Source organism: Nocardioides sp. Z38_18, assembly GCF_058215695.1.
The window spans coordinates 1,460,174-1,515,730 of record NZ_JBZAJE010000002.1; the positions used below are offsets into that span (position 1 = coordinate 1,460,174).

54 protein-coding genes and 3 tRNA genes (2 of these 57 only partly in view) are annotated in these 55,557 nt (G+C 71.4%); 28 read left to right on the plus strand and 29 right to left on the minus strand.

What is annotated here, in order from left to right; genetic code table 11:
• From AC4BGC_RS18135 to AC4BGC_RS18155, 5 genes are all read left to right on the plus strand, one after another.
• A protein-coding gene (locus tag AC4BGC_RS18135; RefSeq protein WP_490557013.1) for a PucR family transcriptional regulator crosses the window boundary here: on the plus strand, positions 1–808 show its 3' portion. 434 nt of this gene lie to the left of the window's left edge; 808 of the gene's 1,242 nt are visible here — the last part of the coding sequence; its start codon lies off the left edge, out of view; its stop codon occupies positions 806–808.
• 248 nt (positions 809–1,056) lie between these two features.
• Positions 1,057–2,529, plus strand: a complete 1,473-nt coding sequence (locus tag AC4BGC_RS18140) for a sodium:solute symporter family transporter (protein ID WP_490557014.1) — start codon at positions 1,057–1,059, stop codon at positions 2,527–2,529.
• On the plus strand, positions 2,526–3,932 hold the full coding sequence (locus AC4BGC_RS18145; RefSeq protein ID WP_490557015.1) for an amidase: 1,407 nt from the start codon (positions 2,526–2,528) through the stop codon (positions 3,930–3,932). The genes AC4BGC_RS18140 and AC4BGC_RS18145 overlap by 4 nt, the downstream gene beginning before the upstream one ends.
• Positions 3,925–5,133 carry a CaiB/BaiF CoA transferase family protein gene (locus AC4BGC_RS18150; protein ID WP_490557016.1) on the plus strand — a complete coding sequence of 403 codons (1,209 nt, stop codon included), beginning with the start codon at positions 3,925–3,927 and terminating at the stop codon, positions 5,131–5,133. Before AC4BGC_RS18145 ends, AC4BGC_RS18150 begins: the two co-directional genes overlap by 8 nt.
• Before the next feature lie 73 nt (positions 5,134–5,206).
• Complete coding sequence (locus AC4BGC_RS18155) at positions 5,207–5,959, plus strand: enoyl-CoA hydratase-related protein (protein ID WP_490557017.1); 753 nt, start codon at positions 5,207–5,209, stop codon at positions 5,957–5,959.
• Positions 5,960–6,092: 133 nt separating this feature from the next.
• On the opposite strand, the gene AC4BGC_RS18160 is transcribed toward AC4BGC_RS18155, so the two are convergent.
• Positions 6,093–6,165: transfer RNA gene (locus AC4BGC_RS18160), tRNA-Arg, on the minus strand.
• A 419-nt stretch (positions 6,166–6,584) separates the two neighbouring features.
• On the opposite strand from AC4BGC_RS18160, the gene AC4BGC_RS18165 reads away from it, so the two are divergent.
• Positions 6,585–8,414 carry a phosphoenolpyruvate carboxykinase (GTP) gene (locus AC4BGC_RS18165; protein ID WP_490557018.1) on the plus strand — a complete coding sequence of 610 codons (1,830 nt, stop codon included), beginning with the start codon at positions 6,585–6,587 and terminating at the stop codon, positions 8,412–8,414.
• A 134-nt stretch (positions 8,415–8,548) separates the two neighbouring features.
• Here AC4BGC_RS18165 and AC4BGC_RS18170 read toward each other — a convergent pair.
• Together AC4BGC_RS18170 and AC4BGC_RS18175 are read right to left on the minus strand one after the other, a co-directional pair.
• Positions 8,549–8,638, minus strand: a tRNA-Ser gene (locus AC4BGC_RS18170).
• Positions 8,639–8,707: 69 nt separating this feature from the next.
• Positions 8,708–9,202 (minus strand): hypothetical protein, encoded by a 495-nt coding sequence (locus AC4BGC_RS18175; RefSeq protein ID WP_490557019.1) that lies wholly within the window; start codon positions 9,200–9,202, stop codon positions 8,708–8,710.
• A gap of 114 nt (positions 9,203–9,316) precedes the next feature.
• Here AC4BGC_RS18175 and AC4BGC_RS18180 point away from each other — a divergent pair, with 114 nt between their 5' ends.
• A complete protein-coding gene (locus AC4BGC_RS18180) occupies positions 9,317–9,676 on the plus strand; it encodes a hypothetical protein (RefSeq protein WP_490547007.1) in 360 nt (119 codons plus the stop codon).
• A gap of 82 nt (positions 9,677–9,758) precedes the next feature.
• Positions 9,759–9,847 (plus strand) — tRNA-Ser (locus AC4BGC_RS18185).
• Positions 9,848–9,893: 46 nt separating this feature from the next.
• Here the strand turns inward: AC4BGC_RS18185 and AC4BGC_RS18190 are convergent.
• Together AC4BGC_RS18190 and AC4BGC_RS18195 are read right to left on the minus strand one after the other, a co-directional pair.
• Positions 9,894–10,985 (minus strand): hypothetical protein, encoded by a 1,092-nt coding sequence (locus tag AC4BGC_RS18190; protein WP_490557020.1) that lies wholly within the window; start codon positions 10,983–10,985, stop codon positions 9,894–9,896.
• Positions 10,986–11,007: 22 nt separating this feature from the next.
• Complete coding sequence (locus tag AC4BGC_RS18195) at positions 11,008–11,847, minus strand: carbon-nitrogen hydrolase family protein (protein ID WP_490557021.1); 840 nt, start codon at positions 11,845–11,847, stop codon at positions 11,008–11,010.
• A 40-nt stretch (positions 11,848–11,887) separates the two neighbouring features.
• Here AC4BGC_RS18195 and mobA point away from each other — a divergent pair, with 40 nt between their 5' ends.
• From mobA to AC4BGC_RS18215, 4 genes are all read left to right on the plus strand, one after another.
• Positions 11,888–12,514: a molybdenum cofactor guanylyltransferase gene (gene mobA / locus AC4BGC_RS18200; RefSeq protein WP_490557022.1), complete on the plus strand. Its 627-nt coding sequence runs from the start codon at positions 11,888–11,890 to the stop codon at positions 12,512–12,514.
• A 71-nt stretch (positions 12,515–12,585) separates the two neighbouring features.
• The gene (locus AC4BGC_RS18205) at positions 12,586–12,891 is read left to right on the plus strand and encodes a DUF6457 domain-containing protein (RefSeq protein WP_490557023.1); all 306 of its coding nucleotides are present in this window, start codon (positions 12,586–12,588) and stop codon (positions 12,889–12,891) included.
• Positions 12,892–12,916: 25 nt separating this feature from the next.
• On the plus strand, positions 12,917–13,891 hold the full coding sequence (locus tag AC4BGC_RS18210) for an NAD(P)H-quinone oxidoreductase (RefSeq protein WP_490557024.1): 975 nt from the start codon (positions 12,917–12,919) through the stop codon (positions 13,889–13,891).
• 9 nt (positions 13,892–13,900) lie between these two features.
• Positions 13,901–14,467 (plus strand): bacterial proteasome activator family protein, encoded by a 567-nt coding sequence (locus AC4BGC_RS18215; RefSeq protein ID WP_490546999.1) that lies wholly within the window; start codon positions 13,901–13,903, stop codon positions 14,465–14,467.
• Between the two features lie 52 nt (positions 14,468–14,519).
• Here AC4BGC_RS18215 and AC4BGC_RS18220 read toward each other — a convergent pair whose 3' ends face one another.
• The 5 genes from AC4BGC_RS18220 to AC4BGC_RS18240 are packed head-to-tail and all read right to left on the minus strand — an operon-like array spanning position 14,520 to position 19,050.
• Complete coding sequence (locus AC4BGC_RS18220) at positions 14,520–15,356, minus strand: ScoMcrA-related endonuclease (protein WP_490557025.1); 837 nt, start codon at positions 15,354–15,356, stop codon at positions 14,520–14,522.
• A 34-nt stretch (positions 15,357–15,390) separates the two neighbouring features.
• Positions 15,391–15,888, minus strand: a complete 498-nt coding sequence (locus AC4BGC_RS18225; RefSeq protein WP_490557026.1) for a GNAT family N-acetyltransferase — start codon at positions 15,886–15,888, stop codon at positions 15,391–15,393.
• On the minus strand, positions 15,885–16,742 hold the full coding sequence (locus AC4BGC_RS18230) for an HAD family hydrolase (RefSeq protein WP_490557027.1): 858 nt from the start codon (positions 16,740–16,742) through the stop codon (positions 15,885–15,887). The genes AC4BGC_RS18225 and AC4BGC_RS18230 overlap by 4 nt, the downstream gene beginning before the upstream one ends.
• Positions 16,735–18,051, minus strand: coding sequence for a serine--tRNA ligase (serS, locus tag AC4BGC_RS18235; RefSeq protein WP_490557028.1), 1,317 nt, complete (start codon positions 18,049–18,051; stop codon positions 16,735–16,737). Before serS ends, AC4BGC_RS18230 begins: the two co-directional genes overlap by 8 nt.
• A 33-nt stretch (positions 18,052–18,084) precedes the next feature.
• On the minus strand, positions 18,085–19,050 hold the full coding sequence (locus AC4BGC_RS18240) for a hypothetical protein (RefSeq protein WP_490557029.1): 966 nt from the start codon (positions 19,048–19,050) through the stop codon (positions 18,085–18,087).
• A gap of 180 nt (positions 19,051–19,230) precedes the next feature.
• Between AC4BGC_RS18240 and AC4BGC_RS18245 the strand changes: the two genes are divergently transcribed.
• Positions 19,231–20,814 (plus strand): bifunctional phosphatase PAP2/diacylglycerol kinase family protein, encoded by a 1,584-nt coding sequence (locus AC4BGC_RS18245; RefSeq protein WP_490557030.1) that lies wholly within the window; start codon positions 19,231–19,233, stop codon positions 20,812–20,814.
• 6 nt (positions 20,815–20,820) lie between these two features.
• Here AC4BGC_RS18245 and AC4BGC_RS18250 read toward each other — a convergent pair whose 3' ends face one another.
• Entirely contained in the window at positions 20,821–21,300 is a 480-nt protein-coding gene (locus tag AC4BGC_RS18250) for a nitroreductase family deazaflavin-dependent oxidoreductase (RefSeq protein ID WP_490546992.1), read from the minus strand.
• 59 nt (positions 21,301–21,359) lie between these two features.
• Positions 21,360–21,770 (minus strand): DUF4446 family protein, encoded by a 411-nt coding sequence (locus tag AC4BGC_RS18255; RefSeq protein ID WP_490546991.1) that lies wholly within the window; start codon positions 21,768–21,770, stop codon positions 21,360–21,362.
• Between the two features lie 95 nt (positions 21,771–21,865).
• Here AC4BGC_RS18255 and AC4BGC_RS18260 point away from each other — a divergent pair, with 95 nt between their 5' ends.
• The 5 genes from AC4BGC_RS18260 to AC4BGC_RS18280 all read left to right on the plus strand — a co-directional run bounded on the left by AC4BGC_RS18260 (position 21,866) and on the right by AC4BGC_RS18280 (position 26,716).
• On the plus strand, positions 21,866–22,723 hold the full coding sequence (locus tag AC4BGC_RS18260; RefSeq protein WP_490557031.1) for a prephenate dehydratase: 858 nt from the start codon (positions 21,866–21,868) through the stop codon (positions 22,721–22,723).
• A 90-nt stretch (positions 22,724–22,813) separates the two neighbouring features.
• Positions 22,814–23,278, plus strand: a complete 465-nt coding sequence (locus AC4BGC_RS18265; protein ID WP_490546989.1) for a hypothetical protein — start codon at positions 22,814–22,816, stop codon at positions 23,276–23,278.
• A complete protein-coding gene (locus AC4BGC_RS18270) occupies positions 23,253–24,782 on the plus strand; it encodes a multicopper oxidase family protein (protein ID WP_490557032.1) in 1,530 nt (509 codons plus the stop codon). Before AC4BGC_RS18265 ends, AC4BGC_RS18270 begins: the two co-directional genes overlap by 26 nt.
• A gap of 76 nt (positions 24,783–24,858) precedes the next feature.
• Entirely contained in the window at positions 24,859–25,461 is a 603-nt protein-coding gene (locus tag AC4BGC_RS18275; RefSeq protein ID WP_490557033.1) for a TMEM165/GDT1 family protein, read from the plus strand.
• Positions 25,462–25,501: 40 nt separating this feature from the next.
• Complete coding sequence (locus AC4BGC_RS18280; RefSeq protein ID WP_490557034.1) at positions 25,502–26,716, plus strand: arginine deiminase; 1,215 nt, start codon at positions 25,502–25,504, stop codon at positions 26,714–26,716.
• 29 nt (positions 26,717–26,745) lie between these two features.
• Here the strand turns inward: AC4BGC_RS18280 and AC4BGC_RS18285 are convergent, their stop codons facing one another.
• The 7 genes from AC4BGC_RS18285 to AC4BGC_RS18315 all read right to left on the minus strand — a co-directional run bounded on the left by AC4BGC_RS18285 (position 26,746) and on the right by AC4BGC_RS18315 (position 32,771).
• Positions 26,746–27,084: a YnfA family protein gene (locus tag AC4BGC_RS18285; protein WP_490546984.1), complete on the minus strand. Its 339-nt coding sequence runs from the start codon at positions 27,082–27,084 to the stop codon at positions 26,746–26,748.
• Positions 27,085–27,329: 245 nt separating this feature from the next.
• The gene (locus AC4BGC_RS18290; protein WP_490546982.1) at positions 27,330–28,307 is read right to left on the minus strand and encodes a DUF5926 family protein; all 978 of its coding nucleotides are present in this window, start codon (positions 28,305–28,307) and stop codon (positions 27,330–27,332) included.
• A 43-nt stretch (positions 28,308–28,350) separates the two neighbouring features.
• Positions 28,351–28,770 (minus strand): ATP-binding protein, encoded by a 420-nt coding sequence (locus AC4BGC_RS18295; protein ID WP_490557035.1) that lies wholly within the window; start codon positions 28,768–28,770, stop codon positions 28,351–28,353.
• A gap of 65 nt (positions 28,771–28,835) precedes the next feature.
• Positions 28,836–29,642 (minus strand): glycerophosphodiester phosphodiesterase, encoded by an 807-nt coding sequence (locus AC4BGC_RS18300; protein ID WP_490557036.1) that lies wholly within the window; start codon positions 29,640–29,642, stop codon positions 28,836–28,838.
• Positions 29,643–29,707: 65 nt separating this feature from the next.
• A complete protein-coding gene (locus AC4BGC_RS18305; RefSeq protein ID WP_490546976.1) occupies positions 29,708–30,910 on the minus strand; it encodes an ATP-binding protein in 1,203 nt (400 codons plus the stop codon).
• A gap of 44 nt (positions 30,911–30,954) precedes the next feature.
• Positions 30,955–31,194, minus strand: coding sequence for a hypothetical protein (locus AC4BGC_RS18310; RefSeq protein WP_490546974.1), 240 nt, complete (start codon positions 31,192–31,194; stop codon positions 30,955–30,957).
• Between the two features lie 38 nt (positions 31,195–31,232).
• A complete protein-coding gene (locus tag AC4BGC_RS18315) occupies positions 31,233–32,771 on the minus strand; it encodes an alpha/beta hydrolase family protein (RefSeq protein WP_490557037.1) in 1,539 nt (512 codons plus the stop codon).
• A gap of 50 nt (positions 32,772–32,821) precedes the next feature.
• Between AC4BGC_RS18315 and AC4BGC_RS18320 the strand changes: the two genes are divergently transcribed.
• Both AC4BGC_RS18320 and AC4BGC_RS18325 read left to right on the plus strand, forming a co-directional pair.
• Positions 32,822–33,688 (plus strand): Fpg/Nei family DNA glycosylase, encoded by an 867-nt coding sequence (locus AC4BGC_RS18320; protein ID WP_490546972.1) that lies wholly within the window; start codon positions 32,822–32,824, stop codon positions 33,686–33,688.
• Between the two features lie 9 nt (positions 33,689–33,697).
• Entirely contained in the window at positions 33,698–34,036 is a 339-nt protein-coding gene (locus AC4BGC_RS18325) for a rhodanese-like domain-containing protein (protein ID WP_490546970.1), read from the plus strand.
• Between the two features lie 114 nt (positions 34,037–34,150).
• Here AC4BGC_RS18325 and aat read toward each other — a convergent pair whose 3' ends face one another.
• Positions 34,151–34,852, minus strand: a complete 702-nt coding sequence (gene aat, locus AC4BGC_RS18330; RefSeq protein WP_490557038.1) for a leucyl/phenylalanyl-tRNA--protein transferase — start codon at positions 34,850–34,852, stop codon at positions 34,151–34,153.
• 61 nt (positions 34,853–34,913) lie between these two features.
• Here aat and AC4BGC_RS18335 point away from each other — a divergent pair, with 61 nt between their 5' ends.
• Positions 34,914–35,594, plus strand: a complete 681-nt coding sequence (locus tag AC4BGC_RS18335; RefSeq protein WP_490557039.1) for an EcsC family protein — start codon at positions 34,914–34,916, stop codon at positions 35,592–35,594.
• Here AC4BGC_RS18335 and AC4BGC_RS18340 read toward each other — a convergent pair.
• From AC4BGC_RS18340 to AC4BGC_RS18365, 6 genes are read right to left on the minus strand one after another with little or no spacing between them, the layout of a single operon-like run.
• Positions 35,555–36,757, minus strand: coding sequence for a hypothetical protein (locus AC4BGC_RS18340; protein ID WP_490557040.1), 1,203 nt, complete (start codon positions 36,755–36,757; stop codon positions 35,555–35,557). The two genes, AC4BGC_RS18335 and AC4BGC_RS18340, sit on opposite strands and share 40 nt — an antisense overlap.
• Positions 36,754–37,956, minus strand: coding sequence for a hypothetical protein (locus AC4BGC_RS18345; RefSeq protein ID WP_490557041.1), 1,203 nt, complete (start codon positions 37,954–37,956; stop codon positions 36,754–36,756). Before AC4BGC_RS18345 ends, AC4BGC_RS18340 begins: the two co-directional genes overlap by 4 nt.
• Positions 37,953–39,032: a hypothetical protein gene (locus AC4BGC_RS18350; RefSeq protein ID WP_490557042.1), complete on the minus strand. Its 1,080-nt coding sequence runs from the start codon at positions 39,030–39,032 to the stop codon at positions 37,953–37,955. The genes AC4BGC_RS18345 and AC4BGC_RS18350 overlap by 4 nt, the downstream gene beginning before the upstream one ends.
• Positions 39,029–39,952, minus strand: a complete 924-nt coding sequence (locus AC4BGC_RS18355; RefSeq protein ID WP_490557043.1) for a hydroxymethylglutaryl-CoA lyase — start codon at positions 39,950–39,952, stop codon at positions 39,029–39,031. Before AC4BGC_RS18355 ends, AC4BGC_RS18350 begins: the two co-directional genes overlap by 4 nt.
• Positions 39,945–41,909, minus strand: coding sequence for an acetyl/propionyl/methylcrotonyl-CoA carboxylase subunit alpha (locus tag AC4BGC_RS18360; RefSeq protein ID WP_490557044.1), 1,965 nt, complete (start codon positions 41,907–41,909; stop codon positions 39,945–39,947). Before AC4BGC_RS18360 ends, AC4BGC_RS18355 begins: the two co-directional genes overlap by 8 nt.
• A 5-nt stretch (positions 41,910–41,914) precedes the next feature.
• Positions 41,915–43,471: a carboxyl transferase domain-containing protein gene (locus AC4BGC_RS18365; protein WP_490557210.1), complete on the minus strand. Its 1,557-nt coding sequence runs from the start codon at positions 43,469–43,471 to the stop codon at positions 41,915–41,917.
• 122 nt (positions 43,472–43,593) lie between these two features.
• Between AC4BGC_RS18365 and AC4BGC_RS18370 the strand changes: the two genes are divergently transcribed.
• From AC4BGC_RS18370 to AC4BGC_RS18390, 5 genes are all read left to right on the plus strand, one after another.
• Entirely contained in the window at positions 43,594–44,190 is a 597-nt protein-coding gene (locus AC4BGC_RS18370) for an SACE_7040 family transcriptional regulator (protein WP_490557045.1), read from the plus strand.
• A gap of 19 nt (positions 44,191–44,209) precedes the next feature.
• On the plus strand, positions 44,210–44,497 hold the full coding sequence (locus tag AC4BGC_RS18375; protein WP_490557046.1) for a hypothetical protein: 288 nt from the start codon (positions 44,210–44,212) through the stop codon (positions 44,495–44,497).
• 239 nt (positions 44,498–44,736) lie between these two features.
• Positions 44,737–45,654, plus strand: coding sequence for a putative selenate ABC transporter substrate-binding protein (locus AC4BGC_RS18380; protein WP_490557047.1), 918 nt, complete (start codon positions 44,737–44,739; stop codon positions 45,652–45,654).
• A complete protein-coding gene (locus AC4BGC_RS18385) occupies positions 45,651–46,418 on the plus strand; it encodes a phosphonate ABC transporter ATP-binding protein (protein WP_490557048.1) in 768 nt (255 codons plus the stop codon). Before AC4BGC_RS18380 ends, AC4BGC_RS18385 begins: the two co-directional genes overlap by 4 nt.
• Before the next feature lie 27 nt (positions 46,419–46,445).
• Positions 46,446–48,116 (plus strand): PhnE/PtxC family ABC transporter permease, encoded by a 1,671-nt coding sequence (locus AC4BGC_RS18390; protein ID WP_490557049.1) that lies wholly within the window; start codon positions 46,446–46,448, stop codon positions 48,114–48,116.
• A gap of 406 nt (positions 48,117–48,522) precedes the next feature.
• On the opposite strand, the gene AC4BGC_RS18395 is transcribed toward AC4BGC_RS18390, so the two are convergent.
• The 3 genes from AC4BGC_RS18395 to AC4BGC_RS18405 all read right to left on the minus strand — a co-directional run bounded on the left by AC4BGC_RS18395 (position 48,523) and on the right by AC4BGC_RS18405 (position 53,682).
• The gene (locus AC4BGC_RS18395; RefSeq protein ID WP_490557050.1) at positions 48,523–49,236 is read right to left on the minus strand and encodes an SWIM zinc finger family protein; all 714 of its coding nucleotides are present in this window, start codon (positions 49,234–49,236) and stop codon (positions 48,523–48,525) included.
• Positions 49,229–51,928 (minus strand): DEAD/DEAH box helicase, encoded by a 2,700-nt coding sequence (locus AC4BGC_RS18400; protein ID WP_490557051.1) that lies wholly within the window; start codon positions 51,926–51,928, stop codon positions 49,229–49,231. Before AC4BGC_RS18400 ends, AC4BGC_RS18395 begins: the two co-directional genes overlap by 8 nt.
• Before the next feature lie 347 nt (positions 51,929–52,275).
• On the minus strand, positions 52,276–53,682 hold the full coding sequence (locus AC4BGC_RS18405; protein ID WP_490557052.1) for an NAD-dependent malic enzyme: 1,407 nt from the start codon (positions 53,680–53,682) through the stop codon (positions 52,276–52,278).
• An 82-nt stretch (positions 53,683–53,764) separates the two neighbouring features.
• Between AC4BGC_RS18405 and AC4BGC_RS18410 the strand changes: the two genes are divergently transcribed.
• Positions 53,765–54,859, plus strand: a complete 1,095-nt coding sequence (locus tag AC4BGC_RS18410) for an acetamidase/formamidase family protein (protein ID WP_490557053.1) — start codon at positions 53,765–53,767, stop codon at positions 54,857–54,859.
• On the plus strand, positions 54,856–55,557 hold the 5' end (the start) of the coding sequence (locus AC4BGC_RS18415) for an amidase (protein ID WP_490557054.1). 840 nt of this gene lie beyond the right edge of the window; 702 of the gene's 1,542 nt are visible here — the first part of the coding sequence; it begins with the start codon at positions 54,856–54,858; its stop codon lies beyond the right edge, outside the window. Before AC4BGC_RS18410 ends, AC4BGC_RS18415 begins: the two co-directional genes overlap by 4 nt.

A 55,557-nucleotide genomic window follows, 5' to 3' on the forward strand; every position in this document is an offset into this window, starting at 1 on the left:
CAACGAACGGGTCCGCGAGTACGGCGAATACCTGCGGCAGCTGCTCAACGAGCAGTCGACCACGTCGGAGGCCGAGCTCATGCCGGTCTTCGAAGCGCTTCCCGAAAGGAGCAGCGGTCCGGTGCACGTCTGCGTTGTGCGTGCCAGTGAGGCCATGTCCTTGCACGCTTACCAAACGACCTGCGAAAGGCTCGCGCGCGCCCTTGGTGAACGCGCAGACCGCATCTTGATGTTTCCCTATGCCGATCACATCGCGATGGTGGTGCCGGAGGCCGAACTGGCCATGGTCCTGGAAGTTCTGGACCCCGCCCTACGGACGGCCTCGATCGGCAAGGAGATGCTCCGCTGTGGGGTCGGCAACGTCGCCACCAGGTTGGTGGAATGGCGGCGTTCGTCAGGGCAAGCCGCCAGAGCGCTGCACGTGACGCTGGGCGACCCCGAGACGGCGATCGGGACGATCGTGAACTTTGCCGACACCGGCATCGACCAGATCGTCGATGCTCTCGAGAGTGCCGGACTGGCCCATCGATTCGTCCACGAGACACTGGGTCCGATCGCCGGGGACGATGACCTCTTGGCGACCCTGCACGTGCTGCTCAAGCACAACTGTTCCATCGCCAAGACCGCCGCTGAGATGACGTTCCACTACAACACCATCAGAAATCGCCTCACCCGGCTCGAAGCGAGGCTGGGGCCATTCATGCGCAGCGGCCGGCAACGTGCCCAGCTCCTGGTGGCGTGCGAGGCGCGCGTCCGCGCCGGCAGGGCCGTAGAGAACATGGGGCTGTTGGCGCCGAGTGACATGTAGCGGGCCAAATGGTGGCACTCACTCATATTGGCGACCTACATCTGGGCTCCTACGCTCAGTGGCTACGTGACGTGGTCGGCCCATTCGGGCCGCTTCACCCGATCACCCGAGACAGCCAGGGAGTTCGCCATGCCCGTTGGATTCTGGATTGCACTCGCTTTCCAAGCCACGATCCTGATCGCCACGTTCTTGCTGAGGAATCGGTATCTCTCGCGAGCCCTCAGCTATGAGCAGGCCGAGGCGAGCCGATGAGCTGGATTGTCGCGTCGGTCTTCTTGACCTACTTCCTCGCCGTGTTCGTCGTCGGCATCTGGGCTGGACGCTCGACCAGCGGGACCACGGAGTCCTTCTATCTCGGTGACCGGGGCATTTCGGGTCCATTGACCGCCCTCACCTACCTGGCCAGCATGGTCAGTGCCGGCGCCCTCATCGGGTGGACATCGCTGTCGATGCTATGGGGGCCATTCTTCATCTGGGTGGCGTTCTTCTTCACCCTCGCGATCTTCCTGACGTGGTACCTGCTTGGTCCGCGCGTCATGGTCCTCGCCAAGCGGACCGGTGCGGTTACGGTCCCGGACTTCATCACTGCCCGCTTCGGCGGCAAAGCCCCGAGGCTGCTCTCCTCCGTGATCCTGCTGGTGTTCCTGGTGCCCCTCCTGGCCGCCAACTATTTCGCGGCAGGCATGCTGATCGAGCGGCTCACGCCTTTCAGCTACACCACTGGTGTGTGGAGCTTCGGCGTCCTCGTGTTCGCGTACGTTGCTTTCGGGGGCTTCCGGGCCGTGGTGTGGACCGACGCGGTACAGGGCGTCATGCTTGCCGTCGGCGCGCTCCTGCTGGCAGTCGTCGCTGCCAACAAGATCGGGTTCGGCGGGCTCAGTGACGCACTGGGCCGCGAGAACCCGACCGGAATGGCGTCGTGGCCGATCGACATCGAGCCAGGAAGCAGCTACTTCGTCGCGTTCATCATGTTGAACTTCTTCGGGGCACTCGGCGCGCCCTACTTCATCGTCCGGTTCTTCTCGGTGAAGAACGCCAAGTCACTGCGGTCGGGCTTCACCCTGGTGATGTGCTTGGTGGTGGTGCTCGAAGTCGTCATCGTGCTCTTGGGTCTTTACGCACGCGCCTTGTTCCCTCAGCTCACCGACGACCCGGACAGCACTTTCCTGGTGATGACGGAGGAACTCCTCCCGGTGTTCTTCAGCACCATCGTGCTCGCTGCTCTGGCTGCGGCGATGATGTCGTCGATTGACTCGATCCTGCTCGTCCTGGCCTCGACGGTTGAGAACGACATCTTGGCAAAGACCTTCGACCTGACCCTCAGCAACGGGCAGAGGGTGCGAGTGGCACAAGCAACCACCATGGTGCTCGGCGTGCTCAGCATCATCTACGCGTTGAACCCACCCGAGTTGCTCGCCTTCCTCATGTTCCCGGCCTTCGGAGTGCTCGGCCTGGTCTTCAGCTTGCTGTTCCTCGGTTCCGTGTACTGGCCGCGCTTCAACAAGCAAGGTGCGTTGACTGTGATGATCGTGGCTCCGGTCTCGTTCATCCTGTGGAACCAGTTCGACAACCCCTTCGGGCTCTACCACATCCAGGCGGCTCTGCTCTTCACCATCCCGGCGACGCTTGCGGTCACGTACCTGACGCCCGCGCCGCCCACCCGTGTGATCGAGCAGTTCTTCCCCCTGCGCGCTCGCGCCGACGACGCCATGTCCGCGTGACCGCTGGATCGCCGGGCCGTGCGCTCGTCGGGCTTCCGGCGGGCGAGCTCGCGCGGCTGGTGGTGGCGGGCGAGGTGTCGGCGACCGACGTCATCAACGAGCACCTTGCCCTGATCACGGAGCTCAACCCGCAGCTCAACGCCTTCGTCTTCGTCGGCGCTGAGTCTGCTCGGGCGGACGCGGCTGCGGTGGATGCGGCCCGTCGTCGCGGCGACGACCTCGGGCCGCTCGCAGGAGTCCCGTTCAGCGTGAAGGACGTGATCAGTGTCGAGGGGATGCCGTTCACCGCGGGGAGCCGGACGTTGGCCAACCACGTCGGCACGGAGGATGCACCCGCTGTCGCCGCCCTCAGGGCGGCTGGTGCGATCTGCCTCGGCAAGACCAACACGCCCGAGTTCGCGTTGTGGTCACTCACGTGGAACGAGCTGTTCGGATATACCGCGAATCCGCTTCACCCCCAGCTGGACCGCTCACCCGGTGGTTCCAGCGGTGGGGAGGCGGCGGCCGTGGCTGCAGGCATGAGCGCGTTCGGTCTGGGCAGTGACTACGGCGGCTCGGTGCGCTGGCCCGCGCACTGCACGGGGCTGAGCAGCCTGCGTCCCACCCCTGGGATGGTGGACAACGCCGGCCAGTTGCCGGGGCACCGTGACGCCGGGCAGTGGCGGCTCACTGCCGGCAGCCTGCAGGGCGACCTGCAGGTGGTGGGTCCAATGACCCGAACGATCTCCGACGCTCAACTCGTGACTGAGGTCTTGTCCGGTGGTCGGGCCGGGCGCACCGACGCCGACCTCGGCGGGGTGCGCCTGGCCTGGTCCCCCGGGGAGGGGACGGCTCCAATCGCCTCACCCATCGTGGAGGCAGTCCGAAACGTGGCTGGGCTGCTTGCCGAGGACCTGTCGCGATCGATTCCCGACGAGACCCCGAGCGCTCTGCGGGAGGCGGCGCCGCTGTTCCGCGAGGTGCGGGCCACCGATCCAACCGGAGACATCCGACGGCTCCTTGGCGAAGCCGAGCCCGGACCGGTGATCAGGCTGCTCCTCGACTCCGAGCGCCCTGTCGATGCCGAGCACGTGGCCGATCTGCGCCTGAGGATGGCCGAGCTGCGCGAGCAGATGCTCGTACAGATGCCCGACGTACTCCTCCTGCCGGTTGCGGCGATCGGCGCACCTGCTCTCACCGACCGCACATTTGACGTTGACGGCACCACGCTCGGCCCGTGGGACCTGCTGGCTTGCTGCCAGGCCATCAGCCTGTTCGGACTGCCCGCGGCGGTGACCCCGATCGGCACGTTCCCCGACGGACGCACCATCGGCGTGCAAGTTGTGGGGCGTCCGGACCAGGACGACGTCGTGCTGGCGGTCGCGCAGCGGATCGAAACACTGACAAGGGAGAAGCATGACTGACACTCGAACCGGAGCAACCCCCGAAGGTCCCATGGACGGCATGGTCGTCGTCGACCTCAGCCGGGCGCTGGCTGGTCCGCATGCGGCGATGATGCTCGGCGACCTCGGCGCCCGGGTCATCAAGGTCGAGGCGCCCGGCACCGGCGACGACTCCCGGTCCTGGGGACCTCCCTTCGTGGGCCCGCCTGCGACTCCGGAGGCGACATACTTCTTGAGCTGCAACCGCAACAAGGAGTCCGTCACCGCCGACCTGAAGTCCGAGGCGGGGCAAGACCTCCTGCTGGCGCTCGTCCAGCGAGCCGACGTGCTGATCGAGAACTTCCGTCCCGGAGTGATGGACCGGCTCGGTTTCGGCAACGACCGCTTGCACGAGGTCAATCCCGGGCTGGTGGTGCTGTCCATCTCCGGGTTCGGCCATGACGGCCCCCAAGGCGGACGAGCGGGTTACGACCAGATCGTCCAGGGCGAGGCCGGCCTGATGAGCGTCACCGGCACTGACACCCCGACCAGGGTCGGTGTGCCGATCTCCGACCTGCTGGCCGGTGTCCATGGCGCATACGGCGTACTTGCTGCCCTCCTCGAGCGTGAGACGACTGGCCGTGGGCAAGTGGTCCGCACCTCCTTGCTGGCGGCCACGGTCGGCGCCCACACCTTCCAGGGCACCCGGTACACCGTCGCGGGGGAAGTGCCTGGTCAGGACGGGAACCACCACGGCGCGATCGCGCCCTACGGACTCTTTCGCTGCCAGGGCGGAGCCTTGCAGGTCGCGGTTGCGAACGAGACGCAGTGGCGACGGTTCGCCGACATGGTGGGCATCGACCCCGACGACCCGCGGTTCGTCACGAACTCCGAGCGGGTGCAGCGCCGCGATCAGCTGACTGCGGAGATCGAGCGTTGCCTGGCCACCGCGTCGGCAGCGGACTGGCTCGACCAGATCGACCAGCTCGGGATCCCCTGCGGAGAGGTCCGCACCATCAAGCAGGTGTACGACGACCCGCAGACCGAGTCCCAGGGGCTGATCATCGATGTCGATCACGCCAGCCTCGGACCGATCCGGATCCCCGGCCCGGCCGTTCGATTCGACCAGGGCCGCCGGCGGGCGCATCAGGCTCCCCCGACGCTGGGGCAGCATGACGCCAGTGTGCGGCAGTGGCTCGCGGAAGCACCGATGCTGCACCCGAGCAAGGATCAACTCTCGTGAACGACGCCTCGTGAACGACTTCTCAGGTGGCGCCGCGGAACAAGTCGTGCTGGTGACGCGGACCGCCGGGAGCGTGCAGGTGGTGCTCAACCGGCCTTCACGGCACAACGCGATGACCTCGGAGACGTACCGGACCCTGCTTGAGCTCTGCGCCGAGCTCCGCGAGGACCGAACGGTGCGGAGCGTCGTGCTTCGCGGTGCGGGGGGGCGGGCATTCTCTGCCGGGAACGACATCTCCGGCTTCACCCGGATGTCTCTCGCCGCCGAGGACCGAGGTCGCGACGGCGTGGCCTATGAAAGCGGTGTGACGTCGGTGCTCCGCGCCGTGGCCGAGCTGCCACAGGTGACGATCGCGGCGGTTGAGGGCATCTGCGTCGGCGGTGGCCTGGCTGTGGCCACGCATTGCGACGTCCGGGTCTGCACCCCCACGGCGCGTTTCGGCTACCCGATTGCGCGCACCCTCGGCAACGCGCTCTCCGCCGAGGCGGTGTACCGCTGCGCGGCTGTGTTCGGCGAGTCACTGACTCGGGAGATGCTGCTCCTGTCGCGACTGGTGAACGCCGACCGCGCGTACGCCGTCGGCGCGGTCGCCGCTGTCGTCGAGGACGGGGAGGCGCTCGACGTCGAACTGGCGCAGATCACGGACGGTCTCAATCGGGCCTCGAGGAACACGATCGCAGCGACCAAGGAGCAGTTGCTGCACCGCGCCGCGGTCGCCCTGCCGGCACCGGGCGATGAGGAGCGACTGGCTGGCGTCTACGCCTCGACCGACTTCAGTGAAGGGGTCGACGCGTTCCTGGCCAAGCGGCCGCCCCGCTTCGGGTGATCCTCGCCGACACGCGAGATGACCGTGAACCTTTAACCGGGCCTCGTTGAACGACCGCACCGTCGGCCACGGAACGGTTTCCCGCAGCTGCCGAGACGGCGGGCGACGAGGCCCTGCTGGAGAGTAGTTTGTGTGCGCCTGTAGGGATTCGAACCCCAAACCTTCTGATCCGTAGTCAGATGCTCTATCCGTTGAGCTACAGGCGCCCATCCCCGGAGGCTGACCTCTGAAGACTGCGTAACTCTAGCGGACGACCCCCGTGGCCTCGAAATCGGCCGCCCCCGACCAGGGCGTGCGATCCCGGGTGCACCGGCGTACCGGTCGCCCACGGGCGCCTCGTCGGGCGGGGGCTGCCGCGTGTCGACGTGAGACTCGACACACCGGCTCGGGGCACGAGACGGCTGGATCGATCCAATAGGCCGATTCCGAACCGGCACGTAGATTCCCTCCCAACCTCGCTTACCGCTCTGTGAGAAACGGGCAGTAACTTGGGTGAACCATCTGGGTGGTGCAGCGTCGCGGCACCCGACAGGCAGTTTTGCAAGGACACACACCGTCGATGCGTTCGACGGCCGGTCTGGCCCCTCCGGGCACGGCCGCGAAATGCTCGAGAGGTAGACAAGGCATGACCGCCGAGACGTCGAACCAGACCATCACCGAGGACGCGCCCACCACGCACGAAGGCATTCTGGCCTTCGTCCGCGAGGCAGCCGAGCTCACCACCCCGGACCGCATCTACTGGTGCACCGGCTCCGACGAGGAGTGGGTCGAGGTCACCGACGCGCTCGTGGCCAGCGGCACCTTCACCCGCCTGGACCCGGAGAAGAAGCCCAACTCCTTCCACGCCGCCTCCGACCCCACCGACGTGGCGCGGGTCGAGGACCGGACCTACATCTGCTCGGTCGACGAGCGCGACTGCGGGCCCACCAACAACTGGATGGACCCCAACGAGATGAAGGCCATCATGCGCGGGCTCTACGCCGGCTGCATGAAGGGCCGCACGATGTACGTCATCCCGTTCGTGATGGGTCACCTCGAGGCCGAGAGCCCGATGTTCGGCGTCGAGATCACCGACTCGGCGTACGTCACCGCGAGCATGCGCGTGATGGCCCGGATGGGCACCAACGTGCTGCGCCGGATGGAGGAGCTCGACGCCGACTTCGTGCCCGCGCTGCACTCCGTGGGAATGCCGCTGGAGGAGGGCCAGGAGGACGTCGCCTGGCCGTGCAACGACACCAAGTACATCGTGCAGTTCCCCGAGGAGCGCAAGATCTGGTCCTTCGGCTCCGGGTACGGCGGCAACGCCCTGCTGGGCAAGAAGTGCTACGCGCTCCGGATCGCCAGCGCCAAGGCGCGCGACGAGGGCTGGATGGCCGAGCACATGCTCATCCTGAAGCTGACCAACCCCGACAAGGTCACCAAGTACATCGCCGCGGCCTTCCCCAGCGCCTGCGGCAAGACCAACCTGGCGATGCTCGAGCCGACCATCCCCGGCTGGAAGGTCGAGGCCATCGGCGACGACATCGCCTGGATGCGGATCGGTGAGGACGGCCGGCTGTGGGCGGTCAACCCCGAGTTCGGCTTCTTCGGCGTCGCCCCCGGCACCAACGAGCACACCAACCCGAACGCGATGAAGACGATCAACATCGGCAACTCGGTGTTCACCAACGTCGCGCTCACCGACGACGGCGATGTCTGGTGGGAGGGCCTGGAGAACCCGCCGGCCCACGCCACCTCGTGGAAGGGCGAGCCATGGACTCCCGACTCCGAGGAGCCCTCCAGCCACGCCAACAGCCGGTACTGCACCCCGATCAAGCAGTGCCCGATCCTCGCGCCCGAGTACGACGACCCGCGCGGTGTCCCGATCGACGCGATCCTGTTCGGTGGCCGCCGCAAGACGACCATCCCCCTCGTGACCGAGGCCCGCGACTGGGTCCACGGCACGTTCATGGGTGCGACGCTCTCCAGCGAGACCACCGCCGCGGCGACCGGTGCGGTCGGCGTGGTCCGTCGCGACCCGATGGCGATGCTGCCGTTCATCGGCTACAACGCCGGTGACTACTTCAGCCACTGGATCAAGATGGGCAAGGAGAACGACGAGGCGAAGATGCCGCGCATCTTCTACGTCAACTGGTTCCGTCGCAACGACGACGGTGGCTTCCTGTGGCCGGGCTTCGGCGAGAACAGCCGCGTGCTCAAGTGGGTCATCGACCGGATGGAGGGCCAGGCCGCTGCTGTCGAGACCCCCATCGGGCACGTGCCGGCCCCGGGCTCGCTCGACATCGACGGCCTCGACGTGACCGAGGAGGACCTCGCCAAGGCCCTCGCCGTGGACGTCGAGGAGTGGAAGCGCGAGATCCCCGAGATCTCCGAGTGGTTCGAGAAGTTCGGCGACGACCTTCCCGCCGTGCTGTGGACCGAGCTCGACGGCCTCAAGGCACGCCTCGGCGTCTGAGGCACCCGCCCCACCGGCAGATCCGCCAGGACCCGCACCCGTTCCCGGGTGCGGGTCCTGCTGCTTTCCCGCACCCTCACGTGGGGGGAACGCAGAACCGCTCCGGACCCTGGGGGTCCGGAGCGGTCATCTTGCGGAGGTGGCGGGATTTGAACCCGCGAGAGGGCACAACCCTCAACCCGCTTAGCAGGCGGGCGCCATAAACCGGGCTAGGCGACACCTCCCCGTTCCGGCAGGCACAGGTTACCCACCGAGGGGCACCGGAGAACAACCGGGCTGGTGTGAACGCCGGATCAGCGGAGCTTGCGGTAGCCGTGGCCCCGGTCGAGACGCTCCGACAGGGCCTGCGTGAGGGCGGCCGGGTCCCCCTCGATGAGGTCCACCGGCAGGCTCGTCGTACGCCCGTCGCGCAGGCGGAGGACCAGCTGGCGGTTGCCGGCCTCGTTGACCGCCTGCAGGTCGAGCACGTCCACCCACCGGGCCGACTTCGCCTGCGCCGAGCGCAGCACCCGGACCCGGTAGCCGAGGTCGTCGAGCCGGACCACCCAGTGCCGGACGCCGACGAGCAGGCCGAGGGCGGCTGCGCCCACCAGGGCCAGCACCACCAACCCGGTGACGTAGGCCGAGGGCACTCCGATCAGCCACGCCAGCAGCGCGCCCAGCAGCACCACGGCGCCGATGGCGACCAGCCCGGTGCCCAGCAGCCGTGCGCGCAGGACGGGGGCGAGGGCGAAGTCGAGGTGACCACCGGGGACGGGGCCGGACGAGTCGGCAGGGGGGTTGCTCACCCGGCGATTACACCCGAACGCGCAGGCCCCACAAAACTGGCCCTTGTCCCGATGGTGTGAACTGGATCACACTGTGTTCTCCATCTCGGACGCAGGCCCGAAAGGTGGTGCGGGATGTCTTCACTCGAGATCGCGCTCAGGGAGCTAGGCCAGATCCTCGCCAGTGACAGCACGGCGCCCGAGTGGCGGTGGAAGGTGCGGGGACGCCTCTCGGAGGTCAAGGAGGCGCTGTCCCTGCCGCAGGGCCGCCCACGGGAGGCCTGGCTGACCGCTCGCACCCACCTCTCCGACCGGGACCGGTCCCGTCTCCGGACCCGCGTTGCAGCCTTGTCCGCGGGGGTGCTGGGCGAGCTGGACACCGACGCCGTCCTGCGCGAGACCCGTCGGCTCCTCGCCGACCTCGAGCACCACCAGCAGCGCCTCCACGACCTGGTCTACGACGCCGTCTCGCTGGAGCTCGGCGGCTCGGACTAGCTGCACGCGGCAGCGACCCCGACCGGGCCTGCCCACCGGCCCCGCGAGGCCACTAGACTCTGGCACGGTCCGCGAGGACCACGGAGGGGTGCCGGAGCGGCCGATCGGAACCGCCTTGAAAGCGGTCGCTGGCAGAGATGTCAGCCGCGGGTTCGAATCCCGCCCCCTCTGCTGACGGCCCGGGTCCTGCTGAGCCGGGCCAGGCGGGGGCCCGCCGTCACTGCAGCGGGTACAGCCGGGGTGGTTCCTCCCGCAGCGCCGGCGGCGTCCCGTGGCCGCCCACGGCGCGTTCCAGCCGGACCAGGAGCGCCGCCACGAGCAGGCCCAGCACCAGGCTGTAGACGACGGCCAGGCCCGCGCCGACCGACCAGTCACTCCCCGAGAGGTCGGCCGCCAGGTGCGCGGTCGTTGCGGCACCGAACGCGCACGCCCACCAGCCCTGGCGGCGCCGTGAGCGCAGCGAGACGCCCCAGGCGAGCGCCGGGATGCCGACCAGGAAGTCGACCGGGTGCGGTACGCCGGCCAGCGCCCTGCGCAGGTCGTCCTGCGCCGAGCGCACCTGGGTGACCAGCTCCGGGGAGCCGTACTCGGTGAGGGCAGCCGTGTAGACGACCACCACCACCAACAGGACCAGGGCGCCGGCCAAGAGCAGGAGGCCGCGGCGGCCCAGCAGGTGCAGCCCGCCGGCGGGACGGTGGACCAGCAGGGCCGCGCAGACCAGCGTGAGCGCGAGGACCGTGTAGCCGAACCTCTCGGTGTCGAGGTCCGCGAGGAACCCCGCGGCGGCGAGGCCTCCGGTCGCGGCGACGAGTAGCGCGACCACCAACTCCCGCGCGACCGCGACCGGACCGGACGCGGGCCGGGTCCCCAGCACCGCCAGGCACGATCCCGCCACGGCAGCGCCCACCGCGGCCCCCGCCAGGAGGGGCTCCCAGCCGGTGACCACCGCGGTCACCCCCAGGGTGAGTGCGAACCCGGACGCCAGCGGCACCGAGGTCCCCGACCGGACGGCGAGACCGACCGCGAGCACGGCCGCGAGAGCCACGGCGATCGACTGCCGGACCAGGTCGGGTGCGTCGAGGACCTGGAGCAGCGCCGAGGCACCCGCGAGGACCACCAGCGCGACGGCCCACGACCTCCGCCTCCCGGCGAACGGGCGCCACCGGGGGGCGACGTCGGAGGTGGCCGGCGGCGCACCGGCACGGCGGGAACCGGGGCCGGGCTCACGCGTGCGGTCGGGGTGCTCCGGGGTCGCCTCGTACCCGCCGGGCAGCAGCCGACGGCCAGGCGTTCTCCTCAGCACCGGCACCGGGTGAGATTACCAACCCGTCTCAGATCCGCCGGTTCTCCAGCGACGGGTTCGTCCGGCGTACCTCCGCGACCGCGGAGCGGTCGATCACCGCGTCGAGGACCGCGGGATCCCCGTCGGCCTCGGCCACGACGTCGCCGTCGGGGGCCACCACCATCGAGTGCCCGGTGTAGCGGGGGGCCGGCTGGCCCACGCCGATGACCCAGACGGTGTTCTCGATCGCCCGCGCCCGCAGCAGCGTCCGCCAGTGGTCGACCTTGCGCGGGCCGGCGACCCAGGCCGCCGGGACCACCAGCGCCTCGGCGCCCTGCTCGACCAGCGTGCGGGCCAGCTCGGGGAACCGCAGGTCGTAGCAGGTCATCAGCCCGAGCGGGAACCCCCTGACCTCGACCGGGGCAGGCTGCACCTCCCCGGCACTGACGGTGTCGGACTCGCGGTAGCCGAACGAGTCGTAGAGATGGATCTTGCGGTACGCCGAGAGCCGGTCCTCATCGGTGAGCACCAGCGTGTTCAGCGGACGGGCGGGGTCGGGTGCGACCTCGAACATGCCTGCGAGCCAGGCAGCCCCCGTCGCCTTGCCTGCGCGGCGCAGGGCCTCGGTGAACGGCCCCTCCAGCGGCTCGGCGTACGGCGCCAGGTCCGACCCGGCCTCGCCGAAGTCACGGGCGAACGCCTCGGGCAGGACCACGAGGTCGGGCTCGCCGTCGAGGGTGGCGACCTCCTCCAGCGCGGCCAGGTTCTCGGCCGGGTCGAGCCCCGAGGCCCGCTGCACCAGCCGCAGCCGGAGCCGGTCGCTGGGGGCTGTCCCGGCCGTGGCTGCGGACCGGTCGCCCGGCTGGGTGTGCGTGGAGGTCTCGGCCATGGCTCCCACAGTGCCAGTCCGGGTGCCAGACTCTCCAGTCGTGGCGATCACCGGACACCATCCAGCAGCCGCCGGGCCGGCGCGGGCGGACGTCGGGGCCGTGGTGCTCACCGGCGGGCGGGCGGTGCGGATCGACGGCGCGGACAAGGCCTCCATCGAGGTGGGCGGTGCGACCCTGCTCGAGCACGCCCTCGCGGCGCTGGCGGGCATCCCCGAGGTGGTCGTGGTGGGGGACGAGGTCCTGACCAGCCGTCCGGTGACCTTCCGGCGCGAGGACCCGCCGGGCGGCGGGCCGGCAGCCGGCGTGCTGGCCGGGCTCGCCGCCTTCGCCGCCGTGCCGCGGCACACCGTGGTGCTCGCCGTGGACATGCCGATGGTCACCACCGACACCGTGCGCCGGCTGCTCGCGGCCGCGACCAAGGACGGACCCAGCAAGGACGGTGCGCTCCTCGTCGACCCCACCGGACGGCGGCAGTACGTCTGCGCCAACTACCGGACCGAGGCGCTGCTGGCCGCCGCCCCGCCCGCCGAGCAGCAGCACGGCCTGGCGATGAGGCGGCTGGTCGCGGGGCTGGACCTCGCCGAGGTGCCCGCCGTGGCGGCAGAGGCGCACGACCTCGACACCTGGGACGACCTGGTCGCGCTGCGCACCCTGATGGGTGGCTGAGCCGGCCCGGATCCCGGGGCAACTTCTGCATTCGTGTTGCACAGGTCCGCGGACCGTCCAAGACTGTGGCCGTGAACCTCCACGACTGGATCGACGAGCTCTGCGACGTGCTGGACATCGAGCTCGAGGTCGACGAGGCCCTGATCCTCGACCTCGCGCGCGACGCGGCCCACAACGTGGAGCGTCCGGCGGCACCGGTCAGCACGTTCCTGCTCGGCTACGCCGCCGCCGCGTTCGACGGCCACCCCCAGCAGGTGGAGCGGCTGGCCGGGCTGGCCTCGGCGCTGGCGCTGCGCTGGGACAAGGCTCCCGACGAGGTCGACTCCGACCTCGAGGACGTCGAGGTCGAGGTCGAGGACTCCGAGGTCGAGGTCTGAGCGCGACCTCCCTAGGGTGGGCACCATGCGCGCCGTCACCGCACCCGAGCCGGGTGGTCCCGAGGCCTTGACCGTCGTCGATCTGCCCGACCCCGAGCCGGGTCCGGGCGAGGTCGTCATCGACGTGGTCGCCAGCGCGGTGAACCGCGCGGACACCCTCCAGCGCCAGGGGTTCTACCCGCCGCCGAAGGGCGCCTCCGACGTGCTCGGGCTCGAGTGCTCCGGCCGGATCGGCGCCGTGGGCGAAGGAGTGGACCAGTGGCACGTCGGGGACGAGGTGTGCGCGCTCCTCGCCGCCGGGGGGTACGCCGAGAAGGTGGTCGTGCCCGCGGGACAGGTGATGCCGCTGCCGCCCGGCGTGGACCTGAGGAGCGCGGCCGCCATCCCCGAGGTCGCCTGCACCGTGTGGTCGAACGTGTTCATGGTGGCGGGGCTGCAACCGGGGGAGACCCTGCTCGTGCACGGAGGTGCCGGCGGGATCGGCAACTTCGCGATCCAGCTGGCCAAGGCCCTCGGCGCCAAGGTGCTCACCACGGCCGGCTCGGCGGAGAAGCTCGAGCTGTGCCGTGAGCTCGGTGCCGACCGCGCGATCAACTACCACGACGAGGACTTCGTGGAGGTGGTCAAGCAGGAGGGTGGCGCCGACGTGATCCTGGACAACATGGGCGCGAAGTACCTCGCCCGCAACCTGGCCGCGCTCGCGACCCAGGGACGCCTGGTCGTGATCGGGATGCAGGGCGGCGCCAAGGCCGAGCTCGACCTGGGACTGCTGCTGAGCAAGCGGGGCGCGGTGATCGCGACCTCCCTGCGCGCCCGGCCGACCGAGGAGAAGGCCGCGATCTGCGCCGCCGTCGTCGAGCACGTGTGGCCGCTGATCGGCGAGGGCCGGGTCCGCTCGCTGGTCCACGAGGAGATCCCGCTGGAGCAGGCCGCCCGCGCCCACGAGCTGATGGGCTCGGGATCCCACAGCGGCAAGATCCTGCTCACGGTGGCTGAGTAGGCTCGGACCATGTCGACACCCCGAGAGCCGCAGTCAGACGACCAGGTGACCGTGATCGCTCCCGACGGCCAGCCCGTGACCGGCCAGGACGACAAGGACGGCGAGGACGACGGCGAGCGCAACCTCACCGACCTCGTGGAGCAGCCGGCCAAGGTGATGCGGATCGGCCGGATGGTGCAGCAGCTCCTCGAGGAGGTCAAGGCCGCACCCCTCGACGAGGCGGGCCGCAAGCGGCTGGCCGCCCTGCTGCACACCTCGATCAACGAGCTGAAGGACGGCCTCGCCCCCGAGCTCGACGAGGAGCTCGACCGGCTGGTCCACCCCTTCGAGGACGCGACGCCCTCGGAGTCCGAGCTGCGCATCGCCCAGGCCAGCCTGGTGGGATGGCTCGAGGGGCTCTTCCACGGCATCCAGACCGCGATCTACGCCCAGCAGATGGCCGCGCGCTCACAGCTGGAGCAGATGCGCAGGGCGCTGCCGCCCGGCGCCGCTCCCGGCCTGCACGTCGAGCCCGGCCACCCGGGCGCGCGCCCCGAGGACGGGTCCGAGCACGGCCGCGGCGGGATGTACCTCTGAGCCGACCCCCCGTGATGGCCGAAGGGCCGGGCGGAGCGGTTGGGTGCAGGGATCAGTCGCAGTAGTCGCAGATGCCCGTGGCGGGCACCGCGGTGTGGCACTTGGGGCACAGCGGTGGCATCTTCTCCGCCGCCGCAGCACGTCGCTCACGGCTGCGTGAGGCGCTGAGCCGCGGCGTGAGGGCCCAGGTGCCGCCGCCGCTGGGGAGGTCCGCACCGAAGGTGCGGTAGCACTCGAGCCGCTCGCGTGCGGCGTGGTCGTCGGCGTCGCCGTCCACGCTGCCGCCCGCAGCGGACACCGTCGCGGCATAGCTGGCCCCGACGCTGCCGTCGGCGTTGACGCACAACGCGGACAGCAGCGGCTCGCCGCGCTGGGCGCAGTCGGCGGCGACCCGTGCCAGCACGTCGCCGATCCAGTAGTGGCTGGGTCGCTTCGTGTGGATGTTGCTGCGCTTCATCACCTCGGCAGCGAGCTCCTTGGTGCTGATCACGGCGTGGTACCTGGCTGCCGTCTCCAGCAGCACCTCGCGTGCGGCCACGGCCCAGGCGGACCGGGCTGCCTCGTCACCGATGTCCGCAGCGTCGACGGGGGTCTCGCCCTCGTCCTCCGCGTCGTCGCCGGCAATGGAGAATCCCAGCGCCCGGAGCGCCTCGGCGGCACCCTCGGGACCGCGGCGGAGGTCCTCGGCGGGGGCGAGCTCACCGGTCGCGCGGACGTAGGCGACGCCGATCACGGCCAGCGAGTCATAGGTCTTGCCGTTGTGCACCAGCTCGTGCTCGCCCGACTCGTCGAAGCCGTAGCGGGAGAGGAACTCTTCAGACCCGACTCGATCGAACTCCTCGAGGGCAAGCAGGACGTGCTCGGGCCTGACGGCCTGGAATGGGGGCATGTTCTGCACTCTACGTCCCGCGCGTCCGGGTTCCCTAAAGCGGTCGAACCATCACGAGCTCGCCGTCCTCGGTCGACCCGCGGAGCTGGGTGAAGCCGCACGCGGCGAGCACCCTGACCCCGGACTGGTTCTCGGGGCGCACGCAGGCCCGCACCCGTACGCCGGCCAGGTCGGTCTGTTCGAGCATCGCGGTGAGCGCCTCCTTCGCGGCGCCGTGCCCGCGCGCGTCCTCGACGAGACCGAAGCCGATCTCGGCCTCGAGGGTGTCGTCGGGGCCCGGTTCCGGGGCTGCGAAGAACCCGATCGAGCCCACCACGAGACCGTCGAAGCTGCGCACGATGTGCCGGCGTCCCCACGACGCGTCGGGGTCACCGGCCCGGACCGTGGCCACCGCGTCCTGATCGGCCTTGCCGGGGTAGTCGCGGTGCCAGGAGACGCGCCGGCGCCCGGCGAGCATCCCCTCGGCGTCCTCCGGGGTGACCAGGGGGAGGGTGAGTCGCTGCGAGGTCACCAGCTCGGGGAGCTGGTTCATGCAGTCTCGGCGGGTGCCGGGAACCACCGGCGCAGCTCGACCGCCGCGCCCTCCTCGTGGACGGTCCCGGTGGTGGCGTCGGCCACGTCGTGGACCTCCTGGACGGCCTGGCCCATCGCCACGCCGCGCCCTGCCCACTGGAGCATCTCGATGTCGTTGCGGCCGTCGCCGATCGCGAGCACGTCGGCGCTGGTCAGGCCGAGCTCGCGGACGACGTACTCCAGGCCGGAGGCCTTGGAGACACCGACCGGCGCCAGGTCGAGCCAGGCCGTCCAGCCCACGACGTAGTCGGTGCCGTGCAGGCCGAGCGCGGCGGCCATCTCGACGAACTCCTCGACCGAGGCGCTCGGGTCCCGGATGATCACGCGGCTGACCGGGCCGGCGACCATCTCGTGCAGGTCGGTCTGGATCATCTCCCCGGACAGCTCGCCCTCGGGGAAGGGGCCGCTGACGCGGTAGCCGACGCCGCGTTCCTCGACCGCGACCAGCGCCTCGGGGTGCTTCTCGAGCACCCGGTGGACCGCGGCGCTCGCGTCGAAGGTCTCCTCGTGGACCACCTCCAGGGGCGGGTACCGGAAGATCACGGCACCGTTGGAGGCGACCACCCACAGCCGCTCGTCGCCCTCGCGGGGGAGGTCGAGGAGGTCGGCGATCACGTCCATCCCGTGGGGTGAGCGGCCACTGGCCAGCACCACGTGGGCCCCGGCCTCGACGGCTGCGTGCACCGCGTCGTAGACCTCCGGCGAGATCTTCTCGTACTCCTGGCCCTCGCCCTCGACCCACTTGAGCAGGGTGCCGTCGATGTCGAGCGCGACCAGGCGTGGGACCCAGCCGGGGGTGCCGGGATCAGCCACCGTTGGAACCGATCGGCTCGAGGACCTCGCGCCCCTGGAGGTAGGGCCGCAGCGCAACGGGGATGCGCACCGAGCCGTCGGCCTGCTGATGGGTCTCGAGGATCGCCACGATGGTGCGCGGGATCGCGACCAGGGTGCCGTTGAGCGTGGCGATCGGCTTGACCTCGGGCTGGGACGATCCTTGGGCGGAGTCGGCGGAGGCGAACCGGCCGCGGATGTCGAGGCGCCGGGTCTGGAAGTCGGTGCAGTTCGAGGTGGAGGTCAGCTCGCGGTAGCGACCCTGGGTGGGCACCCACGCCTCGCAGTCGAACTTGCGCTGGGCCGAGAGCCCGAGGTCACCCGCGGCGACGTCGATCACCCGGTAGGCCAGCTCCAGCTTGTCCAGCCACTCCATCTCCCACCCGAGCAGGCGCAGGTGCTCGTCCTCGGCCTCCTCGAGGGTCGTGTAGGTGAACATCTCCACCTTGTCGAACCAGTGCACCCGGATGATCCCGCGGGTGTCCTTGCCGTGCGAGCCGGCCTCCTTGCGGAAGCAGGGGCTGAACGCGACGTACCGGCGGGGAAGCGTCTCCGCGTCGAGGATCTCGTCGGAGTGGTACGCCGCGAGCGGCACCTCGGAGGTCCCGACGAGGTAGGTGTCCTGTCCCTCGATCCGGTAGACGTCGTCGGCGGCCTGGCCCAGGAACCCGGTGCCCTCCATCGCGCGCGGCTTGACCAGGGTCGGGGGGATCATCGTGGTGAACCCGGCCGAGCGCGCCTGGTCCATCGCCATGTTGACCAGGGCCAGCTCCAGGTCGGCACCGGGTCCCGTGAGGTAGTAGAACCGGGAGCCGGAGACCTTGGCGCCCCGCTCCACGTCGATCGCGCCGAGGATCCGGCCGATCTCGACGTGGTCGCGCGGCTCGAAGCCCTCCGCCGCGAAGTCGCGAGGGGTGCCGTGCTCGGAGAGGACGACGTAGTCCTCCTCGCCGCCGGCCGGCGCCTGCGGAGCGGCCGGGTTGGGGATCGCGTAGACGGCCTCCCGCCAGCCCTGCTCCGCCTCGGTCTGGGTGGCCTCGGCGAGCTTCACGTCCGCCGCGAGGCGCTTGGTGCGGGCGAGCAGGTCCGCCTTCTCGTCGCCCTGCGCCTTGGCGATCAGCTTGCCGAGCTGCTTCTGCTCCGCGCGCAGCTGCTCGAAGTCCGCGATCGCGGCCCGCCGGGCGGCGTCCGCCTCGAGGGCGTCGTCGACCACGGAGGCCGAGAGCCCGCGCTTCTCCTGGGCGGCTCGGATCAGGTCAGGGTCGTCGCGAAGAAGTCGTGGGTCGATCACGGCCCGAGACTAGCCGCCACGGTGTGGGAGGAACTACTCAGCAGGCGGGAGCACGAGCGGGAAGCTCGCGGCCTCGGGTGCCACGGCCGCGCTCGGCTTGCCGTAGGCGACCCACTCCTTGCCGTCCACGGGGAGGTAGTACGTCCGCAGCGTCGGCGTGTCACCGCAGAAGGTCCAGGTCACACCGGAGGCCTCGGTGAAGCCGGCACCGAGCGTGCACGGGCTGGCCGGGAGCTCGGAGAAGCCGGGGGAGTTCGCGGGCAGCACCGTGCCCCCGTCGCGGGTCACGGGCGCGGTGTCGGTGGGCCCGTTGCCGGGCGGGCTGGTCACGTCGCTGTCGATGCTCTCCACCCACGGTTCCCCGGTGTTGGGGTTGAAGCCGTTGGTGAACACCCACTCGCCCGTGGGCAGGGACTTCTCCGGGGTGGCCTTGCCACCGGCGACGTTGACCGCCCAGACCCGGTTCTTGGTGTCCACGACGCGCAGGGTGTCCGCGCGCTCGGGGTCGAAGGCCCACCCGATCGGGGCGACGTCGTCCTTGCCGGTGCGCTCGCGGATGTCGACGACCTTGGCCGAGCCGTCGGTCAGCGAGTAGACCTTCAGCTGGCCGCTCTTCTCCTGGCTGCTCGGGATCCCCGTGTCGGGGATCGCCCAGAGGCGGTCGGCGCTGACCAGCAGTGCGGCCTGCTCGGGAGTCGCGCTGGCGCCCTTGACCGCCGGCAGCTCGTGCGCGGTGGCCTTGCCGGTCGAGGGGTCGTAGCTGATGTAGGTGGCCGTCGAGTCCTCGGCGTCCGCGCCGCCGGCCGTGGTCATGCCCAGCAGCCAGGTGCCCTCGCCGGCGCTGGTGTCCGGCTTCGCGGGGGCGGACGAGGAGGCCTTGTCCGGCTGGTCCTGGTCCTTGTCGGCCTTGACCTCCACGTCGCCGCAGCCTGCCGTGACGAGCAAGGTCGCCAGGGCGACCGCAGGGGCGGCCATCCACCGGGGAGTCGTACGACGCATGGGGTCCCCTCGAGTCTGGAGCGGCGCGACCGGGCAGGGGCCTGGTGCGTTCGTGAAAATGGTCCCACATGTGAGGGGCGCAGGGCAGGAGCGCGCCCGGTGGCAAGGGGGAGGGGCATTCGGCGGCATACTTCGGGGGACTGACGCCACCCGTGAACCCGAACCGCACAGGACCCGAACGTGACTGCTGCTGAACTGCGCCCCACCCGCTTGGGGTGGAGCATCCTGTGCTTCCTGGTGTTCGTGGTGCTGGCACTGCTGGTCAGCATCGAGTGGTCGCCCCTGCTCGAGCTCGACTCCGAGGTCGGTGCCTGGCCGGAGTCGGTCACCCAGGCGCACCACAGCCTCTACCTGTTCTGGCACTACCTCGGGCTGGCCACCACCACGCTGCCCCTGGCCGTGGCCACGGTGATCGTCGCGATCGCCCTGGAGAGCCGCAAGCACCGACGCGCGGCGATCTGGACCGTCGGGGTGATGACCACCATCGGGGTCTCCAACCTGCTGCTCAAGCGGCTCATCGGACGGGACCGGCCGATGTGGGAGGACCCGCTCCAGGTGCTGAGCTCCTACTCGTTCCCCTCGGGGCACTCCTCGGGGATCGTGGGCGCGATGGGCGTGACCGTGGTGCTCACCGGCATGCTGGTGCGGCGCCGCGGCGTACGACGGCTCGCGCGCGGCCTCGCCGTCGTGATGGTCCTGCTCGTCGGGGCCGACCGGATCTTCCTGGGCGTGCACAACCTCTCCGACGTGATCGCGGGCTACCTCCTCGGCGGCGGCATCGTGCTGGTCTGGCTCGCCCTCTACGACCCGACCCCCCGGTCCAGCGCGCTGGCGAACGCGCCGCTGGCCGATGCCGTGCCGAACCGCCGCCGCAAGCTCGCGGTGATCCTGAACCCGATCAAGGTCGACGACGCCGACGAGTTCCGCACGCTCGTGGAGGCGCTGGCCACCGACGCGGGGTTCGCCTCAGTCGCGTGGTGGGAGACGACCAAGGAGGACACCGGCTACCGGATGGCGCACGAGGCCGCCGTCAGCGGCTGCGACCTGGTCCTCGCGGTGGGCGGGGACGGCACCATCCGCGCCGTGTGCGAAGAGCTCGCCGGCACCGGGATCGCGGTCGGGATCGTCCCGGCCGGCACCGGGAACCTGCTCGCCCGCAACCTCGACATCCCGCTCTACCTGCGCGCGGCCGTGGACACCGCCCTGAACGGCCAGGACCGCGCGATCGACATGGTCGAGGTGAGCGGCGACAAGATGGACGACGCGACCTTCCTGGTGATGGCCGGGATGGGCTTCGACGCGGCCATCATGGAAGGCGTCAACGACGACATCAAGGCCCGGCTGGGCTGGCTCGCCTACGTCTGGTCGGCGCTGAAGTCACTGATGTTCCCGGCGATCCGGCTCGAGGTCTCCATCGACGGGGGCGAGTTCACCCGGCACCGGGCCCGCACCGTGGTGATCGGCAACGTCGGGTTCCTCCAGGCCGGGATGCCCCTGATCCCGGATGCCTCGATCGACGACGGCCAGCTCGACGTGGTGCTGCTCTACCCGCGCCGGTTCCTGTCCTGGGTGCCCCTCGCGGTGCGCGTGATGACCAGGAACAGGCGCACCGACGAGACGATCACCCGGATGACCGGGCGCGAGGTCGTCGTACGTGCCCACGTGGACGCGCCGCGCCAGCTCGACGGGGACCTGATCGCCCCCGGGCGCGAGCTGCGCGCGACCAGCGTGCACGGCCGGGTGCTGGTGCGGGTGGCGCGCTGAGCCGGCTCAGGCAGGCTCGAGCACGAACACCGGGATCGTGCGGTCGGTGCGTTCGGCGTACTTCGCGTAGTTGGGCCACGTCTGGAGCATGTGCGCCCACAGCCGCTCACGTTCGGCGCCGGTGACCTCGCGCGGGTTGGCCTGCCGGGTGACACCGCCGACGCGTACGCCGACCGTCTCGCCCCGCTCAGCCGCGGCGCGGACGTTGACCACCCAGACGGGCTTCTTCTCTCCGCCGAAGTTCGAGCCCGCGATCAGGTGGCCGGACTCGTAGGGCACGCACAGCAGCGGCGTGGTGCGCGGCACCCCCGACTTGCGGCCCTTCACCGTGAGCATCAGGTTGGGCAGGCCGGCGATGTCGAGGATCGTCACCCGCCCCTTGCTCACCCGCTGGACGAACTTGTCGGTGGCGGTGATCTGGGGGAGCAGCTTGGGCATCCAGGAGATGGAGCCGATCCGGATCGCCAGGGGGGTGAGGAGGTTCACGGCGAGATCCTAGGGTCGCCCGGCCTCCGGGGCGCTGGTCTGACCGCCCACTGGGCAGCTCAGGGGCGAGCGTTGGAGATCGCGTCCTCCTCCTCCGGCGAGAGCTGGGTCTCGCTGCTCCACCCGGAGACGTTCTTGGCGTAGCTGCGGGAGTCGTCGCGACCCTGGATCGAGGTGAGCACGACGCCGCTGCCGCTGTCGTCGAGCAGCGCCATCGACCAGGACAGCTGGCCGCCGGTGTCGGTGAAGGCGTCGTAGCGCACCACCGCGACGTGGCGCATCGCCTGCGCACTCTCCGCCTTGAGGGCGGCGACCTCCTGGCGCAGGGCGCGGGGGTCCTCGGGCAGCTCGCTGGCGTCGGCGCGCGGCCGGCCCCGTCCCGATCCCGGGCCCGTCAGTCGGCTCGAGACGGCGACCCCCAGGGCGGCCAGGGAGAGCAGCAGGGCGAGTACGGCGAGAGCGGTGTCCACGACATCGAGGGTAGATAGCCGCGCCGATCGCCCGGTGCAGGCTCGCCAGCGGGTGCTGGCCGAAGCCTGACCGGACGGCGTGGGAAACTCCCCACGTGACCACCACAGGCTCCGAGACCCGCGGACGCATCGCCTACCAGGGCGAGCCGGGCGCGAACTCCCACATCGTGTGCAAGCAGCACTACCCCGACTGGGAGTCGGTGCCGTGCGCCTCGTTCGAGGACGTCTTCGCAGCGGTGGAAGCCGGGGACGCGGACCTGGCGATGATCCCGATCGACAACTCGATCGCCGGCCGGGTCGCCGACATCCACCACTTCCTGCCGAGCTCGAACCTGCACATCATCGGGGAGCACTTCCTGCGCATCCAGTTCGCGCTGATGGCGCTGCCCGGCGCCTCCCTGGGGGGCCTGCGCACGGTGCACAGCCACGTGCACGCACTCGGCCAGTGCCGCAAGGTGATCCGGCAGCACGGCCTGAACCCGGTGATCGCCGGCGACACCGCGGGCGCCGCGCGTGAGGTGGCCGAGTCCGGTGACCTCACCCAGGCGGCGATCTCGCCGCCGCTGGCCGCAGAGACCTACGGCCTCGAGATCCTGCAGCGCGACGTCGAGGACGAGGAGCACAACACCACGCGCTTCGTCGTCCTCTCCCGAGACCTCGTCCAGGCCTCCGCGGGCGGCGGGCCGGTCGTGACCAGCTTCATCTTCAACGTGCGCAACCTCCCGGCCGCGCTGTACAAGGCCCTGGGCGGGTTCGCGACCAACGGGGTGAACATGACCAAGCTGGAGAGCTACATGGTCGGCGGGCACTTCGCGGCCACGCAGTTCCTCGCCGAGGTCGACGGCCACCCCGAGGACCCGGCCCTGCGCAACGCGCTGGAGGAGCTGGCGTTCTTCACCACCGAGATCAAGATCCTCGGCGTCTACCCGGCGGACAGCTTCCGGTCGCGCTGAGCGACCTTCCGAGACCTCCGGACTAGTCCGACCCCGTTATCTCTGCATGAACCGTTGCGACCGGGGTAGGTCCGGTCGCAGCATCGACAGATGCGCTCCACGTACAAGGGCCTCGCCCACACGCTCGCTGGTCTGGTCGCCGTCCAGGCGGCGGTGATGGTGTTCGCCATCGCCGGTCTCTACAACTGGATCACCGCCGGGAACACCCTCACCGAGTCGGTGATGGAGGACCAGTCGCTGGACTTCACCGGCTCGATCGGGTTCATGCTGCACGGCGTCATCGGGATGATGCTGATGCCCCTGCTGGCGCTGGTGCTGCTGGTGATCAGCTTCTTCGCCAGGATCGAGGGAGGCGTCAAGTGGGCCGCGATCGTCCTCGGACTGGTCGTGCTCCAGGTCGCCCTCGGGATCTTCGGACACGAGACGGCGTACTCCGGTGCACTGCACGGCCTGAACGCCATCGTGCTGTTCAGCGTGGCCACCCAGGCGGGTCGCCGGGTCTCCGCGGTGACCCAGGGGAGCAGTCCGCGTGCCGAGGTCCCAGCTGGCCAGTGACGGGCGGTCCCGGGTGACCAGGGAGCGGATCCGGCTCCTGGTCGCGGTGGTCCTCACCCTGGCGCTGGTCGGGCCGCTGGCGTGGATGTGGTGGGACAGCCGCCTGCCCTCGTCGTACTCCGCGATGTCCATGGGGGAGCTCGATCACGGAGGTGGGCCCCGCTCTGCCGGCAGCCACGGCGGCGGCCACGGGCACGGGCAGCCCGGCACCGGTCCCGTGAGCGTGGACGACCTCGGCACCGAGGAGAACCGTCCGGCCGACGTCGTGGTGGACCTGGTCGCCCGCGAGGGGGAGGTCGAGCTGGCCTCCGGGGAGAAGGTCGCGGGCTTCTCCCTCAACGGCAGCACCCCGGGACCGCTCATCGAGGCGACCGTGGGCCAGCTCGTCGAGGTCCGGCTGCGCAACGAGTCGGTCGAGCGCGGGGTGGCGCTGCACTGGCACGGCGTGGACGTCCCCAACGCCGAGGACGGTGTCGCCGGGGTCACCCAGGACGCCGTGGCCGAAGGGGAGACCTACACCTACCGGTGGGTGGCACCCGACGCCGGCACCTACTGGTACCACTCCCACCAGCTCTCCGACGAGCAGGTCAAGGGCGGCCTGCTCGGCGCCGTCGTGATCCACCCCGAGGCCCGCGAGGCCGGGGTGCGCGACGTGGTCGCGGTGAGCCACCTGTACGCCGGCAAGGCCACCGTCAACGGCCGCACGGGCGACGTGCGCGTCGAGGCCCGGCCCGGGGAGCGGCTGCGGGTGCGGATCGTGAACACCGACAACGGCCAGCAGAACGTGTGGTCGCGGAGCCCGTTCCTGCTGCGGGCGGTCGACGGGACCGAGGTCAACGGACCCACCCCGGTGACCGACGCCTCCGTCGCCGTACCCGCCGGTGGACGGGCCGATCTCGAGGTCACGGTGCCCGCGGACGGTTCCGCGCTGCGACTGGAGCTGCTCGGCAGCGCCGGGATGGTGATCGGCCCGGGCAGCCCACGGGCCGCACCGGCGGACAAGCCCGACGCCGAGGTCGACCTGCTCGGCTACGGCACCCGGAAGCCGGTCGCCCTGGAGACCAGCAAGCCCGACCGGAGCTTCCGCTACTCGGTCGGGCGTCGTCCGGGCTTCCTTGACGGGCGTCCCGGCATCTGGTGGAGCGTCAACAGCAAGCTCTACCCCGACATGCCCATGTTCGTGGTGCGCGAGGGCGACGTGGTGCGGGTGCGGATCTCCAACGGCAGCGGGGAGAGCCACCCGATGCACCTGCACGGGCACCACGCCCTGGTGCTGTCGCGGGACGGGAAGAAGGCGAGCGGCAGCCCGTGGTGGTTCGACTCCCTGGAGGTGCAGGACGGTCAGTCCTTCGACGTGGTGTTCCTCGCGGACAACCCCGGGGTGTGGATGGACCACTGCCACAACCTCAAGCACGCCCGGGAGGGCCTGGTCACCCACCTGATGTACGAGGGCGTGACCACGCCGTACCGCCTCGGGAAGGACTCGGGGAACGTGCCGGAGTGAGGGGGCGGCGCACCGGATAGTTTGAGCCCGTGACCGGACCCGAACCGCTGCACGTGCCCACGGCCGGAGTCCGTTGATGGATCTTCTCGTCATCGCGATCGTCTTCGGTGCGATCTTCGTGGTCGAGCTGCCGGACAAGACGTTCATCGCGGCGCTGGTGCTCTCCACCCGCTACAAGCCGCTGGCGGTCTGGGTGGGTGTGGGCCTCGCGTTCCTCGTGCAGACCCTGATCGCGGTCCTGGCCGGCCACCTGGCGACCTTCCTCCCGGAGACCCTGATCAAGTCGGTGGCCCTGTTGGTCTTCCTGATCGGCGCCTTCGTGCTGTTCCGCTCCGCGCCCGGAGCAGACGCCGAGGAGAAGGAGACCGAGGCGGAGTTCGAGGCGAAGGCCACCGACTCGCGTACCGGGCTCAAGGCCGTGCTCGCGTCGTTCGTGGTGCTGTTCGCCGCGGAGTGGGGCGACCTCTCCCAGCTGCTCACGATCAGCATGGTCGCCAAGTACGGCCACCCGGTCAGCGTCTTCCTCGGTGCCTGGATCGCCCTGCTCACCGTCTCCGGGCTGGCCATCCTCGCCGGACGGGTGCTGCTGCGCTACATCAAGCTCTCCACCGTGCACTACGTCGGCGCGGCCGTCTGCCTGGTCCTGGCGGTGCTCACCGGGGTGGAGCTCGTCGCCTGAGCCCTCTCGGGATCCGGTCCGGCGCCTCTAGGCTGCCGGGATGAGCGAACCCGTCACGCCGTCCCCTCGCCCGGGTGTCACCAGTGAGGTCGGCCGGCTGCGCACCGTGCTGCTGCACCGGCCGGGTCCCGAGCTCAAGCGGCTCACCCCGCGCAACAACGACCAGCTCCTCTTCGACGCGATCCCCTGGGTCAGCCGGGCCCAGGAGGAGCACGACGCCTTCGCCGACGCGCTGCGCAGCCGCGGCGTGGAGGTGCTCTACCTGACCGACCTCCTGGTCGAGACCCTGGCCGCTGCCGATGCCCGGGCGCGGGCCGTGGACGCGGTCACCTCCTCGCTCCGGCTGGGGGACACCCTGCGCGACCACCTGCAGGCCGCTCTGGGGGAGCTCGCCCCCGAGCAGCTCACCGACGTGCTCACCGCCGGCCTGCGCAACGACGAGGTCAGGGGTGGCTCCGGCCTGGTGACCAGCCTGCTGCCCGGGGACGCGTTCCTGGTCGACCCGCTGCCCAACCTGCTGTTCACCCGCGACTCCAGCGTGTGGATCGGGGAGAAGGTGGCGATCACGTCGCTCGCGATGCCCGCCCGCGAGCGGGAGAGCCAGCTCACCGAGCTGATCTACACCGGACATCCCCGGTTCGCGTCCACCGGCCAGCTCCACGGCTGGCGCCGCGAGCACGTCGAGGGGGGCGACGTACTGCTGCTGTCGCCAGGCGTGATCGCCGTCGGCGTCGGGGAGCGTACGACGCCCGCAGGTGTCGAGCGTCTGGCCCGCCAGGTCCTCGGCGACGGGACCACCCACACCGTGCTCGCGGTCCCGATCGCCCAGGAACGGGCCACGATGCACCTCGACACCGTGTGCACGATGGTCGACGTCGACAAGATCGTGATGTATCCCAACGTCGCCGACCACCTCACCGCCCACGCCGTCACCCTCGACGAGGACGGCCGGCTGCTCGTCGCCGGGGCGGAGCCGTTCCTGGTGGCTGCGGCGAAGGCGATGGAGATCGACACGTTGCACCAGATCGACACCGGCCTCGACCCGGTCACCGCTGAGCGTGAGCAGTGGGACGACGGCAACAACACCCTGGCGATCGCACCCCGGGTCGCGGTGGCCTACGAGCGCAACGTGGAGACCAACGGCCGGCTCGAGGACGCGGGCATCGAGGTGATCGCGATCTCCGGCTCCGAGCTGGGCTCGGGACGCGGCGGCCCCCGGTGCATGTCCTGCCCGATCGCCCGCGACGAGGTCTGACCGCCGCAGGCGCTGCCATCGGGCTCTGCTCAGGCAGCGCCTCTGGGGGCGTACATGATCACCGCGACCCCGACGAGGCAGATCAGTGCGCCGGCGATGTCGTAGCGGTCCGGCTTGAACCCGTCGGCGACCATGCCCCAGACCAGGGAGCCGGCGACGAACACGCCGCCGTAGGCCGCCAGGATCCGTCCGAAGTTGGCGTCGGGCTGGAGCGTGGCCACGAACCCGTAGAGACCCAGGGCGATGACGCCCGCGCCGACCCAGATCCAGCCCCGGTGCTCGCGCACTCCCTGCCACACCAGCCACGCGCCGCCGATCTCGGCGACGGCGGCTGCGAGGAACAGGAGCAGGGAGCGGGCGGTGGTCATGCCCGAGATCATCCCAGCCCGACAGAGGTCGAACTTCCGGCGGATCCGGGGCGAACGACGAAGCCGGCCCACGAGGGACCGGCTCCGGAGCTCCCGGCGGTGATCGCCTGGAAAGACAAGTGCCCGGCCGGTGTTGACGGGGGGGACAACATCGGCCGGGGCTTGCTAAAAGTAAACCACGGTCTGGGTGACGACAACGAAAACCGCGGAAACCGAGGGCTGGACCAGATCAACTGGTCTGGACGTCACCGGATGGTGAGCTGACGACTGGCCAGTCCGGCGCGGGCGGCGCGCTCCTCGGTCGTCAGCGGAGCCGAGGAACTGATCGCCTCCTCCAGCGACTTCGCCAGCGCGGCCGCGGGCTCCGCGAGCGCCTCGGCGCCGGTGCCCACCGGGAGGTCCCAGACCGGGACGGCGAGGCCGTGGGTGCGGAACATCCCGATCACCCGGTCCCCCTCGACCAGGCTGTCGGTCCCGGCGACGTGGAGGCGGGCGAACGCGTCGAGGACCCGGTCCTCGTCCTGGGGCAGCACCCAGCGGAGGTACTCCCGGTTCCCCACCGAGGTCCAGTACGCCGCTTCGACGCCGGCGACCCGCTTCGTGGGGGCGGCGGCGCCGTTGGCCTGCTCCAGGGCCGCGGCCATGGACCCGTCCTTGTCCTCGAGATCGGCCACCCAGTAGTCGAAGCCCTCGTGCACAGTGACCTCCAGCGGGGCGGAACCCACGAGGTCCTGGAGCCGCGGCCCCTCGCCGGGGGGCTCCGCGAGCCCGACCATGCTGCCCGGCTCGGCGTCGAGGGCCTTGAGGAGTACGGCGGCCAGGTCACGGCTCGGGTCGCCGTACGAGTGCTGCACCTGAAGCCCCAGCCAGATGGTGCCGTCCTGGCGCACCAGCGCCGGGGCCGCGGCGGGCAGCAGCGAGCACAGCAGCACGTCGCGGTCGGTCCCGGTGACCTCCAGCGGCGCCGTGGCCGCCGGCACGAACTCCCTCAGGGCGACCAGGTCGGCCTCCCCGCGGAGCCCTTCGAACGGACGGGGGACGTAGACCGACGGCGGACCGTCCGGGCTCCCGTGGCAGGCCTTGTAGCGCCGACCCGACCCGCACGGGCAGGGCTGGCGGGGGCCGACGACGCCCTCACCGCCCGGAGCCTGTCCTTGATTCCGGGCCGTGGTTTCGGTGGTTGCGGCCGAGGTGCGGTTGCGTTGGCGAGCCTTCTTTCCCATGCGCGAAGACTAGGCGGCGGCCCCAGGGGCCCCCGAGGAGGCCTCAGGGCAGGGGGAGCAGTGCGTGCACCGTCGTGCGGGACCGCGTGGACTCCACCCACCAGCGCGCCGCGAGCGTCTCGACGATCGCGAGCCCGCGACCGGCGAGGTCGCAGCCCCCGGCGTCGACCTTGGTGGGGGCGGTGCGCGCCCCACCGTCGGTCACCGCGATGTCGAGCCCGGTGGGCCCGGCGGTCCAGCTCACCCGCACGGTGCCGTCGTCGAGGGGGCGTGCGTGCCGGATCGCGTTGCCGACCAGCTCGCTGACCACGAGCCGCGCGTCCTCGCACCGCTCGTCGCGGGCGTCCACCCGGCTGAGCCACTCGATCAGGCGGGAACGGGCGATCCGGGCGCTGCCCGGGGCGAAGGGGAGATCGATTGCCGTCGGGTCACCCTCCAGCATTGCGCCGGTGTTCTGCGCCATGAGTCCTCCGCTCGGGTGCCTGGTCGCCCGTACCTTTTCAGCGGCACTCTGCCCCTGGGGATCGATCATGAAACGCCGCCGCCCAAAGTTCTCATATACGTCACGGCCGCGCCTGGGACGTCGGTGATGATCCCCCGGATGCCGAGGTCGAGGCAGCGGTCGATGTCCTTGGGCGTGTTTACCGTGAAACAGTGCACCGGCCTGCCGATCCCGACGATGCGGGCGACGAGCTCCTGGTGGTCGCGGACGAGGTCGAGGTCGACCCCGGTGCTCCAGTCGGCGTCGACGAAGGGGCGGGCGCGGTACCACTGCCGAGGGGTGCTCACCAGCAGCACGATCTCCAGGTCGGGTGCCAGGCGCCGCAGCCGCCGCAGGGCCACCCAGGAGAACGACATCACCCTGACGGGAGAGTTGGCCCCTGCCCACCCGAACTCGTCCAGCAGCTCCACCAGGCGGCGCTCCACGAGGCCGGCGTAGCGGGTGGGGTGCTTGGTCTCGATCGCCAGCTCGACGCGGCGGGGGTAGTCGGCGACGGTCTCCAGCAGCCGGCGCAGGGTGAGCAGCTTGGCCAGCTCGGGGTCCCAGTCGGGGGCCTCGTCGTCCAGGTCGGCCCAGGGCCGCTTCCAGGAGGCGACGTCGAGTCCCTCGAGGTCGGCCAGGTCCATGGTGGACACGACGCCGTCGCGGTGCGCCGTACGCCGCATGTTGCGGTCGTGCACACAGACCAGGTGGCCGTCGGCGGTGAGCCGTACGTCGCACTCGAGGGCGTCGGCGCCTTCGTCGAGAGCCGCCACGTAGGCGCCCAAGGTGTGTTCGGCGTTGGTGGCGCTGGAGCCACGGTGGGCGATGACCTGCGGCCGACTCTGGACCATGGGCCCATTCTGCACGCAGGGTAGTGATGCCCCTGCTGCGCACCTGCCCGGCGTGGGGCGCGGGCTCAGCGCTGGCTGCGCAGGAACTTCCCGAAGTGGGGCACGGTGAAGGCCACCGTGCCGCGCTCCCCGGAGAACACGAGGCCCTTCTTGATCAGTCCGTCGCGGGCGGGGGACAGCGACTGTGGCTTGCGGTCCAGCAGCCGCGCGACCTCCGCGGTGCTGACCGGCAGGTCCTGGGTGTTCTCGCCGAGGTCGGCCATCGCGGTCATGTAGTCACGCTCGGCGGGAGTGGCCCGGTCGTACCTCGCGCCGAAGAAGCCGACCGCGAGCTCCGCCTCGGCCTCGGGGGCGGCCTGCATCACGTCGTCCCACCTGATCGGGGTGTCCACAGCGACGTCCCAGGTGACCTTGCCGTAGGCCTGCACGAAGTAGGGGTAGCCGTCGGTCAGCCGGTAGAGCTCCTCGAGCGCGCGGGGCTCGTAGGTCGCGTCCTCGGTGGCGGCGGGGACGGTCCACGCGCGCTCGGCCATGTCGCGGGGGAGGCGGTCGACCGAGACGTAGCGGAACAGGCGCTCGGCGTACGACTTGGAGGCGGCGAGCGCCACCGGGAGGTGCGGCAGCCCCGCACCCACCACGAGGAGGGGTGCTCCCTGCTGGCTGATCTCGTGGCAGGCGCCGCACAGCGCGGCCAGCTCGTGCGGGGGCAGGTCCTGCATCTCGTCGATGAACAGGGCGATGCCCACCCCGAGGTCACCGGCCAGCGAGGCGACGTCGGTGAACAGCTCGACGAGGTCGAGCTCGAGGTCGCCGGAGTCGGCGCGGCCGCTCGCGGCCGGCACGTCGAGCGGCGGCTGCCACCGGTTCTGCCGGGACCCCGTCTTGCGGTCCTTGAGCTCGGTCCGGAGCGCGAACGCCTTGAGAACTCCGGTCACCTCCTCGACCCGGTCGGGGTTGCGGTGCCGGTGGGCGACCTCGCGCACCGCGGCGTGCACCGCCTGGGCCAGGGGGAGGCGGATCGACTGGTCAGGCCGGGCCTCGATCTTGCCGGTGCCCCAGGCGCGCTTGACCGCGAGGCTGCGCAGGGCGTTGAGCAGCACCGTCTTGCCCACGCCGCGCAGGCCCGAGAGCACCATGCTGCGGTCGGGACGGCCGGCGGCCACCCGCTCGAGGGTGACCTCGAACTGCTGCAGCTCGCGGTCGCGACCGGCCAGCTCGGGCGGGCGCTGCCCGGCGCCGGGCGCGTAGGGGTTCCTGATCGGGTCCATGACGAGGAAGATATCCGCCCGTCTAGGAAATCCCCTAGATTTGCCTAGCGAGTCGTAGCGGAACCTGCGTCCGGTTCGGCGTCGAGCCCGGCACGCAGGATCTCGATCAGGGCCGGGACCTCCTCGACGGCGAGCCGGAAGGTGCCGGTGCACTCGCTGCCGCGCCACAGCGAGAGCACCACCAGGTCGTTGGCGTGGTGCCAGCGGACACGAAGAGTGCGTCCCTCACCACGGGGGTCGAGGAAGAACTCGGCACCCACGGGGGTCGTCGCGACCTTGGCCATGACGGATTCTCCCTCCGTCACGGGCAGGACACCAGTGCTCAACGGCAACCGCCCACGTCGGAGAGGTCCCCGTCGGAGAGCACCCGCGAGCCCGAACCGAACCCGTAGGCCGAGCAGTAGTAGAAGCTCAGCAGCGACGCGCGGCGCAGCGTGACCGGCTTCCACACCCCGCCGCCGGCCGGCTCGAGGTAGCGGAACGAGGTGCCCGTCAGCGCGGCGTCGTTGCTGCGGTGCTTGAGGTAGCGGTCCAGCCAGGCCTGCACGTAGTGGCTGGAGAGGGCCTGGCCGTAGCGGCTGGCCGGCAGCACCAGCGGGATGTCGGTGTACTCCAGGTGCGTCGAGGCCCGGGGCACCACCAGCATGCTGTCCACCCCCGCCTTGCGCCACGCGTCGTACCCGGTGGCGCGCTCACGCTGCGGGTCGGGACCCTGGGGGCTCGGCGCCGGGCTGAGCGAGGACCCGCCACTGAGGAGGTACGGCGAGACCGTGAAGCCGTACTCCGACTGCAGCGCCAGGGCGGGTACGACGGGCTTGGTCCCGGAGCCGTCCAGCGGGCCGTCGGAGCCCGGGCCGGTGAGCTTGTCCAGCGCGACCACCGCAGCCACCCGCTTGTCGGTGCCCTGCACCCGCGAGACCGCGGCAGCCCCCATGGAGTGGCCGATGATCGCGATCCTGCTGGTGCGGCCCGGGGTCGCCGTACGCCGGTCGGGGGTGCGGTCGAACTGCTGCCAGTACGGGTTGAACGCGCTCGTCCGCGCACCCGCAGACCCCGGGTTGGCGTAGGGCCGAGCCGGGGTGGAGGTGAAGAACGACAGCGCGTCCTCGGTGCCCACGACGAAGTTGGACAGCTGCTGGGAGGGGACACCGGGGCAGCCGAGCTGCTCGCCGTCGCGCGGGGTGGCGAACGGGTTGCAGAACGGGAGCGCGTTGGCCGTGCCTCCCGGCACCGGCTCGTGCGGCAGGGTCTCGCTGCTGCCCTGGCCCTGCACGTCGTAGGTCAGGACGACGTAGCCCCGCTCCGCGAGGTCCTGGGCGAGCCAGCGGTACATCCCCTCGCTGCCCTGCACGGAACCCTCGGTGAGCACGACGCCGGGGAACGGCCCGCGGAGCAGCTCGCCGGTGTAGGGGTCCCGAGCGCCGGGCCTCGGTCGGTGGACCGTGCCGCGGAGCAGCGCGCCGTACCGGTTGGTGAACGCGACGCGCTCGCTCAGCCCCCGGGTGCCGTTCCAGCCCGCCCGCAGCGGGTTGCCGACGTTCCAGCCCGGCACCACGCGGCCGGCGGTCAGCGGGAGGCGGGTGGGAGAGGCGGCCTGCTCCAGGAGCATCCGGGCCTGGTCCGCGGTGATGCTCAGTGCCAAGGAGGGGAGGTACGCCGGGTTCTGCAGCTGGCCACCCGGCCCGGTGACGCGGCCGTAGGCGTCGAGCAGGTTCTGGGTGTCCCGCGCGACGTAGGCCGGGCTCCCGACTGCGGGTTCCGGGTCGGCGGCGTACGAGGTGGCCGGCGCCAGCGCCGCCCCAGCGGTGAGCAGCCCGAGGACCACGGTGGCGAGCAGCGGACGGGTCAGGTGGCGGCGCATGCCACCTCAACGAGGGTCCACGACGGGAGTTACCGCAGTAGCCTGTGCCGGTGCCCGAGCTCCCCGAGGTCGAAGCCCTGGTCCAGGACCTGTCGCGTCGTCTGGACGGCCGTGCCGTCGTACGCGTGGACATCGCCGCGTTCAGCTGCCTGAAGACCTACGACCCCCCGGTCACGGCGCTCGCCGGCGGGATGGTCGACGGCGTCAGCCGGCACGGCAAGTTCCTCGACATCGACGTCTCCGGCACCCACCTCGTGCTCCACCTGGCCCGCGCGGGCTGGGTGCGCTGGAAGGACGAGGTGCCACCGGTGCCGCCGCGGCCCAGCAACAAGTCGCCCCTCGCGGCCCGGATCGTCCTCGACAACGGGGCCGGCCTCGACGTCACCGAGGCCGGGACGCGCAAGAGCCTGGCGCTGTACGTCGTCCGCGACCCCGCCGACGTCGAGGGCATCGCCCGGCTGGGACCCGACCCGCTCGCCGACGAGTTCACCCCCGAGGTGCTCGGCGACATCCTCACCAGCGCCGGCCGCGCCCAGATCAAGGGGGTGCTGCGGCACCAGGGCACCATCGCCGGGATCGGCAACGCCTACTCCGACGAGCTCCTGCACGCGGCGCGGCTCTCGCCGTTCAAGCCCGCGAACAGCCTCACCGACGCCGAGCTGCAGAACCTCCACGACGCCATCCGCACCGTCCTCGGGGACGCCGTGAAACGGTCCTCGGGGTTGGCTGCCAGCGAGCTCAAGGGCGAGAAGAAGAGCAACATGTCGGTGCACGGGCGCACGGGCGAGGCGTGCCCGGTCTGCGGGGACACGGTGCGCGAGGTCAGTTTCGCCGACTCGAGCCTGCAGTACTGCCCCACCTGCCAGACCGGTGGGAAGCCGCTGGCTGACCGGCGTACCTCGAAGTTCCTGAAGTAGCCTCGAGACATGATCGAAGTACCGACCATCGAGGTAGCCCAGGTTCCGGATCCCCTTCCCGAGGGTGTGACCGTGCTCGACGTGCGGGAGTCGATCGAGTGGGAGCACGGCCACATCGAGGGTGCGGTGCACATCCCGCTGACCGAGATCCCCGAGCGCACCGAGGAGCTGCCGGCCGACCAGCAGCTGCTCGTGGTGTGCAAGCTCGGCGGCCGGTCCTCCCAGGCCACGGCCTTCCTGCGCGAGAAGGGCGTCGAGGCGATCAACCTCGCCGGCGGCATGGTCGAGTGGAGTGCCGCGGACCGGCCGATGGTCCGCGAGGGCGAGGGCGAGCCGCTCGTCGTCTGATCCAGGGGGGCGGCTGCCCGGTCACAGGGACGGGCAGTTCGGCCGCCACGGAGGCGTGACACGCGGGGACACCGGGCGGGCGACCTCCAACTGCCCGTCGTTGGGTGGCAGCCCTCAGCGCCAGGGTGCGGGCAGCGGCAGCCGCAGTGCCTGTCGCAGCCGGGAGAGATACTCCGCGCGCGGGATCTCCTCCACCCCCAGCGACGCCAGGTGCGGCGTCTGCCACTGGGTGTCCAGCAGCCGGGCGTCGGCGTACTCGTCGCTGAGCAGCTCGACCAGCCCCATCAGCGCCACCTTCGAGGCGTCGCGCTGGCGGGCGAACATCGACTCGCCCGCGAACAGCCCGCCGATGGCGACGCCGTACAGGCCGCCGGCGAGCTCGCCGTCGCGCCAGGCCTCCACGGAGTGGGCCCAGCCGAGCTCGTGCAGGTCGACGTACGCCGCCAGGATCTCGTCGTCGATCCAGCCCCCCGACCGGCTCGGGTCCGAGCAGCCGCGGACGACCTCGGCGAAAGCGGAGTCCACGCGGATCTCGAAGTGCCGGGCGGACTTGCGCAGGGAGCGGGTGACGCGCAGGCCGGACAGCGGGAGCACACCGCGCTCCACCGGGGACCACCAGGCCATCTCCGCTGCCACTTGCCGGTTCCGCCGGAACGGGCGTGCCTGCGGGCCCTCCACCGGCATCGGGAACAGGCCGCCCCGGTAGGCGGCGAGCAGGGTGCCGGGCGCCAGGTCGCCCCCGACCGCGACGAGGTCACCCTCGGTGGAGTCGGCGGGCGGGAACTCCCACTGGGTGGGCGGTGGTTCGTGGGGCACGGGGACATGGTCGCAGGGTCGTGAAACGTGCCGGGTGTGCAGGCTTTGTACGCTTCAGGGCATGAGCCTCTCCAAGCGCATCGGCCGCAGCATGGCGCCCAAGGTCACCCAGCTGGCGCCCAACATCACGGCCGGCGTGGTGCAGCAGGCGCTCACCCGGGCCATCCGCGGGGTCGGCCCGCTCACCGGTGCCGCCGCGGCCGCCGACAAGCAGTTGCGCGAGCAGGACGGCGACGTGGACAAGGCCATCCGCGAGGTGATCGAGAACCACGTCCGTCTCGCCGGCGCCCAGGGGTTCGTCACCAACATCGGCGGGCTGGTGACGATGGCGGTCACGGTGCCGACCAACATCACCGGGATGGCGCTGATCCAGTGCCGGATGGTGGCCGCGATCGCGCATTTGCGCGGTTATGACCTCGAGGAGCCCCGCACCCGCAACGCGATCCTGGCGTGCCTGCTCGGCGAGGAGCGGATGCTGGCGCTGATCAAGAAGAAGAAGCTCCCCGGGACCCCGATGGCGCTGGCGACCGCGCCGGTCCACGACCCGCACCTGGACAACATCATGGCCAACGAGGTCGCCTCGGAGCTGGTCACGATGATCGCCGGCAAGCGGATCGCGACCACGGTCGGACGACGGGTCCCGGTGGTCGGCGGACTCGTGGGGATGGGGACCGACGGGTTCTCGACCTGGAAGATCGGCCGCTACGCCGACCGCGAGTTCCTGCCCCGCAAGCGGCGGTAGACCGCGAGGGCGGCGCGCATCGCGGTGTTGGTGCGCGACATCCGCACCAGGCGCTGCTTGGCCCGGTAGGTGCGGGTCCCGTGGAACCGGTCGAGCTGGCCCATCAGGTCCTCGATCACGCCGTGCAGCTCGACCTCGACGTCGCGCAGTCGGGCCGCCTCGCCGGTCATGATCGCCAGCCCGTCGAGGGCCGCGTCGGCGACGAGGCGCTCGTCGATGGTGTCCGGGTCGGTGAACGGCACCGGTGGTGGCGGGACGAGGTCGTCGAGGTCTCCGACGATGTCGTAGCCCCGCAGGGCGATCTCGCTGATCCAGGACCGGCCGAGCCCCGCTGCCCACCGGTAGGCCTCGTCGGGCAGGGAGAGCCGCGGGGAGCCCGCACGCTGCGAGAGGTTGTTGTGCACCAGGATCTCGCGCACGAACCGGCGGTACTGGGGGTTGGGGAGCACGTCGTTGAGCCGCTCGTTGAGCCGCCGGACCATCTCCGACTCCGGTACGCCGAGCGAGGCGTTCGTCCGCGAGGAGGGGGTGAACTCCGCCGGGTCGATCCCGAACAGGCCGGCGAACCGCTCCCAGAGCAAGGTCGGGCTCGACCCGGGCGGCGGAACGGTGACGATGTGCACCCGCTCGCGGGGGATCGACTCCGCCCACCGGTCGAGCACGTCCGGGATCTCCTGCACTCCCCAGAACCACTGGGCCACCTGGGTGCCGCGCTGCTCGTCGCGCAGTGCCTCGAGGAAGTCGTCGTAGCGCCTGATCCGCCGGTGCTTGACGTTCTCCTGCCACTCGGCGGGGATCTGGCGGACGAGGTCGCGGGCGGAGAAGACGATGTGGATCTCGCTGCGGTCGCCCAGCGACTCCAGGGCACGGGCGACCTGCACCCGTGAGGCGGTGCCGAAGATCTCGTGGCTGATGATCGAGGTCCCCGGCCAGGCGCGCACCTGCGCGGCCAGCCGTTCCCAGGCGCCGCCGGCCTCGCGCTCCAGACCGCCCCAGGGCAGCTCCATCAGGTCGAGCGCCGCGAGGAAGTGGGCGTCGTGGCGGTCGGCGGCGTACAGGATGCCGCGCTCGCGCAGGGCGTCGCGGTGGGTGAACAAGATGTCCTGGACGAACGACGTGCCGGTCTTGGGGGAGCCCACGTGGAGGAGCACGCGTCGGGTCACGCTCGGCCTCCCAGTTCCCAGAGCCTCAGGCAGGCCGTCACGGCCAGCTCCAGAGTGTGTTCACGATCGATGGCGCCGGACGCAGCGTGCTCGCTGGGAGCCAGCGCCTGCGGATCGCCGTGCACAGCGTAGCCAGCCGCGAGCAGCTCCCTCGCGGTGGCCGCGGCGACGTCGCGGGCCCACGGGAGCGAGGCGGCCGGGACCACCGGCGCCGCGGTGCGGGCAGCGTCGGGGCGCGACTCCTCGGGAGCGGTGGCGAGTGCCCAGGCCAGCGTCCGCGCCAGGCTGCGGGTGCGGCTCGGTCCCTGGGTGAGCGCGGTCAACCGGTTCACCCGGCGGAGCAGGTCGCACAGGTGGGCGTCGCCGGCGCTGTGCAGCCTCCCCGGCCGCGCACCGAGCACGCCGGTGGCCAGCGCGAGCGCGTCCTCGGCGTCACGGGCGACCACCACGTGCAGCGGCTCGCGGGGCCGGTCGCGCAGCCCCGCCGCGATGGCCGCGACGTCGATGGTGGACGGGAGCCGTCCCGCGGCCTCCGCGCGGCGCCAGGTGGTGGACCACTTCAGGATGCCCCCGCCGCGCACGGCCGCGCTCCACTGCTCGGCCATCATCACCTCGACCGGCCGGGCGATCACGACGTGGGTGGGACGCCAGTCGGTCTCGACGTACCCCTGCTCGAGCAGCACCCGGCGTACGGCCGCGACCGTGGACGGGGCGCCGTGCAGGCGGAACCGCCGGCGCCAGGGCAGCGGCAGCCGGGAGTGCGGGCGCGGCTGCGCGGGAGGCGGGGGTACGCCGGGCAGCAGCCGGGCGATCACGCCGACCCCGAGGCGGATCAGCTCCTGGGCGGGGACCTGGCTCGGGTCGTGCGCCGGCGTGCCGAAGGACCGTCCGTGGGTGGGCCACTGCAGCGGCACGTCGATGAGGCCACGGCCGGGGGCTGCGGTCTTGAGCACCAGGTCGGCAAGCCCTGGCTGCTCGCCCGGGCCACCCGCGGCGGCCAGGTTGATCCGGCGGACCAGCTCGAGGTGGATCGCGTCGGGCAGCGGCCGCGCGGGATCGGCGGCCGGGACCGCGGCGAGGTCGGCCGCGGCCGGGAGCCACCGCGACCAGGCGGTGGTGCCGCCGGAACGCAGGTGGTGGGCCCAGCCGGCGACGGCCTGTTCGTAGGTGAGGCCGGAGCCTTCCGCGGTCGGTGTCACAGCCGCAGCCGTCGGGTCAGCCAGGCCATCGGCCCGGTCTCGCCGGGCGGGGTGTCCAGCTCGACGAGCACGTGGGCCAGCGCCTCGATGGCCGCCTGCGCGACCGCCTCGGGGTCGGCGGCATCGGGGTCGGGCCAGTCGCCGGCCGGGTCGGGCCACACCGGCACCAGGTCGTCGAGGTCACCGACGACGTCGACGCCGGTGCCGCGGATCGTCTCCAGCCAGCCGGCGGTGATCGCGTCCACCTTCGCCCGGTCCTCGGGCGGGACGGTGGCGAGCACCTTGTCCGGCCGCCGGGCGAGGACCTCCTTGACGATCGTCTCCCGGACCCACTCGACGTAGGTCGCCCGGGACACCTTCCGCTCCGCCAGCTCGGCGTTGAGCCGGCGCAGCAGCGTGACCTCGGCGCCTCCCAGCGAGGCGTTGGTGGTCTGCGTCTCGGCGTACGCCACGTTCTCGCTGAGCCCGACCACCCCGGCGAAGCGGTTCCAGAGCAGGTCTCGCGGCGCGCCCTGGGGGGGCACGGTGACCAGGTGCACGCGCTCGGGGGGTACGTCGGCGCCCCACCGCTCCAGGATCCGCGGCAGGTGCTGGACCCGCCAGAAGCCCATCTGCCAGTCCTTGCGGGTGTAGTTCTTCTCCAGCGCCGCGATGAACTCGTGGTAGCTGCGGCGGGCCCGGTGCTTGACCCGCTCCTGCCACTCGGCGGGGACCTGCCGGCCGAGGTCGCGCGCGGTGAGCACCACGTGCACCTCGTGGCCGGGGAACGAGGCCATCGCCCGGGCGACGCTCTCGGGCTTGGCCCCGGCGAGGATCTCGTGGCTGACCAGCACGTCGCGTCGGGCCTTGCGCGCCTCCACGACCAGGGCGTCCCACTGACCGCGTGCCGCGCGCTCCGCGCCGGCCCACCGCTCCCCGGTCAGGTCGAGGGCTGCCTCGAAGTGGTTGCCGGTGCGGGTGCGGACGTAGTCGAGGCCCTGCTGCTCCAGCAGTGCGCGGTTCAGGGAGCACTTGTCCTGCAGATAGCTCGTGCCGCTCTTGGGGGTCCCGACGTGAAGGTAGACCCGACGGCTCATGTGCGCATTGTGCCCGGTGCCAGTGCGGTCACGACCCGGGAGGGGCTCGGTCGGCCCAGCACCCCGGCCATCCACGCGCTGGTCTCCACCAGTGAGGGCAGGTCCACCCCGGTCTCGATGCCGAGCCCGTGCAGCATCCAGACGAGGTCCTCGGTGGCGAGGTTGCCGGTGGCGCTCTCGGCGTACGGGCAGCCGCCGAGACCGCCGGCACTGGCGTCGAAGGTGGTGATGCCGTGCTGCAGCGCGGCCAGCGCGTTGGCCAGCGCCTGGCCGTAGGTGTCGTGGAAGTGCACCGCGAGCGAGTCGTTCGCCAGTCCCGCCTCGTTGAACGCGGTGAGCAGGTCGCTCACGTGGCCGGCGGTGCCGACCCCGATGGTGTCGCCGAGGGAGAGCTGGCTGGCGCCGAGGTCGTGCAGCCGCTTGCCGACGCGCACCACCTGCTCGATCGGCACGTCCCCCTCCCAGGGGTCGCCGAAGCACATGCTCACGTAGGCGCGTACGTCGAGGCCGGCCGCGCGTGCGCGCACGACGGTGGGCTCGAACATCGCGAACTGCTCGTCCAGGCTGCGGTTGAGGTTGCGCTGCGCGAAGGACTCGGTGGCGCTGCCGAAGATCGCGATGTGCTCGCACCCGAGCTCGAGCGCGCGGTCGAGCCCACGCTCGTTGGGCACCAGTACCGGGAGCCGGCGGCCCGTGTCACCGAGCAGCGTCATCAGCTCGCCGGCGTCGGCGAGCTGGGGGACCCACTTGGGGTGCACGAAGCTGGTCGCCTCGACCACGGGCAGGCCGGCCTCGAGGAGCCGGTGGACGAACTCAGCCTTCGCCTGGACCGGGACGACCGTGTCCTCGTTCTGGAGGCCGTCGCGCGGACCGACCTCGTAGATGGTCACCCGCTCGGGGAGCGTGCCACGCTCACTCATCGGCGTCTCCTTCCACCACGAACAGCACCTGGCCCAGCGCCACCTGCGATCCGACCTCGGCCCCCACCCTGGTGACCCTGCCGGTGAACGGAGCCTGGAGGGCGAGCTCCATCTTCATCGCCTCCAGCACGCCGAGTCGCTGGCCCTCCTCGACAGCATCGCCCTCGGCCACGTCGACGTCGAGGACGGTGCCGGGCATCGGGGCGAGCAGGGTCCCGTCCGTCGTACCCGCTCCGGCGCCGGGGCCGAACGCGTCGGGACGGGTGAACCGGCGGGTGTGCCCGCGGTGCGCCACCTCGACGACGTGGGGCTCGACGATGACCACCGCCTCCAGCACGGTGCCGTCGACCTCGAGCCGGACCACGGGCCCGTCGCGGTCGACCAGCGCCACGGCATGGGTGCCGGCTGTGCCTGATCCTGGACCGGACACCTCGTTGGCCGAGACCAGCCAGCGGTCGTCGAGCTCCACGGTCACCGGAGCCGGCGGGCCCGCGGAGCGCCAGCCGTCACCGATCCCGAAGGGACTGTGGTCGCGCGGGGCGTCGGAGGCCACCACCCAGGCCGCGAACACGGCGGCCACGGTGTCCTCGGGCTGCCGTACGCCGTCGGGGTTGCGGTCCAGCCAGCCGGTGTCGATCCGGGAGTCGCGGAACTCCTCGCTCGCGGCCAGCTCGCGCAGGAAGCCGATGTTGGTGGTCAGCCCGATCACCGCGGTGTCGTCGAGCGCGGCGACCAGCTTCTTGCGGGCGGCCTCCCGGGTGGGCCCGTGCACGATGACCTTGCCCAGCATCGGGTCGTAGGAGGTCGCGACGTCCTGCCCGCTCGCCAGCGCCTCGTCGTTGCGCGCCAGCCCCGACCAGTGCACGTAGGTGGCCGTCCCCGCCTGGGGCAGGAACCCGTTGAACGCGTCCTCGGCGTAGACCCGCGCCTCGATGGCGTGCCCCACGCAGGACAGGTCCTCCTGGCCGAACGGCAGCCGCTCGCCCGCCGCGATCGACAGCTGCAGGTCGACCAGATCGATCCCCGCGGTGGTTGATCCTGTCGAGACCGAGCCCGTCGAGACCACCAGCTCGGTCACCGGGTGCTCCACCTGCAGCCGGGTGTTCATCTCCAGGAAGTACACCCCGTCGGTGCCGCGAGCCGGGTCCACCAGGAACTCCACCGTGCCCGCGTTCACGTAGCCGACCTCGCGGGACAGTGCGACGGCTGCGTTGGTGAGCACCGCGCGCACGTCCTCGCTGACGCTGGGCGAGGGCGCCTCCTCGATCACCTTCTGGTGGCGGCGCTGGGCCGAGCAGTCGCGCTCGAAGAGGTGCACCACGTTGCCGTGGGCGTCGGCGAGCACCTGGACCTCCACGTGGCGGCCGTGCTCGACGTACCGCTCGATGATCAGGGTGTCGTCGCCGAAGGAGCTCTGCGCCTCGCGCCGGGCTGCCGCGATCGCCTGCTGCAGGTCGCCGGGCTCGCGGACCACCCGCATCCCCTTGCCGCCGCCTCCGGCCGCGGCCTTGACCAGCACCGGGAACTCGCCGGGCGCGATGTCGCCGTCGATCGGGTGGTCGGGCACGACCGGGACCCCGGCGGCGACCGCGATGGTGCGGGCGCGGTCCTTGCGGCCCATCTGGTCCATCACCTCGGCGGAGGGGCCCACGAAGACCAGGCCGGCGTCCACGACGGCGCGGGCGAACTCGGCACGCTCGGAGAGGAAGCCGTAGCCGGGGTGGATCGCCTGGGCCCCGCTGTCGCGGGCGGCCTTCAGGATCGCCTCGATGTCCAGGTAGGACTCCGTGGCCGGGGTCGGCCCGATCCAGCAGGCCGCGTCGGCCTCGCGCACGTGCGCCGCCTGCCGGTCGGCGTCGGAGTAGACAGCGACGGTGCGCAGGCCGCGGGCGCGGGCGGAGCGGATCACCCGGCGGGCGATCTCGCCGCGGTTGGCGACCAGGAGGGTGTCGAACATGCGGGTCACATCCTGAAGATGCCGTAGGAGGGCGCGGGAACGGGTGCGTTGGCCGCCGCGGCGAGGCCCATCGCGAGTACGCGCCGGGTGTCGAGCGGGTCGATGATGCCGTCGTCCCACAGGCGGGCGGTGGAGTAGTACGGCGAGCCCTGGCGCTCGTACTGCTCCCGGATCGGCGCCTTGAAGGACTCCTCGTCCTCGGCCGACCACTCCTCGCCCCTGGCCTCCAGGCCGTCGCGCCTGACCGTGGCGAGCACGGCCGCGGCCTGCTCCCCGCCCATCACCGAGATCCGGGCGTTCGGCCACATCCACAGGAAGCGCGGGTCGTAGGCCCGGCCGCACATGCCGTAGTTGCCCGCCCCGAAGGAGCCGCCGATCACGACGGTGAACTTCGGCACCACCGAGCACGCGACCGCGGTGACCAGCTTGGCGCCGTCGCGGGCGATCCCGTCGTTCTCGTATTCCCGGCCCACCATGAACCCGCTGATGTTCTGCAGGAACACGATCGGGGTGCGGCGCTGGTTGCACAGCTCGATGAAGTGCGCACCCTTGCGCGCCGACTCCGAGAACAGGATCCCGTTGTTGGCGACGATCCCGACGTCGTACCCCCAGATCTTGGCGAAGCCGCAGACCAGCGTCTCGGCGTAGAGCTGCTTGAACTCGTGGAACCGGCTGCCGTCGACGATCCGGGTGATCACCTCGCGCACGTCGTACGGCGTGCGGGTGTCGGCCGGCACCACGGTGTAGAGCTCGGCCGGATCCTTCACCGGCTCCTCGACCTGGGCCGGTCGCTCGGTGGTCTGCCGGGGCAGCGTCGCCACGATCGACCGGATGATCTGCAGCGCGTGGGCGTCGTCCTCGGCGAGGTGGTCCACGACCCCGGACTTGCGGGCGTGCACCTCGCCGCCGCCGAGCTCCTCGGCAGTGACCACCTCACCGGTCGCGGCCTTCACCAGCGGCGGGCCGCCGAGGAAGATCGTGCCCTGGTCCCGGACGATCACGGTCTCGTCCGACATCGCCGGCACGTAGGCGCCGCCGGCGGTGCACGAGCCCATCACCGCGGCGATCTGCGGGATCTGCTCGGCGGAGAGGTTGGCCTGGTTGAAGAAGATCCGGCCGAAGTGCTCCTTGTCGGGGAAGACGTCGTCCTGCATCGGCAGGAACGCGCCGCCGGAGTCGACGAGGTAGATGCACGGCAGCTTGTTCGCCCGCGCAACCTCCTGGGCGCGCAGGTGCTTCTTGACCGTGATCGGGTAGTAGGTGCCGCCCTTGACGGTCGCGTCGTTCGCGACGATCACGCACTCGCGGCCCTCGACCCGGCCGATGCCGGTGATGATGCTGGCGCTGGGGACGGCGAAGTCGTCGCCCTCCTGCGCGCCGTACATCCCGTACGCCGCCAGCGGGCTCAGCTCGAGGAACGGGCTCCCTGGGTCGAGAAGGGTGTCGATCCGCTCGCGCGCGAGCATCTTGCCCCGGCCGGTGTGCTTGGCCCGGGCGGACTCGGAACCGCCCTGCCACACCCGGGCGGTGCGCTCCCGCAGCTCGTCGACGAGGTCCTGCATGCCGGAACCCACGGTGATTGCCTCCTCGCGGCGTACGCCGTTGTTAACGATCGCTAACCGGAGGCTACTCCCTCGGCTGGCTGGGTGTCAGGAGCAGTGTTAACGGCCGCTAACCTAGGCGGGTGACGGAGCGGAAGCAGCAGATCATGGCCATCGCGGCCGAGCTGTTCGCCGAGAAGGGCTTCCATGGCGTCTCCATCGCCGAGCTGGGAGCCGCCTGCGGGTTCTCCGGCCCCGCGATCTACCGGCACTTCCGGTCCAAGGACGCGGTGCTCGCCGAGATGCTGGTCAGCATCAGCGCCGAGCTGCTCACCGAGGGCCGGCGCCGGGTCCGGGAGGCGGAGGACGCTCCCGCGGCGCTGCGGGCGCTGATCGACTGGCACGTCACGTTCGCGCTGGACCACAAGGCGCTGATCGTCGTCCAGGACCGGGACTGGTCGGCGCTGCCGCTGGAGGCGCGCGAGAAGGTGCGTGAGACCCAGCGCAAGTACGTCGAGGTCTGGGTCAAGCAGCTGCGCACCATCCACCCCGACCTGGCGCTCCGCCCGGCCCGCGCGAGGGTGCACGCGGCGTTCGGGCTGCTGAACTCCACCCCGCACAGCGCGTTCCTGGAGCGCGACGAGATGCACGACCTCCTCGCGGAGATGGCGGCTCAGGCACTGGGCTGCCCGGGTCCGACGGCCGGCACTCTGACGGAGCTGGGCGACAAGACCGAGTGACCCGGTGTTGGGTGGTGCCATGGAGCCTCCCGACACTTCCGAGCAGCGCGAAGACCTGGAGACGCGTCTCGAGATCCTCGAGGCGCTGCTGGTCGCCTGCTCCCGGAGGGCCGAGGTGCTCGAGGTGGTCGGCGCAGCCGAGGGCTTCGGGGATGCAGTGGGCGCGGTGCGCGACCTGCTGGGCGTCGGCGACATCCCGGCAAGGGCGGTGCTCGACCTGCAGATCTCGCGGTTCACCTCGAAGAGGCGGGCAGAGCTGACGTCGATGCGTGACGAGGCCCGGCAGGCGCTCGAGCAGCTCAGGTAGGCATCGTCACTGGTCGGGTGGTTCGCGTCCGATGGCTCGCCGCCCTCGCACCAGTGCACGAGGTGGTGCGAGAGCCCTGCCCGACGGGGCGCTGGAGCTGAGCTCTCCACTACAAGCTCGCGCGAGATCCCGCCCTCCCCGGGCGAGGTGGGCCGTCCACGGGCCAGCAGGTGAACACCGACGGGAGGCGCCCGAGTCGCTAGGGTGCAAATGCCCGTCCGTCCGACGCAGGAGTGTCCATGTCGATCCGCCTCGCAGGAGCAGTAGTGCTGCTCTCCGTCTCCCTCTTGCTGACCGCGTGTGGTGAGAACTCCGACTCCTCGGGGAACGCCGGATCGGGGGAGACCCTCTCGATCAGCGCCATCCCCGACCAGGACCCCTCCGAGCTCAGCGCCCGCGAGGAGGCCCTGGCCGACTACCTTGGGGACGCGCTGGACGTGGAGGTGGAGTACGTCCCGGTGACCGACTACGCCGCCTCGGTGAACCTGTTCAAGGCCGGCGACCTCGACATGGTCTTCTACGGCGGCCTCACCGGCGTACAGGCGCGGTTGCAGACGCCGGGGGCGAACCTGCTCGCCCAGCGCGACATCGACGAGAAGTTCCAGAGCGTGTTCATCGCGAACAAGAAGGCCGGCATCGCGCCGGTGGCCGACGTGGACGGGCTGGAGGCGTTCGCCGGCAAGCGGTTCACCTTCGGCAGCGAGTCCTCGACCTCGGGCCGGGTGATGCCGGAGTACTTCCTCGACGAGGCGGGCGTGGACAGCTCCGCGGACTTCAAGGGCGAGCCGGGCTACTCGGGATCGCACGACAAGACCATCGACGTGGTCACGGCCGGCTCCTACGACGGCGGGGCCCTGAACGTGCAGGTGTGGGACGCGCGCAAGAAGGCCGGGACGGTCGATCTGGACAAGGTGGTGGAGGTCTTCCGTACGCCGAGCTACCACGACTACCACTGGATGAGCGGTCCCGACGTCGACGAGCGGTTCGGGGACGGCTTCACCGACCGGCTGCGTCAGGCGCTGCTCGACCTCGACGGCTCCACCCCGGCGGAGGCGAAGGTGCTCGAGCTGTACGGCGCGAAGTCCGTGATCGCGACCAAGGCCGACAACTACGACCAGATCGAGGAGATCGCCCGCAAGCTGGGGCTGGTGTCGTGACTCCCGCCGTTCCCGGACGGCCCGTGGTGGCGCTGCGCGGCGTCGGCGTGCGGTACGGCGACCGGCATGCCCTCGCCGGGATCGACCTCGTCGTACGCCCCGGTGAACGGGTCGCGCTGATCGGTCCCAGCGGCGCCGGGAAGTCCACACTGCTCGGGCTGTGCAGCGGCGCCGTCCGCCCGAGCGAGGGGGAGGTCGAGGTGCTGGGCGAGGAGCTGCAGCGCCTGGGCCCCCGCCGGCTGGCCGACCTGCGGCGCCGGGTCGGGACCATCCACCAACGGCTGAGCCTGGTCGGCCAGCTGCGCGTGGTGCACAACGTCAACAGCGGACACCTCGGGCGCTGGAGCACCTGGCGCGCGCTGGTCTCGCTGGTGCGTCCGCTCGAGGTGGACCTGGCGCGGCAGGCGCTCGCACGCACCGGGGTCGCGGACAAGCTGCACGAGCGCACCGACCGGCTCTCCGGCGGCGAGCAGCAGCGGGTGGCGCTGGCGCGGGTGCTGGTGCAGGACCCCGAGCTCGTGCTCGCCGACGAGCCGGTCTCGAGCCTGGACCCGGCGCGGGCCGACGAGGTCGTCCGGATGCTGTGCGAGACCGCGGCCAGCGACGGGCGGGCGCTGCTGGTCAGCCTGCACGATTTCGGGCTGGCGGTGCGTTACTGCGACCGGGTGGTCGGGCTGCGCGGTGGACGGGTGCTGTTCGACCTCCCCTGCGGCGAGGTGGACCAGCGGCGCCACGACGAGCTGTACTCGCTCGAGGCCTCCTGACCCGCGTGAGCAGCTCGTGAGCGACCCGTGAGTGATCTGGCCGAGATCGCCTCCCTGGAGGCGTCCAGGGGTCCCGTCCGCGGGACCTCGACAGCCCCGCGGCGGCGTACGGCTCCGGGGTGGGGTGGCCGTGCGTGGACCCTGGTGTGGGTGCTCGCGGTCGCGTGGTCGCTGGCCGGGGTGCTCGGCGACCGGGAGGTCCTGAACGTCGACGGGTTGCCGCAGCTGGGCGAGTTCTGGAGGCACGCACTGCGCCCGGACCTCTCAGCGGACTTCGTCCGGGCCACTCTCGAGGCCACGCTGACCACAGTGGCGTTCGGCGTCCTCGGTACCGGCCTCTCCGTGCTGATCGGGGTGGTCCTCGCGCTCCCGATGAGCCAGACCTGGTGGGCCGCCGGGTCCCGGTCGCAGGCCGAGCGGGCGGCTCGCGGCGGCGGGCTGGTGCTGGCCCGCGCGGGCGTCGGGCTGCCGCGCGGCGTCCACGAGGCGGTGTGGGGACTGCTGCTGGTCAGCGTCCTGGGCCGGGACCCGCTGGTCGGGGTGCTCGCGATCGCGATCCCGTTCGGGGCGATCACCGCCAAGGTGTACTCCGAGATCCTCGACGAGACCGACCACGCCCCCTACGACTCGCTGCGCGCGGCGGGCGCGGGCCGGCTGGCTGCCATCGTCTACGGCCTGGTGCCGGCGGCGCTGCCGGGGTTCACGTCGTACGCCTTCTACCGCTTCGAGTGCTCGATCCGCTCCGCGGTGATCCTCGGGATGATCGGGGCGGGCGGACTGGGGCTGCAGCTGAGCCTGAGCTTCCAGGGGCTGCAGTACGCCGAGATGTGGACCTCGCTCTACGCGCTCATCGTCCTCGGGGCGCTCGTGGACCGGTGGGGCTCCTGGCTGCGTGGCGGCCGCCGCGCCGAGGGCCGGGGGATGGCGCCGGGTCGCCGCTGGACGCTGTCCGCCGTGCTCGGTTCGGTGCTCGCCGTCGCGTCCGTGGTGCACCTCGCCCCCGACCTCTCCCGGTGGTTCTCCTCGCGGACCTTCGAGCTGCTGGGCGGGCTGGTCGGCGACCTGGTGCCACCGCGGCTGCCCGCCGGCGGGTGGCCGGAGCTGCTCTCCCGGTCGGTGGAGACCCTGCAGATGTCGGTCGTCGCGATCACGATCGCGAGCGTGCTCGGGGTTGCCGTGGCGCTGCTGGCCGCGCGCACCGGCGGCTCCCCGGCGCGGCGGCTGGCGTCGTGGGTGGCCCGGACGGTGCTGCTGGTCACCCGCGCGATCCCGCCGCCGGTGTGGGCGCTGCTGGTCCTGTTCGTGGTGTTCCCCGGCCCGCTGCCCGGCGCGCTGGCGCTGGGGATCTACACCTTCGGCATCCTGGGCCGGCTCTTCGCCGAGGTCGTCGAGGAGCTCGACCCGGGTCCCGGGAAGGCGCTGGCGGAGCTCGGTGCGAGCCCGGCACAGGTGTTCGCCTACGCGACGCTGCCCGGCGCCACCGGGCAGCTGGTCTCCTACAGCCTCTACCGCTGGGAGGTCACCGTCCGCGAGACCGTGGTGGTCGGCGTCGTCGGCGCGGGTGGCCTCGGCCGGCTGCTGGAGCAGCAGCGCGCCGGTTTCGACTACCCGGCGATGTCCACCACGATCCTGGCGCTGATCGGGGTCTCGCTGCTGGTCGACCTGCTCTGCGTCGTCGTACGCCGCTCGCTGCGCTGATCCCGGTGGGCCTGCTCAGGAAGGTGGTCGAGCAGTGAGCGGTCAGCCGAGACCATGCTCGTAGGTGGTCGAGCAGTGAGCGCAGCGAGCGGTCAGTCGAGACCATGCTCCAAGGTGGTCGCAGCGAGCGCAGCGAGCGGTCAGTCGAGACCACGCTCGTAGGTGGTCGAGCAGTGAGCGCAGCGAGCGGTCAGCCGAGACCATGCTCGTAGGTGGTCGAGCAGTGAGCGCAGCGAGCGGTCAGTCGAGACCACTCGGGTGACGTCCCCGGCAACAGCACCCCGGTTGGCTTCCGGGCTCGGGTTCGGGTCTGTGGGCGCGTCACCTTGGGTGGTCTCGACTATCCGCTCGCTTCGCTCGCTGCTCGACCACCTAGTGGTGCGTTTGCTGCTCCACCACCTTGTGGCTACAGCAGGCGGGCGACGGCTTCGTCGTACGCCGCCACGCTGGCGTCGGCGAGGCCGTGGCCGGTGGGGGCCTGCTCGGCGAGGGCAAGGATCTGTGCGGCGCGGATGCGGGCCTCCTCGAGCTCTTCGGCACCCGGGGGCGTGCCGGCGGTGGCGAGGTCGGTGACCTCGGCGAGGAGTGCCTCGCGGGTGCGTCCGCGGAGCAGGAGCAGCACGTAGGGATCGCGGTCGATCTGCCAGGCGAGCTGGTAGAGCAGCGCTAGGGCGTGCACGCAGGGCTGGGCCCAGGCATCGCACTCGCAGGCGGTGTCGATGGCGCCCGTGCCGGGGAGCACCTCGGCCCCGGCCTCGTCGGCGTGCTCGACCAGGTTGGCGGGGAGGTCGCCCGCCTCCAGCGCCGCCGCGTAGCCGCTCTCCCGGGCCGCTTCCCGGGCGAAGGTGGTCCAGCCCTCGTCGTCGAGCCGGGCGACCCTGACCTGGGCCATCAGCGGGGTGTCCCCGCCCGGGTCGACGACCGCCGAGGACATCGCCTCCAGCACCACGATCGCGCCGAGTCGGCCGGACCTCGCCAGGCTGCGGGCGGCGACCAGGTCGCCCGCCTCCACGGTGAGCTCCTCGAACGAGCGGACGAACGCGCGGCCCCACCAGGTGGTGCTGCGGGCGGTCGTGCCCCGGACCCGGGTCAGTCGCGGGAACACCAGGGGGTCAGGCATCGGTTTCCGGGCTACGCAGGGTCACCAGGTCGCGGAGCTCGGCGTTGCTGAGCTCGGTGAGCGCGACCTCGCCGGAGCCGAGTACCGCCTCGGCCAGGCTGCGCTTGCGGGTGAGCAGCTGGTCGATCCGCTCCTCGATGGTGCCCTGGGTGACCATCCGGTGCACCTGGACGGGACGCGTCTGCCCGATCCGGTGGGCGCGGTCGGTGGCCTGGTCCTCGACCGCGGGGTTCCACCAGCGGTCGAAGTGGATCACGTGGTCGGCCCGGGTCAGGTTGAGCCCGGTCCCGCCGGCCTTGAGCGAGAGCAGGAACACCGGCGCCGCACCGGCCTGGAAGTCGCTCACCATCTGCTCCCGTGCCCGGACCGGGGTGCCGCCGTGCAGGAACAGCGTGGGCACCGACGCGGCGGCGAGGTGTCGCTCGAGCAGGCGGGCCATCGCGACGTACTGGGTGAAGACCAGCACCGAGCCGTTCTCGGCCAGGATCGTGCCGAGCAGCTCGTCGACGAGGTCGAGCTTCTCCGAGCGGCCGGTGAGCCGGCCGCCGGCCTGGCGCAGGTAGTGCGCGGGGTGGTTGCAGATCTGCTTGAGGCCGGTCAGCAGCGCGAGCACGAGACCGCGGCGGGTGGTCTCGTCGGCCCGCTCGATCCGGTCCATCGACTCGCGCACCAGGGCCTCGTAGAGCACCACCTGCTCCTTGGTGAGGCCGATCAGGTGGTCGGTCTCGGTCTTCGCCGGCAGCTCGGGCGCCACCCCCGGGTCGGACTTGCGGCGGCGCAGCAGGAACGGCTCCACCAGCTGGGCGAACCGGCGGGCGACCGTGGGGTCGACGCCGGCCTCGATCGGCGCTGCCCACACCTTGCGGAACGCGTTGCGCGACCCGAGCAGGCCAGGCGTGGCCCAGTCGAGGATGGCCCACAGCTCGGTCAGGTTGTTCTCCACCGGCGTGCCGGTGAGCGCGACCCGGCAGCGCGAGCCGATGGTGCGCAGGTTGCGGGCCGTCGAGGACGTGGCGTTCTTGATGTGCTGGGCCTCGTCGGCGACCACGAGGTCCCAGGCCACCGTCCCCAGGTCCTCGTGCGCGCGCCGCATGGTGCCATAGGTGGTGAGCACGACGCCGTCCTCGATCAGGCCGGCCGTGCCCGGCGCTGCGTCGGTCGAGCCAGCCCCGTCGGTCGAGCTCGTCGAGACCAGCGACCGGGAGCTGCCGTGGTAGCGGCGTACGGCGACCCCGGGGGCGAACTTCCGGAACTCGCTCTCCCAGTTGCCCATCAGGCTCGCCGGGCACACCACCAGGGTCGGGCCCTGGGCCAGGCGACGCTCCCTGCGGTGCAGGTGCAGCGCGATCACGGTGATCGTCTTGCCCAGGCCCATGTCGTCGGCCAGGCAGGCGCCGAGCCCGGCGCCGGTGAGCTCGGCAAGCCAGGTGAGGCCGTGGCGCTGGTAGTCGCGCAGGGTCGCCTGAAGGCCGGGGGGCACCTCGATCGGCGCCACGCTCGCTGCGTCGACGATGCGGTCGCGCACCTTGAGCAGCGTCGCCCCGGGGTGGACCGGCACCGTCTCGCCGTCCAGCTCGATCGTGCCGGTCAGCGCCGAGGCCAGCGCGGCCGCCGGCTTGATCCTCTGTGCTGTCTTCTGGGCAGCCTTCCGCTTGCGCGCCCGCCTGGCGACGACGGGATCGATCACCATCCAGTTGTCGCGCAACCGGATCACCGGCGTCGTGGCTCCCGCGAGGACGGTCATCTCCTCGTCGGTGAGCGCGTCGTCACCCATGGCGAGGCGCCAGTCGAACTCGAACAGCGCGCCGGGACCGAACAGCCCTTCGTGCAGGGGGGCGTCGCGCTGGGCGCGGGCCACCTCGACCCGGGCCTGCGGGATCAGCTCTCCGCGGAGGCCGCGCGGCCAGAACACCTCGACGCCGGCGCGGTCCAGGGCCTCCAGGCCGTGCTCGAGGAGGTCGGCCAGCTCCTCGGAGTCCAGCACCATCCGGTCCGGGACCTGCTGGCGCTGCAGCCGGTCCAGGGGGGCCCAGATGCCGGCGGCCTTGCGCAGCTCGGCGCCCAGGCTGACCCGGGCGCGCCGGGAGAACCCGTGGTCCTCGGCCAGCCACAGCCGTTCCGCGTCGACGACGTGGGTGTCGTCGTCGGCCTCGTGCGCCTGGAGCACGACGACCACGCCGCCGCCCTCCAGCACCTCGTTCGGTGCCTCCACCCGCAGGGAGATCCGGACCTCGTCGGGCAGGTCGTCGTCCTCGTCCTGGTCCGCTGGGTGGTCGCGCCGGCGTACCGGGCTCTCGAAGGTCCGCGAGGGCCGGGTCGTCGCTGCCGAGGGCGGGCGGGTCACGGTGTCGACGACCGCGTCGAGCAGCTGCCGGATCAGGTCCTCGGCCTCCTCGACGGTGGTGTCCCCGTGGGCGCGCGCGGTGGCCAGCGCGTGCAGCCGGTCGTCGTCCTCCGGCTGGAGCGGGCCCACCCGCCAGGAGTCACCGGACTCCGAGAGCCGGACCCGTCCGGCCGCCACCAGCTTCATCGCCAGCAGGGTCGCGCCGCTGAGCAGCCCGACCGACGGGTGCGCGTCCTCGACCCGGATGGCACGGGTGAGCACCGGGATCGCACCCCGCATCGGCATCCGGATCGTGCGCGCCGGGCCGGAGAACTCCACCTCGCTCAGTCGTGGGGGGTGGCTCGGCACCCACCTCGCCTCACCCTGCAACGGCACGAAGCTCACTGCCCGACTCGCCTCCCCTGATCCTGCCGGTCGAACCTAACCGGTCGACCTGACAGTCCCGCGGCGAGCCGGGGCGAGCTGGGGCCGCGCGGCGGTGTACGGGGCTGTCTGTGGCCCGCGGGCCCCACAAATGTTGGGTTGTAACGTCGCGACGGCCGATCTGGACGTTCCAACCCAACATTTGTGCAGTCGTAGCAATGGCAGGGGCATCGCGGATGTCACGACCCAACATTTGTGGGGCTGTGGCGTCGACAGGGCCTTCGCGGATGTCACAACCCAACAAATGTGAGGCCCTGCGGCCGGCCCACCGCTCAGTCGTCGTCGCCCCGGATCGCGGCAGCGACGGCCTCGGGAACCCGCTCGTCGAAGACGCTCGGGATGATGTAGCTGACGTTCAGCTCCCGGTCGCTGACGCAGCTCGCGATCGCGGCGGCCGCGCGCAGGAGCATCTCCACGGTGACGTCGGTGGCGCGGGCGTCGAGCAGGCCCCGGAAGACGCCGGGGAACGCGAGCACGTTGTTGATCTGGTTGGGGTAGTCGCTGCGGCCGCTCGCGACCACGGCGGCGTGGTGCGCGGCATCGGCGGGGTCGATCTCCGGGTCGGGGTTGGCCAGCGCGAACACCACCGGCTTCGGGCCCATGTCCTCGATCCACTCCGCCTGAAGGACTCCCGGGCCGCTGACGCCGATGAACACGTCCGCGTCGGTGAGCGCGGTGTGCAGGTCGCCGCGGACCCGGCGGGGGTTGGTCCGCTTCGCCAGGCTGGCCATCGCCGGGGGGAGCGAGTCGTCGTCGTCGGACAGGCAGCCCACGCGGTCCCACACCACGACGTCCTGCGCGCCGGCAGCGAGCAGGAGGGTGACGATCGCCGTACCCGCGGCCCCGGCTCCGGCCACCACGATCCTGACCTCGGGCAGCTCACGCTCGATGCAGCGCAGCGCGTTGGTCAGCGCGGCGAGTACGACGATCGCGGTGCCGTGCTGGTCGTCGTGGAAGACCGGGATGTCGAGCCGCTCACGCAGCCGGGCCTCGATCTCGAAGCAGCGGGGCGCAGCGATGTCCTCGAGGTTGATCCCGCCGAAGCCGGGGGCGATCGCCGCGACGACGTCGACGATGCGCTCGGTGTCCTGGGTGTCGAGGCAGATCGGCCACGCGTCGATGTCGGCGAACCGCTTGAACAGGGCGCACTTGCCCTCCATCACCGGCAGCGCGGCACCGGGGCCGATGTTGCCGAGACCCAGCACCGCGGAGCCGTCGGTGACCACCGCGACGCTGTTGCCCTTCACGGTGAGCCGGGGGATGTCCTCCGGGTTCTCCGCGAGGGCCATGCTGACCCGTCCCACGCCGGGCGTGTAGGCCATCGACATGTCGTCGCGGGTGCGCAGGGGGACCTTGGAGTTGACCTCGATCTTGCCGCCGAGGTGCAGCAGGAAGGTGCGGTCGGAGACCTTGTGCACCACGACGCCTTCGAGGCCGCGCAGGTCGGCGACGATCTCCTCCGCGTGCTCGGAGTCGGTGGCCGAGCAGGTGACGTCGATGACGAGCCGGTCGTGCCGGGACTCGGCCACGTCGAGCGCACTGACGATCCCGCCCTCGAGGGCGATCGCGGTGGCGATCCGGCCGACCACGGACGGGTCGGTGCCGGTGTGCAGCCGCATGGTGATCGAGTAGGAGCCGCTGGTGGCCGCGCTGCGCTTGCGTGGAGCCGTCTCTGTCATGCCAGCATCTTGCCTGCCGCTGCCCGTTACCGGCGAGTCGGGAAAACATTGCGGTAACCAGAAGTCTCTACAGTGCCCGGGCATGGGCTCACCGATCACACCGCTGGAGACCGGATCCGGACCGATCCGGGCGACGACGTACGTCCCCTCGACCCCCGACCACGTGCTCTGGGGCCGGCTCCCGTGCGCCGCCGACGACCCCGTCGAACGGGTGGACCCGGGCACGGAGGTCACCTTCGACACGGTGAGCCACGAGGGGATCCTGGAGGACCAGGGCCGAGATCCCGAGGCGTTCTTCTCGGCGTACGGCGTGGAGCACGTGCTCTCCGACGCGATCGCGATCGCCGCCACGGACGGGTCCACCCACCCGCGGACCTTCGGGGTCGACGGTCCGCACGTCGTGTCCCGGCCGGTGGCCGTCACCGGCGCGCGCCCCGGCGACCTGCTCGCGGTGACCGTGCTGGAGACGCGCCCGAGGGTGCCGTACGGCGTGATCTCGAACCGGCACGGGAAGGGCGCCCTGCCGGGTGAGTTCCCGGCCTCGGGCGAGCTGTTCAGCGCGTTCGCGAGCGTGGACGAGACCGGCAGCCGGGGACGGCTGCCGCTGGTGCAGGGAGGCAGGCCGGTGGTCTCGTTCCCGCTGGCCCCGTTCCTCGGCATCATCGGTGTCGCCGTCGCGGGCGACCAGCGGCCGCACTCGGTCCCGCCGGGGGCGTACGGCGGCAACATCGACATCAACCTGCTCACCGTGGGCTCCACCCTCTACCTGCCCGTGCAGGCCGAGGACGCGTTGGTCTACGTCGGCGACCCGCACTTCGCCCAGGGCGACGGCGAGGTGGCGCTGACCGCGCTGGAGGCCTCGCTGCGGGCGACGGTGCGGCTCGACGTGGTGGCGCGCGAGGACGCGGTCCGCCAGTTCGGGGAGCTCGCGGGCCCGCTCGCCGAGACCGCGGAGTTCCTCGTGCCGACCGGCCTCGACGAGGACCTCGACCTCGCGATGGCCAACTGCGTGCGGGCGTCGATCGGGCTGCTCCAGGCCCGCTACGGGATGGACCCCGCGCTCGCGCTGGCCTACCTGAGCGCCGCCACCGACTTCGACATCTCCCAGGTCGTCGACGTGGTCAAGGGCGTGCACGCCCGGATCCGCAAGGACGACTTCGCGCAGGTCACCCGATGAGCGAGCCGGTGAGCGAGCCGGTGGGAGCGCCCGTGCCCGAGGGCCTGATGGCGGCCTTCGAGGCCTACGAGCAGGCGCTGATGTCGAACGACCTCGAGGCGCTCGACCGGCTGTTCGCGCCGGGCGCGGAGACGATGCGCGGCGACGCCGCGGGACTCCTGGTGGGCCACGACCGGATCAGCGCCTTCCGGGGTGGTCGCGGCGGTGCCCCGCCGCGCCGGATCGTGGAGACCCACGTGCAGGTGGTCGACGCCGACCATGCGCTCGTCGTCGCGGTCACCGAGCTCGAGCGCGGCGGCCGGGGACTGCAGACCCAGCTCTGGGCGCGGCTCCCGGCGGGCTGGGCGGTCACCGCTGCGCACGTCTCCGTGTCCGCTCCCGCCCTGGACACCCGGGTGTGGCGAGTGGTCGGCGACCCGCTGGTCCGGGGCAGCGGCGAGGGGCCGCTCGCCGGCGAGCGGGTCGCGGTCAAGGACCTGTATGCCGTGGCCGGTCACCGCATCGGAGCGGGCAACCCGGCCTGGCTCGAGGCTTCCGGGATCGAGCAGGAGAACGCCTGGGCCGTGCAGCGGCTGCTCGACGCCGGAGCCGACCTCGCCGGCATCGCCCGCACCGACGAGTTCGCCTACAGCCTCGCCGGGACCAACGCCCACTACGGCGTACCCCCGAACCCGAAGGCGCCCCACCGGATCTCCGGC

Coding starts and splice junctions, on each gene's coding strand:
- AC4BGC_RS18140 (WP_490557014.1), top strand. CDS start 1,057: ATGAGCTGGATTGTCGCGTCGGTCTTCTTGACCTACTTCCTCGCCGTG.
- AC4BGC_RS18150 (WP_490557016.1), top strand. CDS start 3,925: ATGACTGACACTCGAACCGGAGCAACCCCCGAAGGTCCCATGGACGGC.
- AC4BGC_RS18165 (WP_490557018.1), top strand. CDS start 6,585: ATGACCGCCGAGACGTCGAACCAGACCATCACCGAGGACGCGCCCACC.
- AC4BGC_RS18180 (WP_490547007.1), top strand. CDS start 9,317: ATGTCTTCACTCGAGATCGCGCTCAGGGAGCTAGGCCAGATCCTCGCC.
- AC4BGC_RS18195 (WP_490557021.1), bottom strand. CDS start 11,847: ATGGCCGAGACCTCCACGCACACCCAGCCGGGCGACCGGTCCGCAGCC.
- AC4BGC_RS18210 (WP_490557024.1), top strand. CDS start 12,917: ATGCGCGCCGTCACCGCACCCGAGCCGGGTGGTCCCGAGGCCTTGACC.
- AC4BGC_RS18215 (WP_490546999.1), top strand. CDS start 13,901: ATGTCGACACCCCGAGAGCCGCAGTCAGACGACCAGGTGACCGTGATC.
- AC4BGC_RS18220 (WP_490557025.1), bottom strand. CDS start 15,356: ATGCCCCCATTCCAGGCCGTCAGGCCCGAGCACGTCCTGCTTGCCCTC.
- AC4BGC_RS18225 (WP_490557026.1), bottom strand. CDS start 15,888: ATGAACCAGCTCCCCGAGCTGGTGACCTCGCAGCGACTCACCCTCCCC.
- AC4BGC_RS18240 (WP_490557029.1), bottom strand. CDS start 19,050: ATGCGTCGTACGACTCCCCGGTGGATGGCCGCCCCTGCGGTCGCCCTG.
- AC4BGC_RS18265 (WP_490546989.1), top strand. CDS start 22,814: ATGCGCTCCACGTACAAGGGCCTCGCCCACACGCTCGCTGGTCTGGTC.
- AC4BGC_RS18275 (WP_490557033.1), top strand. CDS start 24,859: ATGGATCTTCTCGTCATCGCGATCGTCTTCGGTGCGATCTTCGTGGTC.
- AC4BGC_RS18280 (WP_490557034.1), top strand. CDS start 25,502: ATGAGCGAACCCGTCACGCCGTCCCCTCGCCCGGGTGTCACCAGTGAG.
- AC4BGC_RS18285 (WP_490546984.1), bottom strand. CDS start 27,084: ATGACCACCGCCCGCTCCCTGCTCCTGTTCCTCGCAGCCGCCGTCGCC.
- AC4BGC_RS18290 (WP_490546982.1), bottom strand. CDS start 28,307: ATGGGAAAGAAGGCTCGCCAACGCAACCGCACCTCGGCCGCAACCACC.
- AC4BGC_RS18295 (WP_490557035.1), bottom strand. CDS start 28,770: ATGGCGCAGAACACCGGCGCAATGCTGGAGGGTGACCCGACGGCAATC.
- AC4BGC_RS18300 (WP_490557036.1), bottom strand. CDS start 29,642: ATGGTCCAGAGTCGGCCGCAGGTCATCGCCCACCGTGGCTCCAGCGCC.
- AC4BGC_RS18305 (WP_490546976.1), bottom strand. CDS start 30,910: ATGGACCCGATCAGGAACCCCTACGCGCCCGGCGCCGGGCAGCGCCCG.
- AC4BGC_RS18310 (WP_490546974.1), bottom strand. CDS start 31,194: ATGGCCAAGGTCGCGACGACCCCCGTGGGTGCCGAGTTCTTCCTCGAC.
- AC4BGC_RS18315 (WP_490557037.1), bottom strand. CDS start 32,771: ATGCGCCGCCACCTGACCCGTCCGCTGCTCGCCACCGTGGTCCTCGGG.
- AC4BGC_RS18325 (WP_490546970.1), top strand. CDS start 33,698: ATGATCGAAGTACCGACCATCGAGGTAGCCCAGGTTCCGGATCCCCTT.
- AC4BGC_RS18335 (WP_490557039.1), top strand. CDS start 34,914: ATGAGCCTCTCCAAGCGCATCGGCCGCAGCATGGCGCCCAAGGTCACC.
- AC4BGC_RS18350 (WP_490557042.1), bottom strand. CDS start 39,032: ATGAGCCGTCGGGTCTACCTTCACGTCGGGACCCCCAAGAGCGGCACG.
- AC4BGC_RS18355 (WP_490557043.1), bottom strand. CDS start 39,952: ATGAGTGAGCGTGGCACGCTCCCCGAGCGGGTGACCATCTACGAGGTC.
- AC4BGC_RS18360 (WP_490557044.1), bottom strand. CDS start 41,909: ATGTTCGACACCCTCCTGGTCGCCAACCGCGGCGAGATCGCCCGCCGG.
- AC4BGC_RS18365 (WP_490557210.1), bottom strand. CDS start 43,471: ATGCAGGACCTCGTCGACGAGCTGCGGGAGCGCACCGCCCGGGTGTGG.
- AC4BGC_RS18375 (WP_490557046.1), top strand. CDS start 44,210: ATGGAGCCTCCCGACACTTCCGAGCAGCGCGAAGACCTGGAGACGCGT.
- AC4BGC_RS18380 (WP_490557047.1), top strand. CDS start 44,737: ATGTCGATCCGCCTCGCAGGAGCAGTAGTGCTGCTCTCCGTCTCCCTC.
- AC4BGC_RS18395 (WP_490557050.1), bottom strand. CDS start 49,236: ATGCCTGACCCCCTGGTGTTCCCGCGACTGACCCGGGTCCGGGGCACG.
- AC4BGC_RS18405 (WP_490557052.1), bottom strand. CDS start 53,682: ATGACAGAGACGGCTCCACGCAAGCGCAGCGCGGCCACCAGCGGCTCC.
- AC4BGC_RS18410 (WP_490557053.1), top strand. CDS start 53,765: ATGGGCTCACCGATCACACCGCTGGAGACCGGATCCGGACCGATCCGG.